We start from the raw sequence: 50,000 nt of genomic DNA on the forward strand, positions 1-50,000 counted from the left end.
GCCAAGCAAATTCGCAACATTGAGGCTACGGACAGTCGTATTCCTATTATCGCCTTGACAGCCCATGGCCTAGCTGATGAGCGTGATAAACTTATCGCTAGTGGTATCAACGACTACGTTGGTAAACCAATCAGCCAACCTCAGTTATTGCAAGTACTACAAAAGTGGCTAGGCCGAAAAAGTACCACGCCACAACTAACGGCATTGCCTGATACTGATTTGCAAGCTTCTAACTTACAAGCTTCTAATTTGCAAAGCTTCGATTCACAAAATACTGCTTCACAAAATACTGACTCTGAAAGTCTAAACCTCACAGAACAATCCAAGCCGCTTTCAGATCAAAAGACCGCCATCTATCCGATGGTCAAAGACAATGAAAACGTTCGTAATAGGACTGAAATCACAGAACCGCCAAAAGTCACTCGACCATTATCACTGAAAAAAATCCGGGATGACTACTTGCGTGACAGTCAGCCCCGTGACGATTATAGACGAGAGACTACCCGTGAGAACCAGCCTCGCTATGAGAGCCTACGTTTACACAAGCAAGGGCAAGAATCATTATTGCATCCACCAAAAGAACCGATAGATAATTCTGCTGAAGACATAACAGCGAATATGGATAAAAGGCTATATGAGCAAGCGGATCACAACCTTCATCAAAAAAACCTCAGTACAACGGATACGTCTGATATTTTAGACTGGCAAGATGCGCTTACTCGCTCAGCAAACAAACCTGATTTGGCAGCCAAGCTCATCATTATGATGCTCGATACGATCAACGAGGAAAAGCAAGCACTGACTCAAGCATGGGAAGCTCGTGATCGTAACTTGTTGGCACAAATCGCCCATCGCATATTGGGCGGCAGTCGTTATACAGGAGTGCCACAGCTACGTCAGGCCAGCCAAGACTTAGAGGACAAATGCTTATTGAATGTACAGCATACAACACCGGTACAATTCGCGATGATTGAGCCGTACTATGAGGCACTACTTACCGCGCTGAATAATTTACAAAACGTGGATTTATCGGCTTACCCTCAGCTCAACTATCATCGTTTGAGCGAAAATGACATGACGTGGAAAATGATTTAGAGCATGTAATCGGACCGTTATTATGCGATGGAGTAATTGAGTTTCATACGTTACCGATCACTAGCAGCCAGATAATGTGCGAATATTAAAAGGCAGACGCTTGATACAGTACCGTGGCAGTCAGTTATTGCTACGGTAGAGTAGGGTTAAGCCTGCTAATATTGTGACCATCATTACTATAGTTATTTTATTCATTAATAAGGATTATTATGAACGTGGTCGCCAGTTACCAGTATGAAACATTACAAGTGCGTGTCGTAGACAATATACTAACGGTCACCTTAAATCGTCCAAACAAAAAAAATGCCATGAGCTTTCAAGTTATAAATGAACTGATTACCGTGGCAGAGCGCATTGGCAAAGACAAAACGATACGCGCGGTTATTTTAAATGGTGCAGAAGGCACATTCTGTGCAGGTATTGATTTAGGAGATTTGAACCATCCAAAAAACCAAGCTTTTGCCATTTGGGAGCTGATTAAGCCTTGGCAAAGCTCATTCCAACGTGTCTGCTTGGTGTGGCGTGATCTACCAGTACCCGTTATTGCTGTACTAGAAGGCTACTGTATTGGCGCTGGACTACAACTGGCATTGGCCTGTGATGTGCGTATTAGCCATCCAGATTGCCAGCTGTCTATTATGGAGGCCAAATGGGGTTTGGTACCGGACATGGGATTGACACAGTCAGCATTTGGGGTGGTACGAGAAGACGTTCTCAAAGAGCTTGCCATGACTGCGCGTATCATTAATGCCAATGACGGCAAAGAATTAGGATTAATCAGTCATTGTAATGAGACGCCGCTTGAGCAAGCACAACAGCTGGCGGCTGAGTTTGCTGAGCGCTCTCCTGACGCTGTGCTAGCGAGCAAACGCGTAATTAATGCGATGTATGAGCAGCCTGCGACTACCTTATATAAAGAAAAAATCTGGCAGATTAAGATGATGCTTGGGCGCAATCGTAAACTTGCTCTGAGAAAAGCAAAGCAAGCTAGCACCGTATTTAGCAAACGTCAGTTCCGCTAAAACTTTCTCAGTTTTGGTAGATATGGTCTAAAGGATTTTATCTGAGACAATTTTGGCCTCAGTACTTAGAACAAAAGTAAGCCAAACATATTTTGACAGATTACGTTGATTGTTTTTAGTTGTTAAGGCTTGTTTCATTAGTTCCTTATGGCTATTGAAATACGAGTGGACAGCACGATATAACACTGTCCGCTTGCACAGATTTAGATAAAGATGCACTATTGTCTTTAAAAATATCTATTCTATGCATTTTACAAGCGCTTAAGTAATCATCACTATATAAATGGTCTAACTATGTCTGCCCCAAAATCCTCTCTCCCAAATAAACCTATCGCCTCCGAACGAGTACGCTCTGCTGATCTGCCTGTTGCATGGATTATGATGCTGGGATTAATGGTTGCGGTAGGACCGTTATCCATTGATATGTACCTGCCTGCGTTACCATCAATGGCAGATGATTTTGGCGTGTCTACGGCATTTATGGCCAACTCTGTGCCAGCGTATTTTTTGGGTTTGGTATTCGGGCAGTTATTTTATGGCCCTTTTAGTGATCGTGTCGGCCGTGTTAAGCCTTTATATATAGGTATGACACTGTATGTGATTGCGTCCATTCTTTGTGCGACCACTGACAATGAGTATGTATTATTTGTAGGGCGAACGATGCAGGCATTGGGCGCTTGTGTGGGAGCAGTGGTGACCCGAGCTGCTATTCGAGATCGCCTAACAGCCAAGCAAACCGCAAAAGCGTTTTCGATTATGATTTTGGTCATGGGCTTAGCACCCATATTAGCGCCGTCGCTTGGCGCACTGTTTTTACAGTTTTTTGATTGGCATTCCATTTTTTGGTTTTTGGCCGCTTTTGGTGCCCTAAATTTATTGCTTACCAAGTTTTTCTTTTTTGAGACATTGACTGAAGAAAATCGTAATGTGCGTCCTGCAAAAGAGGTGCTCAGTCAGTATTGGGATTTACTAAAAGATCCAACATTCAACTATCCAGCGATTGGTGGTGGGTTGTTGATGGGTGCGATGTTCGTCTACATCAGCTCAGCCTCTGAGCTTATCATGGATACCTATGGTGTATCGGCGACACATTTTGGCTGGTTATTTGGGATGAATGCAGCAGGCTTTGTAGGTTTGACTCAGTTGAACCAATGGCTCACCAATCGCTTTCGTATTTTAAGCATTCTGCGATTTGGTGCGATGATGCAGGTGATTTCTGCAGGCGTGCTGTTTGTGATAGGTCTGTTCTTGGGTACCGATGCTTGGTTACCACTGGTACTGGCTTGTATTTTCTTCTGTATTGCAGGTTTGGGTCTGAGTCAGCCTAATGCATCGGCAATTGCACTGGCCTTTCAGAAACGCCGCGCGGGCATGGCAAGTGCATTGCAAGGATCTCTTATGTTTTCAGTCGGTATTTTTGGTGGACTTTTATTGAATTTATTCCCCGTCAACCCAGTGCTTAAAATTGGTATTGCGATGTTTGCGCTGATGAGTATTGGTACCTTTTTGATTTGGCAGATAGATCGTAACTTAAATCTTGACGATGCAGAATAAATACAAGGTCTTATCGTAAACCGAGTACTTATAAAAAGCACCCATATATTCTAGATATATGGGTGCTTTTTTTTGGGTATTTTTATCTTTTACATAAGGTTTTCATTTTAAAAGTAATTTTTCTTTATGCTAAATAGAAAACATATGTTTTGTATATTCAAATATGTCTTATTTTACATATAACTTATCGTACATAATTGTCAAACTTTATTATTGCAAATGTAAAGTTAGGTAAGTATTATCTGACGTAACGTTATGTAAGTAAATATTATAGGAATATTGCCTAACCTCTCTAGATTGTCATTCATTAAATTGTATAACCACGTTAATTTTCAAGGATAGATTATGAAGCAGCTATACCGAATATTACCAGTCGTTTTAAGCGTAGGTATCTTTGGATGCAGCAACTCTAGTACACCAGAAAGTACTGCTGCTGAGAACACGCCTGCAGAAGGGCAGGAAGAGTTTGTCAGTAGCCTTCCAGATTCAGCGCCCGTTGTTAAGGTAGCCACTACAGGTACAACGCCGCCGTTTTCGTTCCAAGATGATTATGGCAATATGCAAGGTATTGATATTGATTCCATTCGCGCTATTGGCGAAGAACAGGGATTTAAGGTCGAATTCTATAAAGAAACTTGGCAAAACCTGTTTGACAGTGTTGAGTCAGGCAGTCGAGATTTGGGCATTGCAGGTATTTCTTATAAAGAAGATCGAGCGGTTAAATACGGTCTATCGACACCTTACTTTTTTAATCCAGCAGCCATCATGTATATTAAAGACGGTTTGAATGTCAACAGTTTAGAAGATTTACAAGGTATGAATGTAGAGGTTGTGGAAGGCACAAAGCAAGAAGATCAGCTAAAAGCAATGGGTAGTTATAGTAGTTTAACGACTAAAACTACTCCTTTTTTGATGTATGAGGATCTCGTACAAGGCAAGGTAGATGCTATATTGCATGATTTGCCTATTTTGCAATATACGGCAAAAAACTATCCAGAATATGACGTTAAAATTGTTCCTTATGAAGGTCAGGATAATCCAGCCGCTCAGCAAGTAATCTTGATGGCAAAAGGTAATAGTAAGCTTATCAATCAAGTAAATGACGGTATTGCCAAGCTAAAAGCGAATGGGACCTTTAAAGAGATCGAAACTCGCTGGCTTGGTGAGACAGAAAGTCCAACGGCTAGTACTTCTGCCACCACTGAACAAGCAAACTAAGGGACGATTGATATGGCTACAATAAATAATGTAGATAACAAACGTTATCGCGGCTTGATTATTTCGATTGCACTGTTTTTGTCTTTGATCGGTGCTTTGCTTGCATTTACTTTCTATACCTCAAGTTTGCTTGAAAGAAACACTGTATTGATTGATCAGACCAACCAAGTAGCAAACAGTGCACAGTCAGTAATTAAAGATTTGTTCGATTTGGATAGCAGTTACGGTGAAGATACCAAATCGCCGCACATTCAGCGCGTATTAGAGCGTTTGGAACAGAATACAGCACTGATTAACAATACGTTGACCGCTATCGGACAAGGCGGCACGATTACCGACGATGCTGATGGTAAAACGTATAAACTACCGAGCGTTAGTGGTAGTGCACAAGAAAGTGTACAAGCGGCAAACCAGCAATGGCAGCTACTTGAGCCTAGAATTGAAACTTACTTAAAAGATGCTGATAACGTACTGGTCGATTCATCAGATGACTTGACCCAAGCGGTAGAGCAGGCGAAAACCTCAAGTTTGCTAATGAACGAATCATTAGATGATTTGACCAACGAAGTGTTTGATGATGCAGAGCGCCAAGCCAATACCATTCGTTTGATTCAGGCACTTGGGGTTGTTGCGATTTTTGCTTACTTCTTGATCTTCGTATTCTTCTTTGTACGCCGCTTACGTGAGACGGATGCTGAGGCATTTGCTGCTCGTCGTGAAACGCAAGAAATTATGGAAACGGTAAATACGGGCCTATTCCTACTGGACAAAGACCTAAATATTGGTCAGCAGCACTCGCGCGCGCTTAACGGTATTGTCGGTTCTGATAGGCTAGCAGGAGAGAACTTTACCAACGTCTTGCGTGGTCGTATTTCTGACAAAGATCTTAAGACCACTCAGCAGTTCATCGAGCAGCTCTATAATCCTCGAGTTAAAGAAAAATTGGTAGATTCTCTAAATCCTTTGCACAAAGTGATGCTACATAACAGCTCTGATGATAAAGGACTTAACAATCGCTTCTTAGATTTTAAGTTCTCACGTGTTTATGAAAATAAAGACATTGCGCGTATTTTGGTTAACGTCAACGATGTGTCAGATGCTGTTTACTTAGAACAGCGTTTAGAAAAAGAGCGTTCGCAGAATGATATGCAGATTGAGATGCTAACCACTATCTTGAATGTAAATCCAAAAATCATTAATGAGTTCATTGGCAACACCCAAGCGCATATTGAGCGTATGAACAACATCTTGAAAAACCCTGGTAGCTCACAATACGAGCTAGAAGGGAAGCTAAAAGCTATCTATCGTGAAATGCATAGCTTGAAAGGTGAGGCTTCTGCGTTAAAATTGCATAGCTTTACCAAAATCGCCTCAGAGGCAGAAGATAAGCTGCATGCATTGCAAAATCAAGGTCAGCTATCGGGTAATGATTTCTTACAGTTGGCAGTACACTTAGATGACTTGTTGAGTCTATCAAATACCATTGCGACCTTGGGTGAACGCATCAACCGCTCAGCACCACCTAAAGCGGCGACAGCAAAAACAACCATAGCGTCTAGTGATGATATCTTAAACAGTAGCGTGTCAAAAGTGGCGGTTGCAAACCATCAGCCAGTGAACAGTATCGATACTGATGGTGGTCTAGAGATTGATCTAGATAATGAAAACGATGATCGACTGTCTTTTTACAATGAGTTTGCAAAAGAGATTGCCGCTAGACAAGGTAAACAAGTACAGCTAAAAAGCAATACGCTGACGCAAACGGAGATACCGGCGCATCTTGCAAAGCCAATCAAAGAAATTAGTATCCAGTTACTACGAAATGCTGTTGTGCATGGTATCGAAGCACCAAGTGTTCGTCATTCTGCGGGTAAGACTGAAGTTGGAACAATTGACTTAGAAGTACAAGACAACGGTTCAGATGTCACACTGGTCGTACAAGATGATGGTCAAGGTATCGACTATGACAGCATCCGTAATAAACTGAGCACAGAAGGTCGCTTTAGTGAGGAAGAAGCAAGTCAACTCAGTCAAGGCGATTTACTCAAGCAATTATTTTCTTCTGGGTTCTCAACCAAAGAAAACGCAGATGAAGATGGTGGACGCGGCGTTGGACTTGATATTATCAAAGCGCAAGTAAAAGACTACAATGGCAAGCTGAATGTAAATAGTGAGCTGGGTCAGATGACGCGGTTTGTCATTACTTTACCGAAAGCTTAATTAAAAACAGTAAACATATTGTCAGGGACGACAAGCACTTCATTAAAGGTAATAGATAAGTTATGCATAAATTAATGATTGTTGATGATTCGAATATTATCAGAAACCGTATTCAGCGCGCATATGATTCAGGAAAGTTTATGCTGGTTGCTACCGCAACCAGTGGCGTTCAAGCCATTGAAAAGTTCAACATTCATCGTCCTGACGTGATCACGATGGACTTGACCATGCCACAAATGGATGGTCTTGAATGTATCGAAAAAATCATTGCGATTGATCCTGATGTACGTATTTTGGTAGTGTCAGCATTGTCTGATAAAGCCACTGGCATCGAAGCCTTATCATTGGGTGCTAGCGGTTTCTTATGCAAGCCCTTCTCAGAAGAGGAGCTCGTAGAGTCTTTATATGAGCTGATGCAAGACTAATACCATTCATCGACTAAAGCAGATGTCATTATGAAAGAACAAAAGCTACAGATTTTTTTGAGCATTATTAGTAACTATTTTAATCAGTTTGGCGGAGAAGAGCTAATTGCTGATACGCCTTATTTGTTAGAAAACAAGCAGCCAAAAGTCCATGACTATACCGGTGTTATCGGTATATCAGGCGCGCAGAAAGGCGTTGTGTATTTTTCGGCAACCCGTGAGTTACTGTCTTCAATATTGGACAGCATGGGTGAAACCGATAAGAGTGAGGAAAACTACATCGATTTGGCTGGTGAAGTTGCCAATACAATCGCGGGTAATGCGCGCAAAGAGTTTGGTGCAGAGTTTCATATCTCTGTACCCTTCGTATTCAAAGGCGCACCGCAAAGTATTGTATTGCCAAACGATGAGCGTTCTTTTATCATTCCTATCACTTGGCACTCACAAGTTGGCGAGATTGTGGTTTGTTTGCAGGACTAATGCTGCTGCCACGTAATACAGATGGATATTAATATATTATGTTTAAAGTAGAAAAGTTGGGTGTGTTTCTAAGCTCGATCAATGCATTTTTTGCGCAGATCGACGGCTCAGAAGTATCTATCGATACCCCTTATTTGAACAACAATAAAACGGCAATTGGTTTTGATTATAGTGGTGTCATTAAGATATCAGGGCCTCTTGAAGGTTGCGTCTATGTCAGTGCACCAAGCGTAATGTTGCGAGAAGTGATAAAAGTGATGGGTGAGCCTGACTCTTCGATCACGATGATGAAAGACTTACTGGGTGAAATGGCCAATACCATCTCTGGTAATGCGCGTACAGAATTTGGTTCTGAATTCATTATCTCTCCGCCGCAGATCGTTGAAAGCGCACCAAGTGTATCTTACTTACCTAGAGATCGCCAAAGCTATATCACGCCATTCACATGGCGCGGTTACAAGGCTGTGATTGGTATCTGTATTGCATAATCTAATATGAAACCATTCATATAAAGTCTAAAGCCAGAAATAAAAAAGCGATACGAATGTGTCGCTTTTTTTTATCTTTCTATCCATAACTTTTGCTTTATATCTTATTGATACTCTACCAACAAACTGCTGGAGATTCAAAGGCGTTATGTGATAAAATACAGCGCAGCTATTTTTATAGTTTAGATTTGAAATTTTTTTTGAATCTGACCATAGCTTCTTTTTTAAACCAACCAATGACACACACATCATGGCAAAAAATTGCTGGGTGTTTGGCGACTTGATTAATTTGTGATCCGTTAGTGCTGTACTAATGAAAACTAACCGATAGCAAATGCGTGTCGCTAAATAGGCTGTTTTTGTGATGTGGAGGCATAACCCAACCAATAGGATATATTCTCATGGCTACAAAGAATCCAACCAAAATCGAAATGCGCGACTTGCTACAAGCTGGCGCTCACTTTGGTCACCAAACACGCTTTTGGAACCCAAAAATGGGTCCTTACATCTTTGGTGCACGTAACAAGATCCATATCATCAACTTAGAGCACACCGTAAAAGCATTCAACGAAGCGTTGACTTATGTAAACGGCTTAGCTGCTAAGAAAAACAAAGTATTGTTCGTAGGTACTAAACGCGCTGCAAGCGGTATCGTTCGTGAGCAAGCGGCTCGCGCTGGTATGCCATACGTTGACCATCGCTGGTTAGGTGGTATGTTGACTAACTGGAAAACACTACGCCAGTCAATCAACCGTCTAAAAGAGCTTGAAAAGCAATCAGAAGACGGTACTTTCGCGAAGTTAACTAAGCGTGAAGCGCTAGAGCGTACTCGTGATATGGAAAAACTTGAGCGTTCACTAGGCGGTATCAAAGACATGGGCGGCCTACCTGATGCTATCTTCGTTGTAGACGTAGATCACGAAGCTATCGCTATTAAAGAAGCTAAAAACCTAGGTATCCCAGTTATCGGTATCGTTGATACTAACTCTAGCCCAGACAACGTTGACTACATCATCCCAGCTAACGATGATGCTATCCGTGCTGTGACTTTGTACGTAACTTCTATGGCTGATGCTATCATCGCTGGTAAAGAATACGCACAAACTCAAGCTGGCGGCAAAGCTGAGCAAGCACCTGCTACTGAAGAAGCACCAGCTGCAGAAGAAGCTGCAACTCCAGCTGAATAAATAGCTGAGTTAAAAAGTTTAACTTTGTAAGGATGTCTTGATAGTGTGACTATCAGCATCCATATAATGTTGTGAACAGCGTATGAGCTCATAATAGGCATGATGTAGTTTTACTCGTCATGCCTTGTTATTGAATAGAGCATTATTAATGAGGCCGTTACACATAACCGAGTAGCTAATGGGCGAGTATTATCGTTCGTACTGGCTATAGCGCTATGTTTTCAAGATGTTATCTTTTTGACATCATTGATGGCTATATTAGTAATAACTCAAAATGAGCTGTCTTGCTAGATTTAAAGCAATATTAAGATATCGAATAGACATTAATTCCTCTTATACATAACTATACTAAGGTGACTCTTATGACAGAAGTAAAAGTATCTGCCAAAATGGTAAAAGAATTGCGTGACCGTACTGGTCTTGGCATGATGGAATGTAAAAAAGCGTTAGAAGAATCAAACGGTAATGTTGAAGTTGCCATTGATAACCTACGCAAATCTGGTCAAGCAAAAGCAGCTAAAAAAGCGGGTAACATCGCAGCTGATGGCGCTATCATCATCGCTCAAGGCGAAAATAAAGCATTCTTGTTAGAAGTTAACTGCCAAACTGACTTCGTTGCAAAAGACGATAGCTTCACTGCATTTGCAGAAAAAGTGGCTAACATTGCACTAGAAAACAACGTCACTGATGTGGCTGCTATCTCTGAATTGCCTTATGGCGATGGTCAGACTGTTGAAGAAGCACGTGTATCTCTAGTACAAAAAATCGGTGAGAACATTCAGGTTCGCCGTGTTGAAGTACTTGAAGGCGCTAATATCGCTGCATACCGTCATGGTCTACGTATCGGTGTAGTGGTTTCTTATGAAGGCGGCGACGCTGACACTGGTAAAAACCTTGCAATGCACATTGCAGCATTCAACCCTGTTGCTGTAGATGACGAAGATGTTGCTGCTGACGTATTGGCACGCGAAAAAGACATCATCGAAGCCAAAGCAAAAGAATCTGGCAAGCCTGACAACATCGTTGAAAAAATGATCGAAGGTGGCCTACGTAAGTACCTAGACGAAGTAACCTTGTTACGTCAGCCATATGTTATGGACAACGACAAAAAAGTTGGTGATGTCCTAAAAGCTGAAGGCGTAAAAGTACTTGGTTTCAAACGTCTAGAAGTTGGTGAAGGCATCGAGAAGAAGCAAGAAGATTTCGCTGCTGAAGTTGCTGCAACTCAGGCTGCTAACAAGTAAGAATTAAGTCATATTGGAAAATACTGTGAGTGCTAATTTAGTACTCACAGTTTGTCTTTATTACTGATGACCTATCACGATATAAAGCGTCCAAGTATGAAAAAGCCCGTTAAGAAATTAACGGGCTTTTTTATGTCTGGCTTTTTAGGTCGCCGGTCTATTTCATTTCTAGCTTAGCTCTGGCTTAGCGTAAAGCATCATAAGCTGAGTTAGCATAGCTGGCACTATTCACATTATTACTAGTACCGTAACTGACATTGCGTAACCCACTGTTAATGGTGCTACTCGTTTGATTGCTGGCACTCATACTAGCGCCAGATAGCCCAGCATCATTCTTATACAAGCTATGATAACGGCTCATGACTCTTTGTACATAATTACGGGTTTCTTTAAAAGGAGGGATACCGCCGTATTTATCGACGTTGCCTTCACCCGCATTGTAGCCAGCTACGGCATGTTCTACATTGTTGTTAAAACGGCGCATGAGCCAAGCGATATATTTGGCTGAGCCTTCAATATTGTCTGCAGGGTTCCAAGGGTTACTCACGTTAAAGCGACGAGCCGTCGCTGGCATTAACTGCATGAGGCCTTGCGCACCGACTGGTGAGCGAGCATTGGGATTGAAAGCGGATTCGGTATGCATCATTGCTTTCATAAGAGCAGGATCTACGCCATTACGTTCAGCAGAGGCACGAATGTAGCTGTCGTAAGCGTTGCGGCTACCACTATTGCTAGCGGCACTGCTACCATAGTCATTGCTACTATTACTGCCGTCATACATTTTAGAGTCTTTGTAATAAGTGACTTTAACTTTTTTAGTGAATTTATCAAAATTGCCACTAGGATTGACGTTGGTCAGTAGTACTTGTCCACCTTTGTCTTTATAGATATACATATTGCCAGCGTTGGCAGCAATAGAAAAAGTAGAGAGGGCAATCGCACTTAATAAAATAGGAGACAAACAGCGAGTAATCAAAGTAGCAGTATTTATCATAGTGTTATCACTTTTTATCGAATAATAGCAAATTGTTTTGCCTATAGACGCGTCATTTTACGCACTTAAGCGGTCATCGGGGTTGCAGGATTTTATAGCTCGTCATCGATATAGCGACCTAGCAAATACCACGTTTAACAAGAACCACTTGCAATAGATACAAAAAATAATAGTTGCTTACTATAACATATAATAACTTTTTGCCGCATCAGATTGACAAAATAAGTTGTAAAATCAAATTTTTATCGTTAAACAAACTCAGATAAATCAAAGTGCTATGTTTTTGGAGACTATTAACTGCCTGTTTATATCGGATGATAGGCAAGCACTCTTTTAATGCATACCTTATTTTAATTCTCTAAAATGCAAAAGTGGTGACAACGCTCGGATGAGCCAAATGTCATGTCTATTAGTCTCGTTACTGAGTAAGCAATAACAATAAAAATAATGATTGGAATAAGGAATCAGTGCTCAATCATCGATCGGAGTAGTAAGTGAAATCGGTCTAGATGCCTAACGCACCGATAAATACAGGTACCCAAACGGCAGTGACTAAACCATTGACTGCCAGTCCAAATGCCGCATATCGTCCTGCTGTATGGCTGATTTGCCACGCTTCTACTGTACCAAATGCGTGAGCCGCCAGCCCTAGCGCGAGACCTTTAGCCCGATCATCATCGATACCACGAAACAAAAAGCGCGCTAAAGTGCCACCGATGAGACCTGAAACGATAATAATCAGGTTAGCCATCGCTAATGGCGCTTTGATTAGGTCTGCGACACTGAGGCCAATGGGGGTAGTCACAGAACGAGTGGCAAAGGCGAGTATGGTATCGTGACTCAATGAAAATAGATAAGCCAAGGACATGGGTAGTAGGGCACCAATGACACTAGCAATAGCAACAATCAAAGAGAGCTTTTTGACAGGCAGTCCTTTGAAGTTCATTGCTGCTAGTGGTACCGCCAAAAGCACTGTGACATATCCTAATAGATGATCGAATACAGGCTTGGCTGCGCTGTAGTAGTTGTCGTAATCCCATTGCAATAAAAATAAGAAGACCAGTACCAAAACGAGCGCGGTAATTACCATCGGCAACCATGACAGCTTACGCGCCAACACACGTGCAATGACGTGTGCTGCTAAGGTTAGGAGTACGGCTGCTAAGGTCGCCATAAATACGCTGTCAAAAGTCATAATATCTCTCCGCAGCTCACGGCTGTTCCTTTTGCTGATTGGTCGTGCCGCTGTCGGCATTGGCATCTTGATTCAACCAGCGATTGGCCAGTAGCGCGAGTCCCCACATCGGTATGAGCGTACTTACTATCATTGTGACCATCACGCCCAACAGCTCATCTCCTAGCGCAAATAGCAGTAAACCTGCACCCGCTGAGACGGGCAGAAATGCAAAACCACTATCGACGAGCAGGGTATTACTGGCTTGAGTGAGCCAGTTAGGCAACCCTTTGAGCAATCGCCATATCATCAAGATAACAAACATCGCCACCAAACCAACAATATTGGCGGCTTTTTCGATACCTGCCAACTGACAAAGAACCACAGCCGTCTCTCGGACAACGATAACCATGGTCAACGTTAAAATTAACGAAATCCATAGCGGGAGATGGGAGGAGTGAGTAGGCTTCATAAGCAGTGTGGCCAAGTCAGATATAGGTAATGAGTTTATAAAAACGAGTGGGCGATAGCATCAATAATATGACGTGAAAAATAATATTATGAACGCTGATAATAGACAGTAGAGACATTTCAACTTTTGAGTGGCGAGTATCACCTATCAATATTTGTTGAATGTATAACCGTTGATTATATAGAGAGTAAGCTTACTAATAAAGCTTGTAGACACATCCAAAAAAATAGACGATATCGATTGATACCGTCTATGCTATTTTAACCTACTGTATAAAAGATTGCTGTCTAACAATATGAATCAAACGTTTACTTATCTATTGACGCAAACAATCGTTTTTCAACAGCGACTATTTTTCAGAATCAGCGGTTTGTGAATTGAGCGCATTGAATTCGTCAAACGCTCTTTCTTCTTCTGCCGTCATCGTCGGCTCTTCAACCTCATGTTCGTCAGGCTGCTCAAATTCCTCAAGTACTGGCATCAGTAATGTTGCTTGTGCAAGCGGTAATACATCGGTAGGCTTGAGATTGGCTTGTCCAAGTAGTTGTCTTAGTCTATCGCTTGGCAAGCGAATGGTTAAGCACTCATGACCGCTATCATCATAGCTTTCTTCTTCAATAACACCGAGCTCGTACAAGGTATTTTTTAACTGTCCTGCATGGTAGGGTAGCGTCAGATCAAAAGTGGTCAATGTGCCAGTCAATAACTGCTGCACGGCTAATGACAACTCTTCTATACCTAAGTTCTCTCTAGAAGACACATAGACGCGGTTAGGTTGACCTTCGCTAGCATAACCAACACGTGCAGGCTCATCAGTCAAATCAATCTTATTATAGACATTGAGCACTGGCACATCGTTATCAATTTCAGCAAGTACCTCTTTGACCGCCTGGATTTGCTCGTGCATATCTTCACTAGAAGAATCGATGACGTGTAATAATAAGTCCGCCTCTAACGTCTCTTCTAGCGTTGCATGAAAGGATTCAACCAATTCATGCGGCAAATGACGGACAAAACCTACGGTATCAACCAAGACTACACGTCCCACACCTTGCCAGTCTAAGCGGCGTAGCGTTGGATCGAGTGTCGCAAATAGCTTATCAGCTGCGTAGATGTTTTCATCCACCAAGCGATTGAATAAAGTGGATTTGCCCGCATTGGTATAACCAACCAGTGAGATAGTCGGTACGTCTGATTTTTGGCGACGGGCTCGACCTTGCGCACGAGTCTGTCTGACTTTCTCAATTCTACTTTTGAGCTGCATGACGCGCACTTGTAGCAAACGACGATCGGTCTCAAGCTGGGTTTCGCCGGGTCCACGTAGACCAATACCCCCTTTTTGACGCTCCAAATGCGTCCAACCACGGACCAAACGTGTCGATAAATGGTTCAGCTGAGCCAGCTCTACTTGTAGCTTACCTTCGTAAGTACGAGCACGCTGCGCGAAAATGTCTAAAATCAAACCAGTACGATCCAGTACACGGCACTTCACCAGCGCTTCGATGTTACGCTCTTGTGATGGCGATAAATTATGATTGAACAGTACGATATCTGCATCATGCTCGCGCACCAGTTCTGCAATTTCTTCTGCTTTGCCGCTACCAACGAAATATCTGGCATCAGGGCGTGCACGTGAGCCTGTGACCAGTGCCAAGCGATCAGCACCTGCTGAATCTGCTAGTAGTTCAAACTCGCCTAGATCGTCAGGATCTTGAATCTGGCGAATGTCTAAATGTACAATAATGGCGCGCTCGCCACCTTCATGTCTTTCAAAATAATCCAAAGAGTATCACCTATTTAATAAAGTAAATATATCGCTATTATCAGTTCAGTATACTTTGATATAGCGTTCATATGATTGTTTATATGTGGTCTTATCACTTGATATTAAAGGGTATGAGCACAATTAGCGATGGTTTTATGTTACAGCGATGACTGAGATTAATTTTTTATAAATCTGCTTTATTGCCCGTTTGTATAAAAGTCAGCATTCACTGAGTGAACACCCTATCACTGAACGTGTGAACTTTGTTATACTGGGCTCGTTTTTTGACTATTAAACACCCGTTATTTAATCATGAGGGCGAAGATGAGCCAAGCTAAATCAAGCTTTTCACTCAGACAGCAGCTAGGACGCGGCAAGCAAATCGCTGGTATGACCACGACCATGGTCGGCGGTATACGTGCGGCAAAGCGTATCGGTGCATTCAAACAGCCACCACGCGAAAAACTGCCACGCTATATTCAGACGTTTTGTCGCAAGATGGCAGGCTCATTTGGGGTAAAGGTCGTTGAAGTCGAACCCGTAGAGCAACATCACGGCTTGTGGGTGTCAAACCATGTATCATGGATGGATATTCCTGTCGTTGGTACTGTAAGTCCAGCGTTCTTTTTATCCAAAGCTGAGATTGGTGAGTGGCCTGTATTCGGTAAGCTCGCGCATGCGGCAGGCACGCTTTTCATTGAGCGCGGCTCCGGTGATGCAGGTTCCGTATCCTCACAAATTGCTGATTTCTTAGCCAAAGGTTTTTCGGTGATTTTCTTCCCTGAGGCGACCACCACTAGTGGCAAAAAAATCAAGCGTATTCATGGGACATTGCTCCAGTCAGCGATAGATGCTGATGTGCCTGTTAGACCTATTGTTATTGCCTATGTCGATAAAGATGGCACGCTCAGTGACGCGCTACCATATTATGGCAAGATGACAATGAAGGACAGCATGAAAAAAGTGCTCGATAGCAAAGACGTCACCGCGTATGTATTGCCACTGGCGCCGCTAGATCCAAAAGGCTGTACCAAAAGCGAGCTGACTAATTTGTTGCAAGCACGTATGCAAGAAGGGTTAGCAGAGTTACATTCACGAGTACTTCGTGTACCCGTTGAAGATTGATTATCTATAGTTAAACTAGCTTAGTGAATAAAAAGGCGCAAATCGTGAGTTATATGACTGCGATTTGCGCCTTTTTTTTGTGTCTATAATAAATGCGAGTGCATCAATTTATAGATAGCTGATCTAGAACTAACTAAGGGGATGGGTTGGGATGCTGCGCGTGTACCGCTTCAATCGCTTCCAATACATCTGCCGTTAGCTCCACATTGACACTATCGATGTTCGATTTGAGCTGTTCGGTCGTCGTCGCGCCAATGATATTACTGGTGACAAAGTGACGTGAATTGACAAAAGCCAATGACATTTGCGCCATGTCCAACCCAGCATCAGCGGCGATCTTGGCATATTGCTCGGTCGCTGATACCGCTTGCTCATTGGTGTAACGGGCAAAGCGATCATACATCGTCAAGCGTGCGCCATCTGGACGCTTGCCATCGAGGTATTTACCAGACAACACGCCAAAACCAAGTGGCGAGTAAGCAAGTAGCCCGACGTTTTCGCGATGTGCTATCTCAGCCATGCCAACTTCGTATAAACGGTTCAGCAGACTATATGGGTTTTGCACCGTGATAGGGGCGATCAAGCCGTTTTTGTCCGCTTCCCATAGGTAGTGCATGAGTCCCCATGCCGTATCGTTTGATAAACCATAAGCACGAATACGACCTTTTTTGATTTCATCATTTAATGTTTGAATGGTCTCTAAAAATGGCGTTAAGTCATCTACTGACTGTGCTGCCATCTCTTCCGTATAACCGCGCTGACCAAAAAAATTCGCTTGACGCTCAGGCCAATGTAACTGGTAAATATCGATATAATCGGTTTGTAAGCGCTCAAGGTTGCCATCAATAGCGCTACTGATGTGTTCAGCATTAAATCGTGTTTGCCCATCACGCAAAAAATCCATCGGTGATATTTTGCTGGCAAGAATGACTTTGTCACGTTGTTTGGTTTTATCAAACCAAGTGCCCATAAACCGCTCGGTATCCCCTTGTTTGTCTTTGTCTGGCGGTGATGGGTACATCTCGGCAGTATCCCAAAAGTTCACGCCCTCGGAGAGAGCCATGTCCATTTGCTCATGTGCTTGAGCTTCGGTATTTTGCTGGCCCCATGTCATCGTACCTAGACAGATCTTAGATACTTTTTCATCGAGCTGCGGTAGCGTTGTATATTGCATTCGATTGTCCTTTTTAGTTTTTTTATTGTGGATTGTGCGTTTGGGCAACTACATAAGTTGTATACCAGTGACGCCAGGTGGTGTGACCTTAAAGATTTTTACTTTGAATAGCACGTCTTGCCCAGCAAGCGGATGATTGAAGTCCACTTCGACTTGGTTGTCATCGATGGCACTGATCGTACCAGGCAAGGTGTTTTTACCTTTGTCTTCGAATTCAACCATCATACCGACTTCTGGATTATCAGCGACGAGCGCAAACTGAGGGCGGCTAAAGTGTTGGATGTTTTCAGGATTCCATTCGCCAAAAGCTTGCTCTGGCTCAAGGTGAGCGGTACGAGTGTCACCGGCGCGTAGGTTCATCAATACTTGCTCAAAACCAGGTAACAAGCTCTCATCACCGATAGTCAAAGATACGGGCGCATCACGACTAAACGTTGAGTCAATGACAGTACCGTTTTCTAGTGATACTTCGAAGTGTAGCTTAACAAGGCTACCGTAAGCGATACGCGTGTCTTCGTTTGGATTAATAAATTGAGATTGGGTCATAATGGCTATTTCTTTTATAAATTATAGTTGATACGTTAGTATTTTCAGCTGTATTTTTAGTAGACAAATAGTCTAGCATAGTCACTATATTACATGCTGTTATATCAGAGAGTAGTATAAAAACGTAGATAGGAAAATCTTAAAAACCGACTAAAATTCAATTTTTTCTGTCAAAAGGTAAATTTAAGTTGACTTAAGTTTCTAAAATGTATATAAATGTTTACGCTTCGTTAACAAGCCATTTATATCTAATTGTATTTAATTTAACAACTTTGAGATGACTATGAAAAAAGCTATTTTGGTAATTGGTGTATTTGCATTATTAGCACAAGGTTGTGCGACTCCACATGTCGTACAGACTAAGAAAGTAAGTGATGTTAATTTATCATGCCAACAAATTCTTGGCGAAATTGAAGAAGCTGAACAGTTTGAAAAAGAAGCACGTGCTGAACGTAAAGTGACTGGCAAAAATGTAGCTGCTGCCGTATTATTCTGGCCTGCATTGATCGGCACTTACTCTAATACGGAAGAGGCGATCGAAGCAGCTAAAGAACGCCGTGAGAACTTAAATAAACTTTATGAGCAGAAAAAATGTAGCTAATGTTATGTCAAAAATATAACAAGTAGTAGGATAAAAAAGCTGAGAATATTTTCTCAGCTTTTTTTATGGTAAAAGTAATCCTTTATAATCGATACTATTAAATCAGCTACTCACCTGAGTACGATTATGTTATGACTATATTTGTTTTATTTCAAAATGATTATGAGAAGGTAGGTATGGATAATCGGCAACAAGGCACTGTCAAAAAATGGCAGGACGATAAAGGGTTTGGCTTCATTGAAACTGAGACAGGTGAGTCTGTTTTCTTTCATGTGAGTGAGTTTAGAGCGCAGCGCCGTCCTGATGTTGGCGAGCAAGTCGTCTTTAGTATTGGGCAAGATGCAGAAGGGCGCAGGCAGGCCAAACAAGTACAAGAACTTGGTTTTGTGCAGCAAAAAATGGCACGAAAGAACCAGCAAATCCGTCAGCGCAACCAGAAACGCAGCCATCAGGCAGAGTTTGAAGCAGGACAAAAAAAACGCTCGTTTCTTGGACTGGCTTTTTATGGTGTCTTAATTTTATTAGCAGCAACAGATAAACTGAGTTGGCTAGTGATCGGTTGGTATATAGTATTAGGAATTATCACTTATGGGATGTATGCTAAAGACAAAGCTGCTGCCCAAAGTGGCGACTGGCGTACACCTGAGTCTACATTGCATATACTAAGCGCGCTTGGCGGTTGGGTAGGGGCGCTATTGGCTCAGACGTATCTGCGGCACAAATCACAAAAGCCTGAGTTTCGTGTCACCTATTATTTGACCGTTGTCATTAATATGGCAGGGTTATTGTTTTTATTGGCAGGTGGTGGGCTAGAGACTTTGACAAACTTATTATGATGTTTTCTATAAAAACGATACAGATACCGCAATGATTAGTAGCATCGACATATATAGCAATAAATAAAATAGAAGACAAAAAAAGGTGAGTTACGACTGAGTAACCCACCTTTTTTATTTATAAATTCAATTAACATCTCTATCTATAGACGGTTATGACCGTGGCATTTCACGCTTTTTTTCCAAAAAAAGCATATCGATGACAATCAGTACAACCCCGAGAGAAATCCCAATATCTGCGATATTAAAAATCGGATAATGCCAAACATCGGCATAATGCACATGGATAAAGTCAATCACATGACCATGTAGCAAGCGATCGATTAAGTTACCAAGCGCACCGCCCAATACCATGGCAAGACCAAGTGATAATAGAGTAGCTTTGCGAGGCGCTTTGAGCAAATAGATAATCAAAAACAGCGACATGAGTAATGCCAGTCCTGAAAAAAACCACTTTTGCCAACCGCCAGCATCTGCCAAAAAGCTAAATGCTGCGCCATAATTATAAGCGAGTGTCCAATTAAGAAATGGCTCGATCACTGGCACTGGATCATGAAAGGTCAGCTTGGTTTCTGCCAGCCACTTGGTCCACTGATCTATGACAATGATAATCAGCGCCAGCGCATACCACATAAAAGCACGACTACCGTTAGCTACCATTTTTGGTGTCTTAGTCAGGCGACTTCTGGGTGTGGTCGAGCTACCTGTAGTCGCATGAGCAGGCTGAGGCGAATGATCAACCTCAGCTTGCGACGGTTTATTATGCTGGCTGTCAGGTGTATCCGTTGGGTTAGGCATAATGGCGCACCTCGCCGTCGCCACTGACGTTGGTCACGCAGCGCCCGCAAATTTCAGGGTGCGCGCTATCTGTGCCGATGTCATCACGGATATGCCAGCAGCGTACGCATTTAGTACCAGTGGCAGCGCTCACATCAACGACTAAGTCGACGACTTCTTCTGCACTCTCTGCGTTTGCATCGTCTGTCTGTTTGATGCTATCAGCAGGTGCTTCACTCATTGGCTTTAGTTCTGCGTTACTAGTGATGAGTACAAAGCGCAGTTCTTCATCAAGCTTGGCTAGACTTTCATACATGGCACCGTCAGCGTATAGGCTTACATCAGCAGATAAGTTGGCATTGATGATTTTTTCGCCACGTGCAGTTTCGATATGCTTGTTTACCATATCTTTGGCAAACATAATACGCTGCCAGTCATCATTGCTGATGGCGCTTAGTTCAAATGCTGGGAACTCGTACCACTCTTGAGTAAACACGTAGCCGCCTTTATCAGCCTCACGTTGGTTCAGCACTTCCCAAGCCTCTTGCGCCGTGAACGATAGGATTGGTGTGATCCAGCGAATCAGTGCATGAGTGATATGGTAGATGGCCGTCTGTGCAGAACGACGCGGCTGGCCATCCGCCTGCGTGGTGTACTGACGATCTTTAATGATATCTAAATAGAAGCTACCCAAGTCTTGTGAGCAAAACGCCGTCACATGCTGAGTGACTTGGTGAAAGTCCATCGCATCATAAGCGCTCATGATTTGCGCTTGTACGGTTTGCGCGCGCTCGATGATGAATTTATCAAGGCTGACCAATTCATTGATATCAATGCTGTCAGTCGCTGGATCAAAGTCGTCAGTATTGGCAAGTAAAAAGCGTAGTGTATTACGGATACGGCGATATTGATCTATTGCACCTTTGAATGACGCTTTACCGGCGCTCATCTCATAACGATAATCGCTAGACGCAATCCATAGGCGTAGCATATCAGCGCCTGTTTTATTGATCTCTTCTTGCGGCGTGATGATATTACCCAGTGACTTACTCATCTTGCGACCGTTTTCATCGACCACAAAGCCATGGGTCAATACTTGCTTAAACGGTGGGCGCTCATACATGGCTTCTGACGTCAGTAATGACGTCTGGAACCAGCCGCGATGCTGGTCAGAACCTTCTAAATACATGTCAGCTGGATTGGTCAATTCATCGCGCTGCTCAAGTACGGCGAAATGCGTCGTGCCTGAGTCGAACCACACGTCTAACGTATCGGTTGCTTTGTCATAGTAAGCTGCTTCACTACCTAAGAAGTCTTCACAGCTGGCATCAAACCATGCCTCAACACCGCCTTTAGCAATTTTCTGCGCGGCAGTTTCCATCAGCTCAAGCGTGTTTGGATGCAGCTCACCTGTTTCTTTGTGGGTAAAGAATGTAATTGGCACGCCCCACGTACGTTGACGTGAGATACACCAGTCAGGGCGACCCGTCATCATCGCTTCGATGCGGTTTTGTCCCCACGCTGGCGTCCAATTCACTTTTGGAATATCCGCAAGCGCGCGAGCACGTAAGCCTTTGGTTTCCATATTGATAAACCACTGAGGCGTAGCACGGAAAATAATCGGCGACTTATGACGCCAGCAATGCGGATAGCTGTGCTCAATCTTGGTATGGCTGACCAAATGACCATTGTCATTAAGCTCAGCAATGATTTTCGGGTTGGCTTTATAGATATGCTCACCGGCAAATACGGCCGCACTGTCTAAATAAACGCCTGTACCGCTTACTGGGTTTTCCACAGGTAAGTTGTATTTTAGACCCACGATATAATCGTCTAGACCGTGACCGGGTGCGGTATGCACCAAACCAGTACCACTATCGGTGGTGACGTGATCGCCCAAGATGAGCGGCACTTGACGGTCTTCAATCAGTGGATGCTGCGCGCTCAAACCTTCAAGCTCACTGCCTGATATAGTCGCTAATATGCCATTATTTTCTAGTTTGAGTTCGTTCAAGGCCGTCTCTACAAGATCAGCTGCTAGTAGCAAGTTGCCTTTTTCGGTCGCAACCACGCTATAGTTATGCTCAGGATGGACTGAGATTGCTTGGTTAGCAGGCAGTGTCCATGGCGTAGTCGTCCAGATAACGGCAGCGATGTTGTCTGCGATTTCAGCCAATGCGGCTACTTTGTCCGTACCGAGCACATCAAAGCTGACATAGATCGCGTCAGAGACTTTGTCTTGGTACTCGACTTCAGCTTCTGCGAGAGCTGAGCTACAGTCCAAGCACCAGTTGACTGGCTTCATGCCGCGAGTCACATGACCATTGTCATAGATCTTGGCAAGCGCGCGTACGATGTTAGCTTCTTGATGGAAGTTCATGGTCAGATAAGGGTTGTCCCAATCACCGAATACGCCTAGACGCTTAAAGTCTGCTTTTTGCAGTTCAATCTGCGTGCTGGCATATTCGCGGCATAGACCACGGAATTCGGTAGCAGACACTTTTTGACCCACTTTACCGACCTTGGCTTCGACTTTTTGTTCGATTGGTAGACCATGACAGTCCCAACCAGGGACATAAGGTGCATCAAATCCTGACAAGGTTTTTGATTTTACAATAATGTCTTTTAGTACTTTATTGACCGCGTGACCCAAGTGAATCTGACCGTTGGCGTATGGAGGGCCATCGTGCAAAATATACTTAGTCGCACCAGTACGCGCCTGACGAATTTTACCGTACACGTCATCCGCTTCCCAAGCAGCCAACCAATCTGGCTCGCGTTTGGCAAGGTTTGCGCGCATTGCAAATGGTGTATCCGCAAGGTTCAGCGTGTCTTTGTAATCTTGGCTTGGTGTGTCAGTGCTTTTATCAGTCATAGAAGGTATCTTTTTAAAAGGTAGGTTTGTGTGTCGGTTAAAACCGGATACAAGGCTCGATGTTCAATGTAGTTCAATATAGTACTGAGTGTCACGCGGTATTGATAATGCTTAATTACTAATAGTAGGTATATTGCTCATGATAATCGGTTTATCAACCATCATGTCAATAAATACTCATTTTCGCTCATTGGTCCGCAAATAGTTACGTCAATAATAAATGGTAACGAGACGATTGCAACAGAAAATATGCTAGTAAAATAATTCAAAAAAATATTTAGATCGGCAGCTATTATATGACAAAAAGGGTAGGGTAAAAAGAGCTGTACGAGGTCAGCCCAATTTTGTCCAATATCAATCGTTTATCTACGTCATATATCATTGGTGAAGACATAGCTATAATCTCTTTACACAATGATTTATTGAAACATAAAGTACGACTCAAGTGCTAAAAAACAGATGCTAACCATAAGCGCAGCTTCAATGACCATAATGGCTGAATCCCTGTTAGCCCTTGTGTCATCTCGCCATTCTCTAATACCACATAGGATGGTGTGACTTGTCCTTGCCAATCTGTAAAGATATCACCTTCTTGGTCATTTATCGTGGTGAAGTCAAACTGATGTTGATCGAGGTAGCTGAGTAACTCTTGGTTTGAGCCTGATTGTACGGCAATAGTGACAACGGGATAGTTATCTGCAGCTAGTTTATTGATGGTGGGTGAGGTAAAACTACAGACGGAACACCACGTACCCCAGAAGTATACCAGCATCGGCCGCTCATGACTCATTGCCGCCAAGTTGATAGTTTGCCCTTGGTAATCGGTCAGTTGCAACTGAGGGTTGGCAGGCATGACAGGTTGTCGCCACCAATTGACTGCGCTATAGATTACGACAAACATTAGAGCGTATAGCGCAACCGTTTTAAGTAGCGAAATTATCTTCTGCTTTGGCTGTTTTTTTGACTTTATGTTTTTTTGATCCAGATCAGTCGTCATTGCGTTGGCTTTTTATTTGAGATATTTTCATTGAGCAAAAATTTGACAGGTATCAGATAAAAATAAACGGCTGAGATTCAGCCGTTTCATTTATAAAGTTTACTCTTAAGTCATTATATCAAGCGCGCACAACTAACTATGGCTTTTGCGCACGATTCTGTAATGGATCACCGATAAGCACACTGCCTGAGTTTTCACGGCGTTCTTCGTCACTTAATTTGCTTGCAGGAATTTTGGATTTACGTTTCCATTTTAAGCTAAATAAGTCATCACGGCGGTCAATCAAGTTATGTACTGAGCCTTCGTGACGAACGTGAGTCAGCTTGTCTAAGTTCACATCTGAGAAAAACACCATCTCGGTATTGGCGGTGGTTTCTGCCATGATGGCATCATGCGGGAAGGCAAAGTCTGACGGTGAAAAAATCGACGACTGTGCGTACTGAATATCTAAACTTTCGACTTGTGGCAAGTTACCTACCGAGCCGCAGATCATCACATAGCACTCGTTTTCAATCGCACGTGCTTGAGCACAGTGACGCACACGCAAATAGCCGTTTTTGGTATCTGTCCAGAAAGGCACGAACAAAATATCCATATCATCAAGTGCTAACAGGCGCGCAAGTTCAGGGAACTCAACGTCATAACAGACCAAGATACCGATACGACCAGCATCAGTATCAAATACTTTGACCTCGTCACCACCTTCGATGACCCAAGCGCTACGCTCATGCGGCGTGATGTGGATTTTACGTTGCTCATCAACCGTACCATCACGGCGACATAAGTAGCTGACATTGTATAAGGTATCGTCTTCGTCTAATAAAGGCATAGAGCCTGTAATGACGTTGACGTTATAACTGACGGCCAAATGCGAAATCTCATTTTTGAACCATTCGGTATAACCTGCCAAAAAGCGGATAGCGATATTTTGATCGGTTTCTTCGCATAGACCCATCAATGGTGCATTAAAGAACTCTGGCAAACAGGCAAAGTCTGAGTTGTAATCAGCCATGATATCAACGAAAAACTCGACCTGCTGTAGTAGCTCTTCAGGAGACTCAACTTCGCGCATTTGCCACTGGATACCACCAATACGTACCTCAGATTTGCGCGTATTGGGCTTATAGTCTTTTGGCTCATAGTAGATATTTGACCACTCAAGCAAAGTGGCAAACCCTTTAGATTGTTTGTCATCTGGTAGGTAAGCGGTCAAGATACGCTTGACGATAAACCCGTTTGACAACTGAAAAGACAATGCAGAGTCGTGAATTTCGCGGCTCTCAACAGCGTCAATATATTCGCCTGGGCTCAAGTCTTGGTGGTTGTGGTAGTTAGGAATGCGGCCACCAGCCAAAATAGCGCGGTAGTTTAACTGACGGCACAGCTCTTTGCGGGCGTCATAAAGACGACGACCGAGACGATAGCCACGATATTCAGGATCAATTAATGCGTCTAGACCATAGATAGCGTCGCCTTCAGGGTTGTCCCTAATGATTTCTTTTTGCCCAATCAAATCATCATAGGTATGCGGATTAGAAAATTTGGCATAATCAACACGCATGGACAGTACAATACCAATCAATTGATCATGGTCAAACATCGCAATCTGACCTTCAGGAAACGCATCAATCAAGGTATGAATGGTTGTTTTAGACCAAGCACCACCTAAGTTTGCATAGACACGGTCCATCAGTGCTTTTAATTGGGGGTAGTCTTTTTTCTTGATCTCAGCGATTGTGAGGTGAAGGTCATCTAATTTTTCAATTTTGCTCATAATATTCCTGTGTTAAATCTCTACTAAATGTGATGATATTTGATACGACAGTATTAAAGGGGTAAGTGACGCAAGTTTTTGCACAAAAAAGCAATAAAAATATTCCAATATGAGAATATTGCCGTTACAATAAATATTGTCGTGTTTACAATAGGTTATGGTGAGATTCTATCTCATTTCGAACACGAGTTTTGATGTTTACCTTGGTCGAAGCAGTGCTCAATTGACGAAAAATCGATGTATTAAGGATCATCATCGTGGTCGATATAATGCTAACACTTATTAAGTTACTTGGAAGAGCTGGATAAGCGGTTTCTCATATATTAAGTTGGATTAACCTTATATTTTCTTGTATCGACCTTATATACTGTCAGCGCCCTTTAGTTTGTTCATCATCATAGCAAGCTGTATGAGTAATAACAGTCTCAGGTAGTAAATATTTGCTACGTTTTTGTGAGTCAATATCTTCATTTACTTCAGGCATAGTATCGTTTTGCTTGTCATATTTAGCCGTATTTGTTCGGCTGTAGGATCGTTTTATTATGCCCTTAACTCGTAGCAATAGAATCAAGCAATGGGATGAAATAGAAGAGTCATCATTGGTTCAGCTGGTCTATGTCAGTACGTTGACCATTGCGTCACGTCTAAACACCTCTATATTTGAGGATGTAGAGGCTCATGCTCGCGATTATAATGAGCAGCACGGCATTACCGGTACATTATGTTATGGCAATGGTCAGTTTTTGCAGTGCATCGAAGGCGAACAGAGACATGTATTTGCGCTACAAGAACGTATTTTCGCTGATAGCCGTCACAAAAACGTTGAAATATTATTATTACAAGAGATTGATCATCGTAGTTTTACTGATTGGCGCATGCGTCTGCTGTTTTTGGAGCGCTGGCTATGGTCGCCTGCAACCAAAGAGCAAGCAGCGCAGCTTTCACCGTTTTTGCCATTTGCGCCGCACGGCTGGTCACCTGATCGTACTGAGCAGTTTTTGCAAATTATCAAAAATTTCGATACCCCACCACATATCAAAGCAGCGGGCATTACTTACAATGCGTTAGGCAATATGTTCCGTCATATCGCGGCACCGCATCAAGCATTTTTGATTATTCAAGGATTTTTGAGTGTCTTGCTAGTTGTGGCGCTGGTACTGTTATATATATAAATCATGTTCTTTTAAACGTAAATTTTGGTTTTCCAAATATAAAGTTGCAAACATAAAAAAGACGCTAAACTTTGAGTTTAGCGTCTTTTTTTTGAGATAAATCGTTAGCCTACCAATCACATATCAAAAATCTTGCCACGATTCATAATGTTGTTTGGATCAAACACCTTCTTGACCTCTCGCAAGTAATCGATCTCAGCCTCACTACGGCTATATTGCAGATACGGCTTCTTCGTCATACCCACCCCATGCTCAGCAGACACCGACCCGCCATATTTTTGTACCGTCTCAAACACATGCTTATTCACTACCTGACACTCGGCAAAGAAATCATCCTTACTCATGTTCTCAGGCTTTAAGATATTCAGATGTAGATTACCGTCACCGATATGACCGAACCAGCACACCTCAAAGTCAGGATAGTTACTGCTGACAATCGCATCAATCTCTGCGATAAAGTCTGGTACATGACTGATCAGCACGGACACGTCGTTCTTATAAGGAGTGAACACAGAAATGGTCTCTGAGATATACTCGCGCAGTTTCCACAGCTCAGCCGCTTGACTAAGGCTTTGACTCATCACTCCATCAACGACCCAGCCTTCTTCCATACACTGCTCAAAGATGGTCATGGCTTTGTCCATGATTGGCTCATAGGGCGCTTCAAACTCTAGTAAGGTATAAAACTTGGTACGTGACTCAAATGGCTCTTGTACTTGACCATGTGCCATCAGTTTATCAATCGCCACGTCATCAAAAAACTCAAAGGCAGTCAAATCAATCTGCGCTTGAAAGGCTGATAAGACGTTCATGACGTCACTAAAGTTGTCCATACCCAGCACCATGACGTTTAAGTCTTGTGGCTGACGCTCAAGTTTGATTTGCGCATGAGTGACAAGACCAAGGGTACCTTCAGCACCGATAAAGAGTTGACGCAAGTCGTAGCCGGTGGCGTTTTTAACCATACCGCGGTTGAGATGCAAGATGTCACCTTTACCCGTAACGACCGTTAGTCCCATGATCCATTGACGGGTCATGCCATAACGGATGACTTTGATGCCGCCAGCATTGGTGCCGATGTTACCGCCCATTTGACTAGAGCCTGCTGAGGCAAAGTCGACAGGATAGTAGAGGTCTTTGGTTTCAGCGAACTGTTGCAGCTGTTCGGTAATGACACCCGCTTCAATCTCGACGATGCGGTCAGCTGGATAGAACTGGCCAATCTGGTTCATTTTATCCATGCTAACGACAATCTCACCATTGGCAGCAACCGCGCCTGCAGAGAGTCCGGTACGACCACCACTAGGCGTTAGGACGACGTTATGCTCATTAGCAAGCAGGACAATCGATTGAACTTGTTCGGTGGTCTTTGGAAAGACGATGGCTGAGGCTGCGGGTGCGAAATGTTTGGTCCAGTCTTTACCCCAGTGCTCTAAGCTCTCTGCGTCGGTTTTGATTTGGGCGAGATCAAATTGATGGTTATCAGTCAGCGTGCTTAGGATCGTTTGCACAGCGTTGGTATGGGCTTGGGAGGTGGACTGTTCGGTAGTTAGCGTCATGGTCAAATCTCAATATTAGCGTAAGCACGATGTTGGGACTGTTTATTATATAGCGAAATGACTATAAATTCAGTGAGGAGTCGGCTCGTGATGGCAATAAGTGGGTGATAGTTTCTAAATAAAAAATGAGACAAATAATAAAAAGTGGTTTGTTTGATTTCAAACCGAATGATTCACTATAGCATAAAAATTTTTCAGGCTTGATAATCAATAATTCATCTAATCTGCTAACATCGGCGTCAAATTTTGTGTAAGATATCGGGACTGTTTTCGTTTCATCCATCACAGATTATCCAACAGGTAATCTTATAAAAAATTATAGGACAGTTCTCATATGGCGTTATCACTACAAAAAGACAAAATCCGGTTTTTATTGCTTGAAGGTCTACATGACAATGCCCTAAAAGTATTGGAAGGCGCTGGTTATCACAACATCGAGAATATCAGTCATGCGTTAGACAAAGAAGAGCTGATCGAAAAGATCAAAGATGCTCACTTTATTGGTATTCGTTCGCGTACTCAATTGACGCGCGATGTACTTGAGCATGCAAACAAACTTATCGGCATTGGTTGCTTTTGTATTGGTACCAACCAAGTCGATCTAGATGCCGCTCGTGACTTAGGTATTCCTGTCTTTAATGCGCCATTCTCGAATACCCGTTCGGTGGCTGAGCTGGTATTAGCCGAAGCGATCATGCTATACCGCGGTATCCCTGAAAAGAACGCAACTGTACATCGCGGCGGCTGGGGTAAGTCTGCGACTAACTCACACGAAGTGCGCGGCAAAACCATCGGTATCGTCGGTTATGGTTCTATCGGCTCGCAGTTGTCTGTGCTAGCAGAAAGCTTTGGTATGAAAGTCATCTATCATGATGCTGTGACCAAATTGCCACTAGGTAACGCGGTACAAGTTGGTAGCTTAGAAGAGCTACTATCAACGGCTGACATCGTGACGTTGCATGTGCCTGATGTGCCAAGCACCCGCTATATGATGAAAGCGGAGCAGTTCGCTCAGATGAAAGAAGGCAGCTACTTTATCAATGCGGCTCGCGGTACGTGTGTCGAGATTGATGATCTAGCGGCAGCAATTGAGTCTGGTAAAATCTTGGGCGCGGCGGTTGATGTATTCCCGAAAGAGCCAAAATCAGCTGACGAAGAGTTTGAATCACCACTACGTAAGTTTGATAATGTGATTTTGACGCCGCATATCGGTGGATCAACGCAAGAAGCGCAAGCGAATATTGGCCTTGAAGTCGCAGATAAGTTCGTCAGATACTCTGACCAAGGTGATACGGCGACGGCGGTAAACTTCCCAGAAGTCTCTATCCCGTTCAAAGAAAACTCGCATCGTCTGCTACATATCCACAAAAACGTGCCAGGCGTACTGTCTCAGATCAACCGTCTGTTTGCTGAAGCAGGGATTAACATCCTAGCTCAGAGCCTGATGACAGAAGGGGATGTTGGTTATCTCGTGATGGATGTCGACTACAATGATTCGACCGCTGCACTCGATCAATTAAAAGATGTAGAAGAGACTATCCGCGTACGTATCTTATTTTAATTGGTACGAATAGCTGATATAAAAAAGAGAGGCTCTATTCATTAGAGCCTCTCTTTTTTTACTTCTTTTTTATTGTACTAATGCTAAGTTTAATTGGCTTTAGCGTTGTTTGCAGCTTCTGCTTGTAGACGAGCTTCCGTCTTAGCGGCTTTGCGTTTTTCTATGACATCCATCACGTCACTACCAATATGAGCTTCACCGCGCTTTTTCGCTAGCTGCATTTGATGCTCACGCTCACGGAATCTTGCTTTTTGCTCATCGGTTGCTTTGTCGATACAGTGTGGGCAGGATTCGCCTTTGATATAGGCTGGGCTTTGCATGTCATCGCTAGTGATCGGCATACGGCAAGCAAAACACTGCTCGTAGTTGCCTTTTTCTAAGTTGTGATTGACCGATACGCGGTTATCAAACACAAAGCAATCACCTTGCCACATAGAGTCACTGGCTGGGACTTCTTCTAGGTATTTTAGGATGCCACCTTCTAAATGATAAACTTCTTCAAACCCTTGCTCGCGTAGATAGGCAGTCGACTTCTCGCAGCGGATACCACCCGTACAGAACATGGCGACTTTTTTATGCTTGGTTGGATCCAGCTCTTTTGAGACGTATTCTGGAAACTCGCGGAAGGTCTCAGTGTTTGGATTGACGGCATTTTGGAACGTACCGATTTGCACTTCGTAATCATTACGTGTATCGATCAGGGTCACTTCAGGATCTGAGATCAATGCGTTCCATTCGCTAGGCTTCACATAGCGACCGACCGATTGTAGTGGGTCGATGTTTTCTACGCCCATGGTAACGATTTCTTTTTTTAGCTTTACTTTGGTGCGATAGAACGGCTGGGCGTCGGTATAAGATTCTTTAAACGTAAACGTACCAATGGCTTCAATACTGCGTAGGTAGTCAAGGATAGTGTCGATGCCTTGACGCGTGCCAGAAATCGTACCGTTAATGCCTTCGCTTGCAAGCAACAATGTGCCTTTGACATCGTTATCTAACATCGCATTCAAAATTGGCTCACGATACTGCTCAAAGTCAGTGAAGCGCGTGAATTTATAAAGTGCGGCAACAACGATATTGTTAGTGACGCTATCGTAGGCGGGGGCTGATTGATTGTCAGTTATCACTGTTTCTTTGATATTACTATCTTGAGTTGTGCTCATGTCTTTCTCCTGCTGGCTAGGTCGCAAACCTAGTGCGTTGGGTTTAAAGTATTTGATAATTTAATAACATTAACATAATTGTGGAATTGGCTAATGTGCGCGTAGTGTAGCAAATTTTGGCAGGGTTTTGAATAGCTTAAAAGATGTCGCTTGAGACTAAAGAAAAAATCAGTGATTTGTTTACACGATAAAAAACAAAAAAGCCCAGTAAAATACTGAGCCTTTCTATATTCACTGCGTAAGCGTTATTCACTGCGTAAGCGTTTGGTTTACTTACTCTGGAACCAAGTATCTGCTTTATTGCGGGCACTAGCGATATCTGCACTGGATAAGTTCAATGCCAATTGGCCGATTTTACCACGTGCCTTGTTACGAACTTTTTCATCGAGCATGCCATCACGGGCAGCTAAGTCATACCATTTATAGGCATCAACCAGATTTTTTTGTTTTTCATCTAACAATGCAAGTGTGTAACTGGCACGGTTGTCGCCACGCATCGCGGCTTTTTCTAGCCAAAGACGCGCTTGTTGCAAGTTAGGTTGTACACCTTCACCGCGTAAATACATGATAGCAAGGTTTAACTGAGCAGGAGCAACCCCTTGTTGAGCGGCTTTGGTGTACCACTGGATTGCTTGTTGAGTATTTTGAGCAATACCTTCGCCTTTTTGCAAGCGCTTGGCTAGATAAAATTGAGCATGATCGTTACCTTGGGCAGCACGGCTAGACAGCTCGCTCACAGGCATCAGTTCAAAACGTGAGGTATCAAGCGGTACGTTTGATATTAACTCAGCATTGGCCAAACCAGCACAAGAAAATAATGCAGTAAACAACGCAGCTTTTAATAATTTCATAGCAGCTCCAAAATTAGGCAGTTAATAAGCAAAAATTGTACCGCTAAGCATTGTCTCGCTAAAGACAGTTAGACGGCGATAACAATTAGGTGACATCTTGGGATATGAACTTACCTAATCATCAGCAATAGAGTTTTTAATTTTGTATTATCGATTTGGCCCTAACTGATTAGACAAACGGTCGTAATAGTGGGGTAATTGACAACATTTTGCTAGCTTAACACCCAAACTTACGAAACTCAAATACTAATTACAAGATTTAATAGCTGCTTATACCTGATTGTCCCCAGTAAAATCATAGAGTTACTATAAGACAATCATTAGTTAACAATTTGCTAAGATAAAAGGTTCAGCAATAACGGTCATTTTGTCCTTTTAAGCAAAAATCAAATATCTGACATTACTTCGTTTTTTTCTTTGTCACTCGATAGATAGCGACATCTGCGAGTAAATTGGGTGCCTGTCTAATCAGTGCCGTCATCAGTGGGGAATGACCTTTATCAGAGTCGCTTACCGCAAAGCGATTGACGATATGAATATCATGCTGCGCACACAATTGCTCAAAGTCTTTAAAGGTGCATAGATGAATATTGGGGGTGTTGTACCATTCATAAGGCAGTGCCTCAGATACAGGCATCATCCCTTTAAGTCCTAAATGAAGACGGTTTTGCCAATGGGCAAAGTTAGGGAAGGTGATGATCGCCTCTCGAGCGACGCGCAGCATATCAAGTAGCAGCACATCAGGGGATTTTACCGCTTGTAGCGCGCGTGCCATGACCACGGTATCAAAGCTGTTATCGGCAAAGCGTGCCAAGCCATCATTCAGGTCTTGCTCAACAATCGACAAGCCGTTACCAATGGCTTCGTTGATTTTATCTTCATCAATCTCAAGTCCGTATCCAGTGACGCCTAGCTTCTGCTGTAAGTGCGCAAGTAGCTCGCCATTACCGCAGCCCAAATCCAGTACATGTGCTTGCGGCGCGATCCAGCGCTCTGCCAGTTGGTGATCCATTCTCATGAGCGCTCTCCTATAGCTGGGCGATGATGGGTAATAAATGGCGCTGTCAAAAATCCTTCAACTGCACCCATGTAACGAGGAATATCAAATAAGAAAGAGTCATGTCCATGTGGCGCATCAATATTGATATAGCTAACAGGTTTGCCCGTTGCCATCAGTGCATCGACGATTTCTTGCGAGCGTTCTGGTGCAAAGCGCCAATCGGTGGTGAATGACACGACCAAATATTGGCATTGTGTATGGGCAAAGGCTGCTTTGAGCGCAGAAAGCTCTTGTTGACGATCAGACTCAATGTCTTCAATCGTCGCTACCGCATCTTCTAATTCATTCTGCGCATTGGCTTTGCTAGACTCGACTGACGCTGCGATAGAATTTTCTAATGGCACGGCTGACTCTGTAGTATCTTTGGCTACCGCTGATGAGTAGTCACGCGTCGGGTCGAAATAATCTAGCGCCTTGGTCATGAGTAGATAAGTATTGGCATCGAAATTTTCGCTGAAGCGCTCACCTTGATAACGCAGATAGCTCTCAACCTGAAACTCGACATCATAGCCATACATGAACTTGCCAGATTTTAAATCACGGCCAAACTTGGCTTTCATCGCATCATCAGTCAGATACGTAATATGACCGACCATCCGTGCCAAGATGAGGCCGCGACGAGGGTAGGTACCAGCTTGTATATATCGTCCATCCTTAAAATCAGGATCGGACAATATCGATTGACGTGCGACTTCGTTAAAAGCAATATTTTGCGCAGATAGCTTCGGCGTACTGGCAATCACCACACAGCGTTTTAGCCTGTCTGGATAATCTACAGACCATTGCAGCGCTTGCATGCCACCCATTGAGCCGCCAACGATGGCATGCCAAACATCGATGCCAAGACGATCTGAGAGCATGGCTTGGGTTTTTACCCAGTCTTTAATCGTGATAAGCGGAAAGTCAGGGCCATAGACTTGTGGCTCACTGTTATGATTTGCACTGCTATCGCTTGAATCGATACTGTCATCTGAACTAATGCTATCGGGATTAATGGTTGTAGGCCCTGTTGAGCCAAAACAGCTACCGATATTGTTGACGCACACCACGTAAAAGCGATTGGTATCGATGGCTTTGTTGGGACCAATCATATTGTCCCACCAGCCCGCTTTTTTGTCATCAACGCTATGAAAGCCAGCCGCGTGATGGTTGCCCGATAACGCATGACAGATCAAAATGGCATTTGATTTATCACTATTGAGCGTGCCGTAAGTCTCTACCATCAAGTCAAACGAGGGCAGGGTACGGTTACATTCTAAGGTCAATGGCTCAGCAAAATGGAATTTTTGTGGCGTAACTACACCCACAGATCCAGCAGCAGTATTGGCTGAGCTGTTTACGTGAGTTTGAGAATTAGGGGACTGGTCACTGGTATTATCAGAGCGTGCGTTCAAAGCTACCTCGCAAGACAACAATCATCAATAAAATAAGAGCAAAATAGGAAGGTGTTGACAGACTACTTTGCCTACACCGTTTTTATAAACTGGGCTTGCCTATTGTATGGTGATGCGCGTAGGAGTACAACCGCCGAGCAGGTCTTTTAAACGCCGTTTTTATCGCGCTAAATAGTAAAGGGTAAATAATAGAAGATTGGCGACTGCGTATCAAATTGTACAAGTACGCTTTTGCCATGCGTGATTCATGGATAAAATGCTACACTAATGCGGTGTTTATTCAATGATGTCTTAACAATCCTGCATCTTACATTGCACCTCATGTTGTGACATCGCTTATAATAACTTACTGCTGATAAATAGTGCTGCTATGAAACCTGAATTGCCTCCACGTATTGCTGTCCTGTTAGTCAACCTTGGTACGCCAGATGAGCCAACGGCACCCGCCGTACGTCGCTATCTCAAACAGTTTTTGTCAGATCCGCGAGTGATTGAGATTCCCAAGTTTTTGTGGGCAATTATCTTGAATTTGTTTGTCCTGCCGAGTCGTCCTAAGCGTGTGGCAAAGGCTTACGCCAGTATCTGGGAAGGTGATTCGCCGATTCGTAAGATATTAAAAAGCCAAGTTGAGCTACTAGAGCCGCGTCTGGCCAATAGCGTAGCGCCATTTCGCGTCTCTGTACATCCTGCGATGAGCTATGGTAATCCTGGACTGCCTGATGTCATGGATGCGTTGCGCGGAGAAGGGGTGGATCACTTTGTTATCTTACCTTTGTTTCCTCAGTACTCGGCCTCTTCAGGCGGCGCGGTATATGATGCGCTGACGAAGTGGACACTTAAGCAACGTAACTTGCCAAACTATACTATTGTCAAAGATTACTTTGCGCATCCACTATATATTCAGGCGCTAGCCAATTCTATTCGCCGTTTCCAAGAGAAGCATGGCAAGCCTGAGAAATTAATGTTTAGCTTTCACGGTATCCCGCAGCCCTATGCGGATAAAGGCGATCCTTATCCTAAGCGTTGTAAATGTACCGCTGCGCAAGTGGCACATGCACTCGGCCTAAAAGACGACGAATGGATCATCAGCTTCCAGTCGCGCTTTGGTAAGCAAGAGTGGGTAAAGCCGTATACTGATGTGGTATTGGAAGATTGGGGTAAATCTGGTGTGCGCTCGGTACAAGTGATTAGTCCTGCATTCTCAGCGGATTGTCTTGAGACGCTAGAAGAGTTAGCCATTGAGAACCGTGATAATTTCCTTAACGCGGGCGGGCAAGAGTATCACTATATTCCTGCGCTCAATCTTGATGAGACGCATATTGAGTTGCTTGAAGCATTGAGTTTGCCTCTTGTAAAAGGTTGGGCTGGCACGCTTGATGGTTGGGTTTAATCAGCTAAAACTCATATCTTTGTCAGTTAAATGAAATGTCATAAAAAAGCACGCTTAACGGTATTAAGCGTGCTTTTTTGCTCTAAAGAGTTATATCAACCGCGGTGCTAATTTCTAAAAATCATCGTCATTACTACGTTCTGCGGCATCTCTATCAGCAATATCCATGGTATCTGGATAATCATTGTCATCAAGATTATCCTGAACCAAAACTTCATCCACACGCGACTCATCAAGGTTTTGACGATGCATAGGAGTTAGTCCTTGGGTGGCATCACTACCGACTTCTGAATTATCAAACCCTGCACTGTTGTCAATCACATCATCGTTGTCGATAGTGTGCAACATCGGATTGTCTAAATCGACCAACTGGTTGTATTGATTGTCAGTGCTGTCATTATTGTCGCGGCGATTGCCATCGATATGATCCATCTCTTCTGGTAGTGGGTTCTTTGTGTTTTCCATAAGTCATTCCTTATTGTAATTATTAGCAGTAAATTTATTGCAAGAGCTATATAAGCGTTGCTCATAGCGACATTGATAATCTGTCCATAAGTTTGTACGATTATTGGGATTTTCACTAGTAGTAAGGTGTGACAGGATGTTCAAAAAATGTAAGGCGATTGCCAAAATGCAAAACGGCTACTCATACTGAGCAGCCGTGAGTTTTTATAAAATTGCTTAAAAGATCTTTGTTACTATGTCATTGAAAATATCGTAATTATAATTTTAATTATCAGCGTGTTTGAGCTCATAGTTTAATTTCTTCGCCAGACATGATTCATAATCAGCCAGTTTGAATCGCCATAAATACGTCAAAGCAATACCATAGATGACAGTCTCAGCCAATTCTTCGACAACTTCACCAAATGTATGCGGGAATATAATGGCGTTCTCGCCCATATATTGAATGATTGCCAGCGCGGTAACGATGAGGTAGAGCGAGACCGGCACATTCTTTAATACTGCCCAAAGATAATGTCTCGAATAGGCCAATAGACCGAGTGCAACGAGATAGATAACGGTCAGCACACTGTCTTCCCACCAGTCATAAGATTGATTTAAAAACGAGAAATCGCTCGGAACCAACAAATCTGGTAGATAGTTTAGCTCGCGACGAATGACAGCGACAAATATAAGCACAGAAGCTAACCAAAAGGCCTGAACTTGTTTGATGTGACTTTTTATAAAATATTGCGTGCAGCGTAGCAAGCAGATGAATAATAGGATAATACCGGGGGCTTCAATGATGCCATCTGAACTCAAAATAACTGGCTCCTGCGTATCAAAAAGAATGTGTCAAAAACAAAAAAGTGAGCCCGCAGGCTCACTCTAAACCGAAAAATATCTAACGAAATATGAATAATTTACTATGACGCTATTATAACCCAATATGGTAATAACAACGTCATAGAATATAACCAGATAGTCATAAGTGGTTGTTTATATAGATGATACAGTGGGTCTCAAAACTTATCTTGTCCTTAAGCTCGCTAGAGCCCTGAGTTGACCAAAGCAATAATTAATGCGCTTCATCCCAGTTTTGACCGCTATCAGTCTCGACCAGTAGTGGCACTGCAAAGTCGACATGCCAACCTTTATCTACGGCCGTAGTCGTCAAGACATCTTGCATGGCATCGGTAATCAATTGGCTAACCGCGTCTACCTTATCGGCATCCACTTCAAATACCAGTTCATCATGGACTTGCAGCAGCATTTTGGCTTGATCTTTTGGCAATACCTTGTCAACGGCAATCATGGCAAGCTTAATCAAATCAGCAGCGGAACCCTGTAGCGGCGCGTTAATTGCCGCGCGCTCAGCACCTTGCTTGACCATACGATTGCTATGATTAATATCCGGTGTATAGAGTTTACGGCCTAATATCGTCTCGACATAGCCTTGCTCGTACGCGCTAGCACGCGTATTGATCATATAGTTTTTGACACCTGGATAGCGCTCAAAGTACATATCGATATAGTCTTGCGCTTCACCGCGACTCATTTGTAGCTGCTTGGCAAGTCCAAAGGCACTCATCCCGTATAGCAGACCAAAGTTAATGGCTTTGGCATTACGACGTTCAGTTGGGGTAACGTCCACAACATCCTTGCCAAGCACTTCAGCGGCAGTCGCAGCATGAATATCTAACCCTTCGTTAAAGGCATGCGTCAAGTTCTTATCGCCTGAGAAATGCGCCATCAGTCGCAATTCAATTTGTGAGTAATCCGCTGCTAAGATCACGCGACCTTCTGGGGCGATAAAGGCTTGGCGAATCAGACGACCAGTGGCCGTACGAATCGGAATATTTTGTAAGTTGGGATCAGTTGATGACAGACGGCCAGTACTGGTGAGTGCCTGATGGTAACTGGTATGCACGCGATCCGTCTCAGCATCTGCAACATTATCCAGGGCATCGGTATAAGTGCTTTTGAGCTTAGATAACCCGCGATACTCTAAGGTAATATCGACTAGCGGGTGATCGATTTTCGATAGGACGGCTTCACCAGTCGAGTATTGACCAGACTTGGTTTTTTTACCGCCCGGCACGCCAAGTTTTTCAAACAGCATCTCGCCGAGCTGTTTAGGTGAGCCTAAGTTAAATTCTTCGCCTGCTACTTCATAAGCACGTTTTTCTAGCGCAATGATTTCTTCATCAAAGCGTTTTGATAGCTCGTTTAAGAAGGAGCGTTTGATGAGAATACCATGTGCTTCCATTTGGCAAAGGATCTCTGCCGTTGGAATCTCTAGTTCGTGGAGCAATTTGGCATTATTGGCATCGTTAGCCAGCTCAACGCTGAATACATCAAACAATTGATAGGTGATATCGGCATCTTCACACGCGTAGTCGCTCGCAATATCGATAGCCACTTGGTCAAAGGTGACTTGCTTAGCCCCTTTGCCCGCGACTTCCTCAAAGCTAATGGTCTGCGTTTGTAGATAATGGCGTGCCAAATCATCCATACCGTGGCGAGTGGCTGCCGCATTGATGACGTAGCTGGCAAGCATGGTATCCATCGCCCAGTTATTTGGCTGCTCATGTATGGCACCGACTAGATCGATATCATAATGCGCAAGGATATGCGCGTCATACTTTAGATGCTGACCAATTTTGCCAATATTAGGATTCTCTAGTACAGGTTTTAAGCGCGCTAATACCGTATCACGGTCAAGTTGTTTTGCTGTTAGCTCATCACCTTCTAAGCTGTGGGTGAGCGGGATATAATAGGCCTCGTGCGCTTGCAGGGCAAAAGACAAGCCGACGATTTGCGCGTCGCGCCAATGAACACTGGTGGTTTCGGTATCAATGACAAAGTGCGGAGCTGCTTCTAATAGTTCGACCAAGCTATCAAACGCAGGCTCATCGAGCACAGTATGCCACGCTTTATCCTGATGGTTATTGCCTGTCATATCACCGTCTTTGCTTGATTGCAGCGATTTGGCAACTTGCGCTTGTGACTCCGCGTTTGCTTGGCTATCAGCGACACTTTGCGAGCCGTTAGCCGGATGGTTTGGGTGATCAAGAGATGCCAGCTCGTTTCTAAACTCAAGCTCATTATACAATTCGCGCAGCTCATCTATATGCGCACAAGGATCGGTATTAATTTTTAAGTCGTTCCAGTCTTGGCCGATTTCTAAATTGGTGACGATGGTAGCGAGCTTTCTATTAAAAGGAATATCATCGGCATGCTCGATCAAGCCCTTAGCCCCGCGACCTTTGATAAAGCCAATATGCTTGAGCATGTTTTCGATATCACCGTACTCAACCAGCAAGTCTTTGGCGGTTTTTTTACCAATGCCCGGTACACCTTTGATACCGTCAGAGGCATCGCCCATGAGCGTCAAAAAATCAATCATTTGGTTTGGATTGATGCCGAACTTATCGATCACCGCTGGTGTATCCGTGACTTTACCAGTAAAGCTGTCTTCTAAGATGACGCAATCATTAACCAGCTGCATCATGTCTTTATCGCCGGTTGAGATGACGACATGGTGACCTTGCTCGACGGCACGATGGGCAAGTGTACCGATGATATCATCGGCCTCTGCGCCCTCAATACGTAACAGCGGAATACCTAAGGCGCTAACCAAACGATGAATATAAGGAATTTGCTCTACCAACTCTACATCGATAGGCGGACGAGCTGCTTTATAGTCAGACGACATATGATGGCGAAAAGTCGGTGATTTGGTATCGAAGCAGACGGCCATATGAGTAGGGTGATAACGACGCATGAGTTTGAGTAATGCGTTCAATGTGCCGCGTATTGCATTGGTAATTAGGCCCTGCGAGTTTTGCATGGTTTTTGGGAGAGCATGATAGGTGCGAAACAAATAATAAGAGCCGTCAACCAAGATAAATGGCGGCTGATCTTTGTCTACGTGACTGGTATCCATCAGCGCGACGTTAGGCATGTCGTCAAAATTTGGTAAGGTTTTAGGATCGAGTGCTTGATGGGAGTTGTGGTCGTTATCGGCAGTATTGTCAGCTATATTATCAGTCATAAAGGTCACTTATCAGCTATTAGATAAAAATATGCCCTTATTATAACGATAAAAACAGTGCGTGCCGAACTGCTTAACCGTTACGAGATGTTCTAGCAGTTTTATTTTTTCACCAAAATTTCAAACAAAAAAAGAACCCAGACCAGCTGAGTTCTTCTATAATTAATATATTCTTAATTAATCATTGATAATGAGTCTCATAATGCGTTATTTTACTTCTGAAGAGACTTCAACATCGATATTGCCGCGTGTGGCTTTAGAATATGGGCAGACGTCATGCGCCTTTTCAACCAGTTTTTGGATCTCATCAGCTGACAGGTCAGTATTATCGGCGATTACATGGATTTTTACTGAGAGTTTGTACTCGTGGTTGTCACCTTGTAACAGATCAACAGACGTTTCAGTTGTGGAACCAAAGCGTGCGTTTTCCATCTTTTTGACCACGCCAAGCGCTCCATCAAAGCAAGCACCGTAGCCCATAGCTAGCAATTGCTCAGGATTATTGCCTTTTTGATTGCCACCTGGTGGGGTCATGTTGATCTCAAGGTCGCTATCGCTCAAGGTTGCCGTACCCATACGACCGCCAGTAACAGTAGATTTAGTAGAATATAAAGTTTTCATAACACATCCTTTGTTGTGGTTTTTAGGTTTGAATAGTGAATCTAAATATGCAACTTAGGATAACAAATCATCAGCCCAGCTCAGTAAGTCGGTAGTAAATATTTACGACAAGTTTGTAAATATGACTTTCAGAGCCATCTACAATAACAGTAAATGCTGGTACTCATAAACAGAATGACCGAAGCCAGCCATGTGGTGGGTCATACTAACATCATCAAATTGGGTGATAAAAAATCTAAATCATAAGGACATTGTTCGATGAATAGAGTGGTTGCGATATCTGGTGTTTTCTTCTGGTCAATGCTTGCTTTGATAGGCTGCGAAGTAGATGACGGCAGTTACGGTTCTGATAGCGACAATATTACGCTGACGAGCTTTGCTAATAGTTACGATAGTAAGGCCAACGATACCGCCATTGCGCGCATCGATGAGACCTATCGCACAGGCGCACGCAACATCAAAACCACCAATCTCATTAACAGTTATAGCAACCAGAGCCTAAATGATTTAGACAGAACTGTGCTAGCAGATGATTTCGAAGGTCGACTCGAAAACAAAGACATCGAAGTCAATGGTCGCACAGTCAAACGTCCTATTTACGAAAAAAACAGTAATAACAAACTAGGCTACGAAACCACCTATCAAACACTCAACTTGTCCGGTTTAACGACCCGCAGTTACAGTGCTGGCACGAATATCGAAGACCGCCGAGGTATTCTCACCGATTTGAGTAATTACTCTAATATCCCCTCTAATGTTGCGTTTCCAGAAGGCTCCGTTTGTTATATTCCAGTCGTAACAAGTGAGCGCTCGTTTTTGGCTTTCAACGACAAAAACAAGACAGGCTATTCGTCATTGGAGAAATGGATCGACGCTGCCAAACAACGCTTTAGTGACGACAGAGATCATAGAACCTCTCAATTTGGTGTTGGTATAGCAAATAAGCAAAAAGCGGCGCAAGTGATGTTCTTTGAATACAAAAATCAACCTGCCTATGAATATAGTGGCGTTGAGTATGGAAAGGATATCTATGAGGCAAATTATGTTGCCAAAGGTAGCACCGACCCGAATATAGATAGCCGCTTTGGCGTGGTAGATTGTACGCTTGTTAATGAGGTCGCAGGAGACTTCTTAGCTGAGCAAATCAAGCGCTATTATTAGAATCAAGCAAGCCCTACGCTGACGGTTAAAAATTTTGTTAACACGCTTTGTCTGATTGATAGAGCGTGTTTTTTTATACGCTAACTCTGCACCCTAACGCTAAATCGGCTACAATACGCTCATTATTGATTCTATTTATTTAGATTAACTTCTAAATGACACAACTATTGAAGCTGAAAATTATGAGCGTAGATCCAAAAAAACTAACCAAAGAAGTGGCCAAGCGCCGCACCTTTGCCATTATCTCGCATCCCGATGCCGGTAAGACCACCATGACCGAAAAGCTGCTGTTATGGGGACAAGCGATTCAGGTAGTGGGCGAAGTCAAAGGCCGTAAGACCGATCGTCATGCCACTTCGGACTGGATGAGTATGGAGCAAGAGCGTGGTATCTCAATCACCACGTCTGTCATGCAGTTCCCGTACAAAGACCACATGGTCAACCTACTAGATACCCCAGGTCACGCTGACTTTAGTGAAGATACTTATCGTACCTTGACCGCAGTGGATAGTGCATTGATGATGGTGGATGGCGCAAAAGGTGTCGAAGAACGAACCATCAAGCTGATGGAAGTTTGTCGCATGCGCGATACGCCAATCATTTCGTTCGTCAACAAGCTCGATCGCCAGATTCGTGAGCCACTTGAGCTACTGAGTGAAATCGAAGCAGTACTAAAGATTAAATGCGTGCCAGTCACGTGGCCGATTGGTATGGGACAGGATTTTGTTGGGGTGTATCACCTTGCAGAAAACAAAACCTACTTATACGAGAAAGGCAATGGCGGTAAGATGACCGTCTCTGAAACTCGTGAGGGTTATGATTACCCTGATATTCGTGAGCGTCTCGGGCAGTTGATGTTTGATGCTTTTGAGGAGTCGCTCGAGCTGGTACAGATGGCGCTAGAAGAGTTCAGCGTTGACGCGTTTTTAGCGGGCGAGATGACGCCAGTATTGTTTGGCACGGCATTGGGTAACTTTGGTGTCAACATGGTACTCGATACCTTAGTCAAATACGCGCCGCCACCAAAGGCCCATCCAACGACTGAGCGTAAAGTATCAGCAACCGAGACCGATTTCACAGGTTTTGTTTTTAAGATTCAGGCAAATATGGATCCGCGTCACCGTGACCGCATCGCCTTCTTGCGCGTGTGCTCTGGCAAGTACGAGAAGGGCATGAAAATGAAGCACGTGCGTCTGGGTAAAGACGTCCGTATTGCTGATGCGCTGACCTTTTTGGCAGGCGACCGCGAGGCGCTAGAAGAAGCTTATCCGGGCGATATCATTGGTTTGCACAACCACGGAACGATCTCTATCGGCGATAGCTTCACTGAAGGCGAGGAATTGAGCTTTACCGGTATTCCTCATTTTGCCCCAGAATTGTTCCGCCGTGTGGTGCTAAAAGATCCGCTTAAATCAAAAGCCCTACAAAAAGGACTGCAGCAGTTAAGCGAAGAGGGTGCCACACAGGTGTTTATGCCGCAGATTAACAATGACTTGGTCTTGGGTGCGGTTGGTGTTTTACAGTTTGAAGTGGTCGCGCATCGTCTAAAAGAAGAGTACAAAGTACAATGTACCTTTGAGCCGGTATCGATTGCCACCGTGCGCTGGATTCACTGTGATGATGAAGTAGCCTTGGCGAAGTTCAAGAAAAAAGCCCATGACCAATTATCATTAGATGGTGGTGGTTATTTGACTTACCTTGCGCCATCACGTGTCAACTTACAGTTGATGCAAGATCGTTATCCAGAAATCACCTTTAGCAGCACGCGTGAGCATTAAAACGACTGTTATCAAATCAGCCGTATCACTGTATTGTTCATTGATTAAGACACGCTAGCCGTGTCTTTTTTATTGTCTGTTATTTATGCGGCAAATGAGTCAAAAGAGGTTTTGAGTGATTAGCAACACTTCATAAACACAAACAGTGTTCCTACAATACAGCGTCATTGTTACGGTAGAATGTTAAACAATAATTTATATTTATAAAAAGGGATGTATGAAAGCTATGATTCAATCTCATCTTAATAGGTTCACACTGACGCATATTTATTCAGGCAGAGTAGGGCGTATACGGCGAATTGGTCTCTTAGCAAGCGGTTTACTGATGGGTGCCGCTAGTCTGTCCGCAAATGCAGGTAGCCTGATCAGCTCAACAGAGTATCTCAATTATCAGTTACCAGAAAAAATTCAAAAGATGTGCACTGAGCGCGATAATTGCCCAGAAATTGAGGTTAAATATCTTAAAACTAATCATGGCTGGATAAATAAAACAGTCAATGCACGTATCGATAATTTGGTGGTGAATAGCAAGCCAACAGAAGCAGCGCCAATTAAAACGCCAAGCACTCAAGCAGAGGTTACCGCTGCGATCAATGATTTTGCGGCATCACAGTTTCAAGATATGCCTGAAGAGGTTTCTTGGGCTTATAGTTTGATGGTGACGCCTGATTACTTGGGTCATGTTAATAACTTTGAGCTGTTCGAAATCAACTCCTACGTCTTTACTGGTGGTGCACACGGCATGCCTTATAGCGAGTATCTAACGTTTGATTTGACGACCAAAAAACAAGTTACCCTTGATGACATGCTGATCAAAGGCAAAAAGCCTCGTTTTGAAGCACTCGCGAATGAGGCGTACAAAGCATGGGTTAAAACGGTCGCCGATGATGTCAGTAGCTATGAGCAGAGCTGGCCGTTTATGCTGAGCGACAATGTGACCTTAACAGAGACAGGGATCAACATTCGTTATCAGCACTATTCTATCGGCCCATATGCCTACGGTATGCCTGTATTGAGCATCCCGTATAGTCAGCTTGATAAAGTCATCAAGCCTCACTTTATACCAAAATAGATCAAACACATGACCACTGATTATGCTCTCTATCATAGAGTGGTCAGTGAATAAAAATTGACAGTAATTTGCTTAAAATCGTTTGAAAATTAATAGAAAAAATAAGGAATGATAGCATGACGAACAATACAGATAGCGTGAGCACGACAGCAGAGATGAATACTTGGCAACTAAATGCGTTAACAGAGGCGCTGGGTGATCTGACGCTGACAGTCAATGACAGCTTGTCTATTGGTCGTGGCAGTGATAATGACGTGGTACTAGGCAGTAAGCAAGTATCTCGCAATCATGCCATTCTAAGCATACTTGATGGTCAGTTATACGTAAAAGATTTGGACTCTTCTAACGGTACCTTTATCAACGATCAACGTATCGCGGGCAACGAATCAAGCCTTCTACAGGCTGAGGATACGCTTGGATTTGCAAGCTTTAGCTTTCAGGTACAAGCGCCTGTCGCTGCTAAAGCAGATGAGACACTAGAGCCAGTCACAACAGCAGCTGCAGTAAGTAATGTCAGTGATGAGACTGCCCCAGTAGAAGCCACTGAGAATTTGCACGACGAATATATCATCGAAGAACATATCGTCAGCGAGCCAATCGTAAAGCAAACGAATATTGAAGAGATTTTACCCGCTGCAGAAGATACAGAAACGTCACCTGTCGATACTACTTCAGACACCGTAATAGATTCAGCAAGTTCGCCTGTAGTTGACAGAGCGGAAGTGGCTGAATCAGCGCCTCAAGAGTCTCAAGAGCCAGTAGTCAAAGAGACAGGTATCGACGATGTCTTGTCGGCCGCAGAAAGTGCTATGCCTGCATCGATTGAAGCAGCATCAGAAGAGTCAGAGCCTGTATCTGAAACGCCTGTATCTGAGACATCTGTATCAGCAGCAACTGAGTCAACTGTAACGGAGTCAGAAGCTGTGACCACTACAGAGCCGTTGACCCCAACAGTATCTACTGATGATGCACCATCAGTATCGCAGCCAACAATAAGTGAAAAACCAGTAGCAAATGAAGAGCCTGTAGTAAGTGAAGAGCACGACAAAACGACAAAAACTGAATTACAAGAAGAAGCCGATCCTGAGGTCTTAAAAGCCAAGCAAGCAGCGACCGCGCAATTTTCGGGTACGGCCAATTTAGGGCAGGCTCATGATCTTGGTACTGAAGGCAATAATGCCATGGATCAAGAAATCAGTAATCCAGCTCATACAGGACAAGTAGAGAAAAAATCTAGCGGTGGTTGGTTTATATGGGTATTTGCTGCCATTTTGATTATTGGTTTGGCATTATGGCTATTTAACATGGGCGTTATGTAGTTACATGACATCTATCCGTAGTTTGAATACGATCGTTTATCCATAGCTATCCTGCTTGGTAAGCAGTCCGTTACCTCAGTTAATTTATGGGGGTTGAGGGCTGAACTTAACTGCTGTATAAGTCGTCATTCAAGCAAACTGCTTTTTATAGCGCCAACATTCGAATACGGTGTTGGCGCTATATTTTATGGTTCAGTCCACTGTTTTACTTTTTGCCATTCTGCTACTAAGAGAGCGTTACTATGATGACTTTCCAAGAATATCAAGCGTTTAAAGATCGGGGGTTTAGTCATGCACCCTTAGTAAAAAAACGTTTGATGGATGCACAGACGCCAGTGTCTGTATTTTCCAAAGTACGTGATTTAAACGGCTCTGCATATTTGTTTGAGTCTGTGGTAGGCGGTGAGCGCTGGGCAAGATACTCGATGATCGGTCTGGGTAGTGACCTTATTTTACAGTACGCTGATGGCAATATGACCACCAAGCGGAACGATCATATCGATACAGAAGCAGTAGAGAATCCTTTTGATTATATCCGTCAGCTGATGGCACAGTATCAGATGCCGACCGCTGAAGATGTGCCCACCATGCCAAGCTTTAGCGGCGGCCTAGTCGGTTACTTTGGTTACGACATGGTACGTGTCATTGAGCCTAGTGTGGGCCTATCTGATGCACCCAATCCGATGTCGATGCCAGATATGTGGCTGATGCTTTCGATGAGTGTCATTGTTTTTGATAATTTAGAAAATACCTTATCGATCATCGTCTATGCTGACTGTCAAACCGAGGAGGGCTACAGCTTAGCTATCCGTGAGTTAGAAAAAATCGAAGAGAAGTTGGCAGAACCGTCTAATTTGTCCGCACCAGTGATGCCCACACCAAAATTCATCTCGCAAACCGGTATGGAAAAGTACTGTAGCGACGTTAAGAAAATAAAAGACTATATCGCAGCAGGCGACGTCATGCAGGTGGTTCCAGCACAGCGGTTGACAGCAGATTACACAGGCGACTCTCTAGCTGTTTATCGTGCACTACGCTATCTAAATCCATCGCCGTATCTGTTTCTGGTGCATGGTTATACGCTTGATGATCACAAACGCTTTGATATCATTGGCGCTTCTCCTGAAATCCTGTCTCGTATCGAAAACGGCAAAGTCACTGTAAGGCCACTGGCAGGGACACGTAAGCGAGGTCAGGACGAAGCGGAGGATCTGGCACTTGAACAAGAGCTGCTCAATGATGAAAAAGAGACTGCCGAGCACTTGATGCTTATTGATTTGGGTCGCAATGATATCGGCCGTGTTTGTGAATATGGCAGTGTCAAAGTCACAGAAAAGATGTTTATTGAGCGCTACTCACAAGTGATGCACATTGCGTCCAATGTGGAAGGTACGATAAGGTCTGATAAAGATGCGCTAGATGTATTTTGTGCTACGTTTCCAGCGGGTACACTATCAGGCGCGCCCAAGATTCGTGCGATGCAAATCATTGACGAGATAGAGCCAGTACGTCGAACGGTATTTGGTGGTTCAGTGGGCTATCTAGGTTGGAATGGCAATATGGATACCGCCATTGCTATTCGTACAGCAGTGATGCGCCGCGGTGAAATCCATATCCAAGCAGGCGCAGGTGTTGTTGCTGATTCTGTACCGGAAGCGGAGTGGGATGAAACCAATAAAAAAGCATTGGCATTGGTCAAAGCGGTAAAAATGGCCTGTAATGGACTACGCATTCGCTAGTTATATAGCCAGCTATGCAGCGCATATAATCACAATAGATCAGAAAAGCAATTACGTTGTTATTTTTCTATCAAAAAAATAATAACGTAATCAGTAGCTTAAATATTATTATTAAAATAATTGAAAAAAAGATAAAAAAGGGCTTGCGCATCTCAAAATATTTGATAGAATAGCCACCACTTTAGAGAGAACAAGCCGACTTAGCTCAGTTGGTAGAGCAACTGACTTGTAATCAGTAGGTCGCCAGTTCGATCCCGGCAGTCGGCACCATCTCTTTTAAAGTAGCTTTTTATGAATTTGTCTTAAATGAAAGTCATTTTTGTTCAAAGCACCCTTAGGTGGGATTGGGGAGCGGTCAAACCCAACAGACTGTAAATCTGTCGCGAAAGCTTCGAAGGTTCGAATCCTTCTCCCACCACCATATTTTTTAAAAGTTTGTTATAGCGCCAAGCATGCTCTATATAGTTTCTAACTCTCAACTAGAGTTATTAAGATTAGAGTAAATGCGGGTGTGGTATAATGGTAACACCTTAGCCTTCCAAGCTAATGACGCGGGTTCGATTCCCGCCACCCGCTCCATATATACACCATCGCAAAGCCTATTAATTATTCATCACGACATCAGTTATTATTACTGTATCGTGATATTTTTTTTAGTGCAGCTCAAAGGTTTACACTATACGCTCATATAGCTCAGCGGTAGAGCACTCCCTTGGTAAGGGAGAGGTCTCGAGTTCAATTCTCGATATGAGCTCCATTTATTATGTAAACCCTCTATGCTTGTTTTGCTATTTATATATAGCTTTGCGTCGATATCGAAAATATAAAATATTGAAACATATAAAATTAGTACGACAGGTAATGATTTAAAGGTGACACTGAGGTGTTGCCTTTTAGTGCTGTCAGCATATTAATAAATATTGTTTTTAATGATTCGATATCAACAGAATTAAAACTGGTAGACGAGTATGCAAACGTTTATACATTACTTTTTGCATTTTGGTTTCCCTCTCGTTATCGCAGTTGTGTTTTTTAAGAAAGAGTGGAAAAAAGCATATCTGATATTGCTCGCGACTATGTTAGTTGATTTGGATCACTTAGTAGCAGACCCGATCTTTCAGGCTAATAGATGTAGCATTAATTTCCATCCGCTACATACGTATTATGCAATGCTGGTATATGTTGCTTTACTCTTTTTTCGTAAGCCTTTTAACATTATTGGAATTGGATTGCTTTTTCATATGTTAACGGATTTTACGGATTGTTTGATGATGTCGTCTAGCTGATATAATAGCTTTGTACATCGAGCCGTTAAACGGTTATAAGTAGTAGCATGTTTGAGACCTCTTTAGACAATAGAAAAATAGGTTTCGAGCAAGAGATGTATGACTATTGAAGATAAGTCGGCGTATAATAACGGATACAAAAATTAGTTCGAAGTGCTGTTTGATAAGAAGCAGTGGTTCGTGCGGTTGATAGCTAGGTTTATGATGAGTTAGTTTTATTATGAGCCATTAAACAGCTTTTTATTGATCATTCACCAAAAAAAAGAGGAAATACCCATGGCAAAGGCCAAGTTTGAACGTAGCAAGCCACACGTCAACGTCGGTACCATC

Annotated in this window: 41 protein-coding genes and 4 tRNA genes (1 of these 45 cut by a window edge); 26 read left to right on the forward strand and 19 right to left on the reverse strand. The window is 43.3% G+C overall.

The window, feature by feature from the left end; genetic code table 11:
* The 10 genes from ACHUET_RS02205 to tsf form a co-directional block, all read left to right on the forward strand.
* Nucleotides 1–1,095, forward strand: partial view of an ATP-binding protein gene (locus ACHUET_RS02205; RefSeq protein ID WP_394210263.1) — the 3' end only. The gene continues 2,403 nt to the left of window position 1, outside the view; 1,095 of the gene's 3,498 nt are visible here — the last part of the coding sequence; the start codon falls outside the window, past its left edge; its stop codon occupies nt 1,093–1,095.
* A gap of 209 nt (nt 1,096–1,304) precedes the next feature.
* Nucleotides 1,305–2,117, forward strand: coding sequence for a crotonase/enoyl-CoA hydratase family protein (locus tag ACHUET_RS02210; RefSeq protein WP_394210265.1), 813 nt, complete (start codon nt 1,305–1,307; stop codon nt 2,115–2,117).
* A gap of 294 nt (nt 2,118–2,411) precedes the next feature.
* Nucleotides 2,412–3,671: a multidrug effflux MFS transporter gene (locus ACHUET_RS02215; protein ID WP_075107664.1), complete on the forward strand. Its 1,260-nt coding sequence runs from the start codon at nt 2,412–2,414 to the stop codon at nt 3,669–3,671.
* A 345-nt stretch (nt 3,672–4,016) separates the two neighbouring features.
* The gene (locus ACHUET_RS02220) at nt 4,017–4,889 is read left to right on the forward strand and encodes a transporter substrate-binding domain-containing protein (protein WP_394210267.1); all 873 of its coding nucleotides are present in this window, start codon (nt 4,017–4,019) and stop codon (nt 4,887–4,889) included.
* Between the two features lie 12 nt (nt 4,890–4,901).
* Complete coding sequence (locus tag ACHUET_RS02225; RefSeq protein ID WP_394210269.1) at nt 4,902–7,109, forward strand: ATP-binding protein; 2,208 nt, start codon at nt 4,902–4,904, stop codon at nt 7,107–7,109.
* A 62-nt stretch (nt 7,110–7,171) separates the two neighbouring features.
* Entirely contained in the window at nt 7,172–7,534 is a 363-nt protein-coding gene (locus ACHUET_RS02230) for a response regulator (RefSeq protein ID WP_201600457.1), read from the forward strand.
* A 30-nt stretch (nt 7,535–7,564) separates the two neighbouring features.
* A complete protein-coding gene (locus ACHUET_RS02235; RefSeq protein WP_201600454.1) occupies nt 7,565–8,014 on the forward strand; it encodes a chemotaxis protein CheX in 450 nt (149 codons plus the stop codon).
* 38 nt (nt 8,015–8,052) lie between these two features.
* Complete coding sequence (locus tag ACHUET_RS02240; protein WP_201600451.1) at nt 8,053–8,502, forward strand: chemotaxis protein CheX; 450 nt, start codon at nt 8,053–8,055, stop codon at nt 8,500–8,502.
* Nucleotides 8,503–8,903: 401 nt separating this feature from the next.
* On the forward strand, nt 8,904–9,689 hold the full coding sequence (rpsB, locus tag ACHUET_RS02245; protein WP_186475105.1) for a 30S ribosomal protein S2: 786 nt from the start codon (nt 8,904–8,906) through the stop codon (nt 9,687–9,689).
* 362 nt (nt 9,690–10,051) lie between these two features.
* Nucleotides 10,052–10,933 (forward strand): translation elongation factor Ts, encoded by an 882-nt coding sequence (tsf, locus tag ACHUET_RS02250; RefSeq protein ID WP_394210272.1) that lies wholly within the window; start codon nt 10,052–10,054, stop codon nt 10,931–10,933.
* Nucleotides 10,934–11,117: 184 nt separating this feature from the next.
* Here the strand turns inward: tsf and ACHUET_RS02255 are convergent, their stop codons facing one another.
* From ACHUET_RS02255 to hflX, 4 genes are all read right to left on the reverse strand, one after another.
* Entirely contained in the window at nt 11,118–11,927 is an 810-nt protein-coding gene (locus ACHUET_RS02255; protein ID WP_394210274.1) for a lytic transglycosylase domain-containing protein, read from the reverse strand.
* A 505-nt stretch (nt 11,928–12,432) separates the two neighbouring features.
* Nucleotides 12,433–13,122 carry an LrgB family protein gene (locus tag ACHUET_RS02260; protein WP_394210276.1) on the reverse strand — a complete coding sequence of 230 codons (690 nt, stop codon included), beginning with the start codon at nt 13,120–13,122 and terminating at the stop codon, nt 12,433–12,435.
* A gap of 16 nt (nt 13,123–13,138) precedes the next feature.
* Entirely contained in the window at nt 13,139–13,573 is a 435-nt protein-coding gene (locus ACHUET_RS02265; RefSeq protein ID WP_394210277.1) for a CidA/LrgA family protein, read from the reverse strand.
* Between the two features lie 349 nt (nt 13,574–13,922).
* Nucleotides 13,923–15,356, reverse strand: coding sequence for a ribosome rescue GTPase HflX (hflX, locus tag ACHUET_RS02270; protein WP_394210279.1), 1,434 nt, complete (start codon nt 15,354–15,356; stop codon nt 13,923–13,925).
* Nucleotides 15,357–15,662: 306 nt separating this feature from the next.
* Between hflX and ACHUET_RS02275 the strand changes: the two genes are divergently transcribed.
* On the forward strand, nt 15,663–16,463 hold the full coding sequence (locus ACHUET_RS02275) for a lysophospholipid acyltransferase family protein (RefSeq protein ID WP_201600441.1): 801 nt from the start codon (nt 15,663–15,665) through the stop codon (nt 16,461–16,463).
* 133 nt (nt 16,464–16,596) lie between these two features.
* On the opposite strand, the gene ACHUET_RS02280 is transcribed toward ACHUET_RS02275, so the two are convergent.
* Both ACHUET_RS02280 and ACHUET_RS02285 read right to left on the reverse strand, forming a co-directional pair.
* The gene (locus ACHUET_RS02280; protein WP_394210281.1) at nt 16,597–17,637 is read right to left on the reverse strand and encodes an aldo/keto reductase; all 1,041 of its coding nucleotides are present in this window, start codon (nt 17,635–17,637) and stop codon (nt 16,597–16,599) included.
* A gap of 48 nt (nt 17,638–17,685) precedes the next feature.
* The gene (locus ACHUET_RS02285) at nt 17,686–18,183 is read right to left on the reverse strand and encodes an FKBP-type peptidyl-prolyl cis-trans isomerase (protein ID WP_394210282.1); all 498 of its coding nucleotides are present in this window, start codon (nt 18,181–18,183) and stop codon (nt 17,686–17,688) included.
* A 283-nt stretch (nt 18,184–18,466) separates the two neighbouring features.
* Between ACHUET_RS02285 and ACHUET_RS02290 the strand changes: the two genes are divergently transcribed.
* Nucleotides 18,467–18,784 carry a hypothetical protein gene (locus tag ACHUET_RS02290; RefSeq protein WP_075107839.1) on the forward strand — a complete coding sequence of 106 codons (318 nt, stop codon included), beginning with the start codon at nt 18,467–18,469 and terminating at the stop codon, nt 18,782–18,784.
* 131 nt (nt 18,785–18,915) lie between these two features.
* Nucleotides 18,916–19,620 carry a DUF1294 domain-containing protein gene (locus ACHUET_RS02295; protein WP_394210284.1) on the forward strand — a complete coding sequence of 235 codons (705 nt, stop codon included), beginning with the start codon at nt 18,916–18,918 and terminating at the stop codon, nt 19,618–19,620.
* A 153-nt stretch (nt 19,621–19,773) separates the two neighbouring features.
* On the opposite strand, the gene lspA is transcribed toward ACHUET_RS02295, so the two are convergent.
* The 4 genes from lspA to ACHUET_RS02315 form a co-directional block, all read right to left on the reverse strand.
* Entirely contained in the window at nt 19,774–20,418 is a 645-nt protein-coding gene (lspA, locus tag ACHUET_RS02300; RefSeq protein ID WP_394210286.1) for a signal peptidase II, read from the reverse strand.
* Nucleotides 20,411–23,272, reverse strand: coding sequence for an isoleucine--tRNA ligase (ileS, locus tag ACHUET_RS02305; protein ID WP_394210288.1), 2,862 nt, complete (start codon nt 23,270–23,272; stop codon nt 20,411–20,413). Before ileS ends, lspA begins: the two co-directional genes overlap by 8 nt.
* Before the next feature lie 448 nt (nt 23,273–23,720).
* On the reverse strand, nt 23,721–24,269 hold the full coding sequence (locus ACHUET_RS02310) for a protein disulfide oxidoreductase (protein ID WP_394210290.1): 549 nt from the start codon (nt 24,267–24,269) through the stop codon (nt 23,721–23,723).
* Between the two features lie 136 nt (nt 24,270–24,405).
* Nucleotides 24,406–26,043, reverse strand: a complete 1,638-nt coding sequence (locus tag ACHUET_RS02315; RefSeq protein WP_371533197.1) for a carbon-nitrogen hydrolase family protein — start codon at nt 26,041–26,043, stop codon at nt 24,406–24,408.
* Between the two features lie 542 nt (nt 26,044–26,585).
* On the opposite strand from ACHUET_RS02315, the gene ACHUET_RS02320 reads away from it, so the two are divergent.
* Nucleotides 26,586–27,215: a BLUF domain-containing protein gene (locus ACHUET_RS02320; RefSeq protein ID WP_394210292.1), complete on the forward strand. Its 630-nt coding sequence runs from the start codon at nt 26,586–26,588 to the stop codon at nt 27,213–27,215.
* 116 nt (nt 27,216–27,331) lie between these two features.
* Here ACHUET_RS02320 and ACHUET_RS02325 read toward each other — a convergent pair whose 3' ends face one another.
* On the reverse strand, nt 27,332–28,774 hold the full coding sequence (locus tag ACHUET_RS02325) for an FAD-binding oxidoreductase (protein WP_394210294.1): 1,443 nt from the start codon (nt 28,772–28,774) through the stop codon (nt 27,332–27,334).
* Between the two features lie 334 nt (nt 28,775–29,108).
* On the opposite strand from ACHUET_RS02325, the gene serA reads away from it, so the two are divergent.
* Nucleotides 29,109–30,335, forward strand: a complete 1,227-nt coding sequence (gene serA / locus ACHUET_RS02330) for a phosphoglycerate dehydrogenase (protein ID WP_394210296.1) — start codon at nt 29,109–29,111, stop codon at nt 30,333–30,335.
* A gap of 89 nt (nt 30,336–30,424) precedes the next feature.
* On the opposite strand, the gene trhO is transcribed toward serA, so the two are convergent.
* The 4 genes from trhO to metX form a co-directional block, all read right to left on the reverse strand.
* A complete protein-coding gene (trhO, locus tag ACHUET_RS02335) occupies nt 30,425–31,498 on the reverse strand; it encodes an oxygen-dependent tRNA uridine(34) hydroxylase TrhO (RefSeq protein ID WP_394210298.1) in 1,074 nt (357 codons plus the stop codon).
* 269 nt (nt 31,499–31,767) lie between these two features.
* Complete coding sequence (locus ACHUET_RS02340) at nt 31,768–32,349, reverse strand: tetratricopeptide repeat protein (protein WP_201600408.1); 582 nt, start codon at nt 32,347–32,349, stop codon at nt 31,768–31,770.
* Nucleotides 32,350–32,749: 400 nt separating this feature from the next.
* The gene (gene metW / locus ACHUET_RS02345; protein ID WP_075107829.1) at nt 32,750–33,367 is read right to left on the reverse strand and encodes a methionine biosynthesis protein MetW; all 618 of its coding nucleotides are present in this window, start codon (nt 33,365–33,367) and stop codon (nt 32,750–32,752) included.
* Nucleotides 33,364–34,716 carry a homoserine O-acetyltransferase MetX gene (gene metX, locus ACHUET_RS02350; RefSeq protein ID WP_394210350.1) on the reverse strand — a complete coding sequence of 451 codons (1,353 nt, stop codon included), beginning with the start codon at nt 34,714–34,716 and terminating at the stop codon, nt 33,364–33,366. Before metX ends, metW begins: the two co-directional genes overlap by 4 nt.
* Nucleotides 34,717–35,173: 457 nt before the next feature.
* Between metX and hemH the strand changes: the two genes are divergently transcribed.
* The gene (gene hemH, locus ACHUET_RS02355; protein ID WP_371533193.1) at nt 35,174–36,193 is read left to right on the forward strand and encodes a ferrochelatase; all 1,020 of its coding nucleotides are present in this window, start codon (nt 35,174–35,176) and stop codon (nt 36,191–36,193) included.
* Nucleotides 36,194–36,307: 114 nt separating this feature from the next.
* On the opposite strand, the gene ACHUET_RS02360 is transcribed toward hemH, so the two are convergent.
* From ACHUET_RS02360 to ACHUET_RS02375, 4 genes are all read right to left on the reverse strand, one after another.
* Nucleotides 36,308–36,658, reverse strand: a complete 351-nt coding sequence (locus ACHUET_RS02360; RefSeq protein ID WP_394210300.1) for a hypothetical protein — start codon at nt 36,656–36,658, stop codon at nt 36,308–36,310.
* A 264-nt stretch (nt 36,659–36,922) separates the two neighbouring features.
* Complete coding sequence (locus tag ACHUET_RS02365) at nt 36,923–37,459, reverse strand: hypothetical protein (protein WP_394210302.1); 537 nt, start codon at nt 37,457–37,459, stop codon at nt 36,923–36,925.
* A 256-nt stretch (nt 37,460–37,715) separates the two neighbouring features.
* Nucleotides 37,716–40,694 (reverse strand): DNA polymerase I, encoded by a 2,979-nt coding sequence (gene polA, locus ACHUET_RS02370; RefSeq protein ID WP_394210304.1) that lies wholly within the window; start codon nt 40,692–40,694, stop codon nt 37,716–37,718.
* A gap of 207 nt (nt 40,695–40,901) precedes the next feature.
* Nucleotides 40,902–41,315, reverse strand: coding sequence for an Ohr family peroxiredoxin (locus ACHUET_RS02375; RefSeq protein WP_201600394.1), 414 nt, complete (start codon nt 41,313–41,315; stop codon nt 40,902–40,904).
* A 258-nt stretch (nt 41,316–41,573) separates the two neighbouring features.
* On the opposite strand from ACHUET_RS02375, the gene ACHUET_RS02380 reads away from it, so the two are divergent.
* The 10 genes from ACHUET_RS02380 (at nt 41,574) to ACHUET_RS02425 (ending at nt 49,670) form a co-directional block, all read left to right on the forward strand.
* Nucleotides 41,574–42,476, forward strand: coding sequence for a hypothetical protein (locus tag ACHUET_RS02380; RefSeq protein ID WP_394210306.1), 903 nt, complete (start codon nt 41,574–41,576; stop codon nt 42,474–42,476).
* A gap of 182 nt (nt 42,477–42,658) precedes the next feature.
* Nucleotides 42,659–44,254: a peptide chain release factor 3 gene (locus ACHUET_RS02385; RefSeq protein WP_201600390.1), complete on the forward strand. Its 1,596-nt coding sequence runs from the start codon at nt 42,659–42,661 to the stop codon at nt 44,252–44,254.
* Between the two features lie 226 nt (nt 44,255–44,480).
* Complete coding sequence (locus tag ACHUET_RS02390) at nt 44,481–45,326, forward strand: RsiV family protein (protein WP_394210308.1); 846 nt, start codon at nt 44,481–44,483, stop codon at nt 45,324–45,326.
* Nucleotides 45,327–45,442: 116 nt separating this feature from the next.
* A complete protein-coding gene (locus ACHUET_RS02395; RefSeq protein ID WP_394210310.1) occupies nt 45,443–46,645 on the forward strand; it encodes an FHA domain-containing protein in 1,203 nt (400 codons plus the stop codon).
* A gap of 242 nt (nt 46,646–46,887) precedes the next feature.
* Entirely contained in the window at nt 46,888–48,384 is a 1,497-nt protein-coding gene (gene trpE, locus ACHUET_RS02400) for an anthranilate synthase component I (RefSeq protein ID WP_394210312.1), read from the forward strand.
* A gap of 194 nt (nt 48,385–48,578) precedes the next feature.
* Nucleotides 48,579–48,654: transfer RNA gene (locus ACHUET_RS02405), tRNA-Thr, on the forward strand.
* Between the two features lie 67 nt (nt 48,655–48,721).
* A tRNA-Tyr gene (locus tag ACHUET_RS02410) sits at nt 48,722–48,805 on the forward strand.
* 84 nt (nt 48,806–48,889) lie between these two features.
* Nucleotides 48,890–48,963 (forward strand) — tRNA-Gly (locus ACHUET_RS02415).
* Nucleotides 48,964–49,066: 103 nt separating this feature from the next.
* Nucleotides 49,067–49,141 (forward strand) — tRNA-Thr (locus tag ACHUET_RS02420).
* A 211-nt stretch (nt 49,142–49,352) separates the two neighbouring features.
* Nucleotides 49,353–49,670, forward strand: coding sequence for a DUF6122 family protein (locus ACHUET_RS02425; RefSeq protein ID WP_071002261.1), 318 nt, complete (start codon nt 49,353–49,355; stop codon nt 49,668–49,670).
* Nucleotides 49,671–50,000: the final 330 nt, after the last annotated feature.

The organism is Psychrobacter piscatorii, assembly GCF_043641605.1.
Taxonomy (GTDB): domain Bacteria; phylum Pseudomonadota; class Gammaproteobacteria; order Pseudomonadales; family Moraxellaceae; genus Psychrobacter; species Psychrobacter piscatorii_C.

Excerpts from the sequence above, each read along its gene's own strand:
- lspA (WP_394210286.1), bottom strand. The coding sequence starts at position 20,418 with ATGCCTAACCCAACGGATACACCTGACAGCCAGCATAATAAACCGTCG.
- ACHUET_RS02280 (WP_394210281.1), bottom strand. The coding sequence starts at position 17,637 with ATGCAATATACAACGCTACCGCAGCTCGATGAAAAAGTATCTAAGATC.
- rpsB (WP_186475105.1), top strand. The coding sequence starts at position 8,904 with ATGGCTACAAAGAATCCAACCAAAATCGAAATGCGCGACTTGCTACAA.
- trpE (WP_394210312.1), top strand. The coding sequence starts at position 46,888 with ATGATGACTTTCCAAGAATATCAAGCGTTTAAAGATCGGGGGTTTAGT.
- ACHUET_RS02265 (WP_394210277.1), bottom strand. The coding sequence starts at position 13,573 with ATGAAGCCTACTCACTCCTCCCATCTCCCGCTATGGATTTCGTTAATT.
- ACHUET_RS02240 (WP_201600451.1), top strand. The coding sequence starts at position 8,053 with ATGTTTAAAGTAGAAAAGTTGGGTGTGTTTCTAAGCTCGATCAATGCA.
- ACHUET_RS02220 (WP_394210267.1), top strand. The coding sequence starts at position 4,017 with ATGAAGCAGCTATACCGAATATTACCAGTCGTTTTAAGCGTAGGTATC.
- serA (WP_394210296.1), top strand. The coding sequence starts at position 29,109 with ATGGCGTTATCACTACAAAAAGACAAAATCCGGTTTTTATTGCTTGAA.
- ACHUET_RS02215 (WP_075107664.1), top strand. The coding sequence starts at position 2,412 with ATGTCTGCCCCAAAATCCTCTCTCCCAAATAAACCTATCGCCTCCGAA.
- ACHUET_RS02340 (WP_201600408.1), bottom strand. The coding sequence starts at position 32,349 with ATGAAATTATTAAAAGCTGCGTTGTTTACTGCATTATTTTCTTGTGCT.
- ACHUET_RS02375 (WP_201600394.1), bottom strand. The coding sequence starts at position 41,315 with ATGAAAACTTTATATTCTACTAAATCTACTGTTACTGGCGGTCGTATG.
- tsf (WP_394210272.1), top strand. The coding sequence starts at position 10,052 with ATGACAGAAGTAAAAGTATCTGCCAAAATGGTAAAAGAATTGCGTGAC.
- ACHUET_RS02295 (WP_394210284.1), top strand. The coding sequence starts at position 18,916 with ATGACTATATTTGTTTTATTTCAAAATGATTATGAGAAGGTAGGTATG.
- ACHUET_RS02425 (WP_071002261.1), top strand. The coding sequence starts at position 49,353 with ATGCAAACGTTTATACATTACTTTTTGCATTTTGGTTTCCCTCTCGTT.
- ACHUET_RS02395 (WP_394210310.1), top strand. The coding sequence starts at position 45,443 with ATGACGAACAATACAGATAGCGTGAGCACGACAGCAGAGATGAATACT.
- ACHUET_RS02390 (WP_394210308.1), top strand. The coding sequence starts at position 44,481 with ATGATTCAATCTCATCTTAATAGGTTCACACTGACGCATATTTATTCA.
- metW (WP_075107829.1), bottom strand. The coding sequence starts at position 33,367 with ATGAGAATGGATCACCAACTGGCAGAGCGCTGGATCGCGCCGCAAGCA.
- ACHUET_RS02325 (WP_394210294.1), bottom strand. The coding sequence starts at position 28,774 with ATGACGCTAACTACCGAACAGTCCACCTCCCAAGCCCATACCAACGCT.
- ACHUET_RS02230 (WP_201600457.1), top strand. The coding sequence starts at position 7,172 with ATGCATAAATTAATGATTGTTGATGATTCGAATATTATCAGAAACCGT.
- ileS (WP_394210288.1), bottom strand. The coding sequence starts at position 23,272 with ATGACTGATAAAAGCACTGACACACCAAGCCAAGATTACAAAGACACG.
- polA (WP_394210304.1), bottom strand. The coding sequence starts at position 40,694 with ATGACTGATAATATAGCTGACAATACTGCCGATAACGACCACAACTCC.
- ACHUET_RS02225 (WP_394210269.1), top strand. The coding sequence starts at position 4,902 with ATGGCTACAATAAATAATGTAGATAACAAACGTTATCGCGGCTTGATT.
- ACHUET_RS02210 (WP_394210265.1), top strand. The coding sequence starts at position 1,305 with ATGAACGTGGTCGCCAGTTACCAGTATGAAACATTACAAGTGCGTGTC.
- ACHUET_RS02310 (WP_394210290.1), bottom strand. The coding sequence starts at position 24,269 with ATGACGACTGATCTGGATCAAAAAAACATAAAGTCAAAAAAACAGCCA.
- ACHUET_RS02380 (WP_394210306.1), top strand. The coding sequence starts at position 41,574 with ATGAATAGAGTGGTTGCGATATCTGGTGTTTTCTTCTGGTCAATGCTT.
- ACHUET_RS02320 (WP_394210292.1), top strand. The coding sequence starts at position 26,586 with ATGCCCTTAACTCGTAGCAATAGAATCAAGCAATGGGATGAAATAGAA.
- ACHUET_RS02260 (WP_394210276.1), bottom strand. The coding sequence starts at position 13,122 with ATGACTTTTGACAGCGTATTTATGGCGACCTTAGCAGCCGTACTCCTA.
- ACHUET_RS02315 (WP_371533197.1), bottom strand. The coding sequence starts at position 26,043 with ATGAGCAAAATTGAAAAATTAGATGACCTTCACCTCACAATCGCTGAG.
- ACHUET_RS02285 (WP_394210282.1), bottom strand. The coding sequence starts at position 18,183 with ATGACCCAATCTCAATTTATTAATCCAAACGAAGACACGCGTATCGCT.
- ACHUET_RS02385 (WP_201600390.1), top strand. The coding sequence starts at position 42,659 with ATGAGCGTAGATCCAAAAAAACTAACCAAAGAAGTGGCCAAGCGCCGC.
- trhO (WP_394210298.1), bottom strand. The coding sequence starts at position 31,498 with ATGAGCACAACTCAAGATAGTAATATCAAAGAAACAGTGATAACTGAC.
- hemH (WP_371533193.1), top strand. The coding sequence starts at position 35,174 with ATGAAACCTGAATTGCCTCCACGTATTGCTGTCCTGTTAGTCAACCTT.
- ACHUET_RS02255 (WP_394210274.1), bottom strand. The coding sequence starts at position 11,927 with ATGATAAATACTGCTACTTTGATTACTCGCTGTTTGTCTCCTATTTTA.
- ACHUET_RS02235 (WP_201600454.1), top strand. The coding sequence starts at position 7,565 with ATGAAAGAACAAAAGCTACAGATTTTTTTGAGCATTATTAGTAACTAT.
- ACHUET_RS02275 (WP_201600441.1), top strand. The coding sequence starts at position 15,663 with ATGAGCCAAGCTAAATCAAGCTTTTCACTCAGACAGCAGCTAGGACGC.
- ACHUET_RS02360 (WP_394210300.1), bottom strand. The coding sequence starts at position 36,658 with ATGGAAAACACAAAGAACCCACTACCAGAAGAGATGGATCATATCGAT.
- ACHUET_RS02290 (WP_075107839.1), top strand. The coding sequence starts at position 18,467 with ATGAAAAAAGCTATTTTGGTAATTGGTGTATTTGCATTATTAGCACAA.